This window comes from Streptomyces sp. NPDC033270 (genome assembly GCF_055576575.1).
Genome location: NZ_JBVIRA010000040.1, coordinates 1 through 52,129, shown reverse-complemented (window position 1 = coordinate 52,129; position 52,129 = coordinate 1). Strand labels below are relative to the sequence as shown.

Below are 52,129 nucleotides of genomic sequence, written 5' to 3'. Positions count from 1 at the left end.
GGGTGGGTTGGTTGGGGGGGGGGGGGGGGGGGGGGGGGGGGGGGGGGCGTGCCCCCCCCCCCCCCCCCCCCCCCCCCCCCCCCCCCCCCCCCCCCCCCCCCCCGCGCCACCGGCACCCACCACCAACCCGGGGCCCCACCCCACAACCCTTCCGCTCCCGCCGAAGGCGGGCAACAACGCACAGAAGAGACACGGCGGGAAACCCGGCAACGTGGGAAGCAGCTCACCCCGCGTGGAGCATCAGCCCGATCCCGATGACCATCAGCCCCGCCGCGGCGATCCGCGGTGCGCCGAAGCGCTCCTTGAAGAACAGGGCGCCGATGGCGGCGCCGACGATGATGGAGGACTCGCGCAGGGCGGCGATGGGGGCCAGGGCGGCGCGGGTCTGGGCCCACAGCACCAGGCCGTAGGCGAAGACCGACAGGACGCCGCCGGCCAGGCCCCGTACGGCGATGGGGCGCAGCTCGGCGAGGAGCCGCCGGCGGCGGGTGGCGAGCGCGTAGGCGGGGATGGCGAGGCCTTCGAGGATCATCAGCCAGGCGATGTAGCCGAGGGGGGTGCCGGAGGCGCGTACGCCGAGGCCGTCGACGGTGGTGTAGGCGGCGATGGACAGGCCGGTGGCGAGGGCGGCGACGAGGGCGGGCCAGTGGGGTCGGGCGCCCGAGCCGCGGATGCCCCACAGGGCCACGCCGACCAGCCCCACGGAGGCCAGCGCCACACCGGCCAGCGCCCAGCCGTCGGGGATCTCGTGGACGAAGACGGCCGCGAGGACGGTGACGACCAGGGGGGCGGTGCCGCGGGCGATGGGGTACATCTGCCCGAAGTCGCCCAGCTGGAACGACCGCATGAGCAGTGCCTGGTAGACGACGTGCAGTACGGCGGACGCCAGCAGGAAGGGCCAGGCGCCGGCGGCGGGCAGCGGGGTGAAGCCGGCCAGGGCGGCGCCGCAGACGGCACCGCCGCCGCCGACCAGTGTGAAGGCCAGCAGCTGGTCGCGTATGCCGTGCGCGATGGCGTTCCAACTGGCGTGGGTGACGGCGGCCAGCAGGACGGCCGCGACGACGAGCGGGGTCACTCGGCGTGCTCGCGCACGTCGGTGGTCTGCGGTGCGGGGGAAGCGGAAACGGTCATGGCCCGCACGCTAGCGAAAGGTGTACGGGCCATGCGAAGCGGTTTCCAGCCGAGGGGACGAGGCGGGGGCCCGGGGGTCCCCCGCCGTCGCTCAGTTCGCGGTGAGGATGGCGCGGACCACCGGGCCCGCGTTGGAGCCGCCGTGGCCGCTGGCCGGGACGACGGCCGCCGCGGCGAGGTCGTCGCGGTAGGCGGTGAACCAGGCGTTGGGCTTCTTCTGGCCGTCGACCTCGGCGGAGCCGGTCTTGGCGCCGATGTCACCGCCGACGCCGGACATCGCCTGGGCGGCCGTACCGGACGTCGCGGTCAGCTTCATCAGCGACTTCAGGGCGGCGGCGGTGCCCGGCTTCATCGTCCGGGCGGCCCTGGCGAGCGTCCGGTTGTCCAGCGACGGCGAGACGATGTACGGCTGGTGGAAGGAGCCGGCGCGGACCGTCGCGGCGAGCGTGGCGACGTTGAGCGGGTTCATCCGCACCCCGCCCTGACCGATCAGCGAGGCCGCCATCTGCGCGTCCTGCTGCACCGGCACCGCGCCGTCGAAGGTCGGGATGCCGGTCTGCCAGTTCAGGCCGATGCCGAAGACGTCCCGGGCCTCCTTCGTCAGGTCGTCGTTCTTCAGCTTCTCCGCCTGCGAGATGAAGGCGTTGTTGCAGGACGCCGCGAAGCTCTGCGCGAAGGTGCCGGACTTGATCTCGGACTTGTCGAGGTTCTGGAACTTCCAGCCGCCGACGGTGACGTACTTGGGGCACGGGTGCGACTTGCCCGGCGCGGTCATGCCCTTGTCGATCAGCATCGCCGACGTCACGATCTTCATCGTGGAGCCGGGGGCCAGCGACCCCTGGGTGGCGAGGTTGAAGCCCTTCTCCGGGGCGTTGGCGATCGCCAGGATCTCGCCGGTGCTGGGCTTGACGGCCGCGGCGGCCGCGGACTTCTTGCCCCTGACCGCCCGCTCGGCCGCCGACTGCAGCGTGGCGTCCAGGGTGGTCTTGAGGGTGCCGGGGGTGCCCTTGGAGAGCACCTTCAGCGTCTTGTCGGGCTGCTGCTCGGCCGGCTTGGCGCTCTTGGCGCGGTGGATGAACAGCTCCACGCCGGGCTTGCCGCCGGTCTTGTCGCCGTACTTGTCGCGCAGGCTGTCCAGCACCCCGGCCAGCGTCGGATGCGCCTTGGGGGTCAGCTCCTTGCCGTTGCGGTCCACGGCCTTGATGGGGGGCGCCTCGGCCTCGCCCGTGCGCAGCTCGTCGCCCTTGGCCAGGTCCGGGTGCAGCACCGTCGGCCGCCAGGCGATCCGCGGCTCACCGGTGGTCTTGTCGCGCTGCACGGTCGCCGACGTGCGGTACGAGTAGGCCGCCTTGGTGCCCTTGTAGTCGATCTGGGTGGTGACGGTGTACGGGACCTTGTCGCCGGCCGGGGTGCCCGGCGTCACCGTCACCTTCGAGAACTTCGCCTGCTTGCTGAAGGCCGCGAGCGCGCTCTGGGCCTCCTGGGGGCTGTCCGTCAGCCCGGCTGCCTTCGCCGCGTCGCCGGACTGCCAGGCGGTCAGGAACTCCTGCCCCGCCGTCTGCACCTCCTTGGCCGACAGCGGACCGGTCGGAACCTTGGGCCCGGAGTCGCCCGGCTTGGCGTCCGCCGACCTGACCTCCTGCGGGGACGCGTCGTCCGAACCGCCGAACAGCGTCAGACCGCCCACGACTCCCGCCACCAGGGCCACCGATCCGCCGATCAGCCCGTACCTCACCTCACGGCGCATGCCACCGATCCCCTCCCAGGAGTCTCGTCCTTGAATACGCACACAAGAACGTGCATCGCACTCTAAGGGACACGGGGAAATCGCCGAGTCTCGATCCGGGCACGGTCCGGTGACGCGCTGTTGTAGGGCTGTTACGGAATTGTCGAACTCTTCCCGTGACCCGCGCCCGGCCCCGCGCGGCCCTTCGCTCAGACCCAGCTGTCGAACCACATCCGGTGGTGCCAGGCCGACTTGGGGATCGGCATGCCCGTATAAAGCGGATAGAAGTAGATGAAGTTCCAGACGATCAGGAGCGCCAGGACGCCGGCGCCCACCGCACCGATGGTGCGGCGGCGCTCCGTCGAACCCGGCGGGCCGATGATCGCGCCGATCATCATCGCCAGCGCCAGACACAGGAACGGGACGAACACCACCGCGTAGAAGAGGAAGATCGTCCGTTCCTGGTAGAGGAACCAGGGCAGATAGCCGGCCGCGACGGCGCAGGCGATGGCGCCGGCCCGCCAGTCCCGCTTGAACAGCCAGCGGTAGAGCACGTACAGCAGTGCGAAGCAGGACGCCCACCACAGCAGCGGGGTGCCCAGCGCCAACACCTCGCGGGCGCAGCCCTCGGCCGCGGTGCAGCCGTCCTGGCCGGCCTTGGGGTCCTCGTAGAAGTACGACACCGGGCGGCCCAGGACCAGCCAGCTGAAGGGGTTGGACTGGTAGGTGTGCGGGGTGGTCAGTCCGGTGTGGAAGTTGTAGACCTCGGTCTGGTAGTGCCACAGGCTGCGCAGCCAGTCCGGCAACCAGGTCCAGCCGCCCAGCCGGCCCTCGGGGGAGGTCGCCCAGTCGCGGTAGTAGCCGCCCTTGGTGGCGATCCAGCCCGACCACGACGCGAGGTAGGCGGCGAGGGCGACCACGACCGTCGAGCCGAACGCGGGCAGGACGTCGCGGCGCAGGGCCGAACGGAAGGGGTGGCGGGCACCGGCCGTACGCCGGGCCGCGACATCCCACAGCACCGACATCAGGGCGAACGCCGCGAGGAAGTACAGACCGTTCCACTTCGTGGCGGCGGACAGGCCCAGGCACAGCCCGGCCGCGATCCGCCAGGGCCGCCACCCCAGCCGCAGCCGGTCGCCGACGGAGTCCTCCGGCCGCGCCACCCCGTCCGGCCCGGTCGGCAGCGCCGCCGCCAGCCGGCCCCGGCTGCGGTCCCGGTCCACCAGCAGGCAGCCGAACGCGGCCACCACCCAGAACATCACGATCAGATCGAGCAGGGCGGTGCGGCTCATGACGAAGTGCAGCCCGTCCACCGCGAGCAGGGCGCCCGCCAGGCAGCCCAGCGCCGTGGACCGCATCAGCCGCCGCCCGATACGGCAGATCAGCAGCACCGACAGAGTGCCCAGCAGCGCCACCGTGAACCGCCAGCCGAACGGGTTCATCCCGAACGCCCACTCGCCGAGCGCGATCAGCCACTTGCCCATCGGCGGGTGCACGACATAGGAGTGCTCCGGCGAGAGCATGATCTGCGGCGGATGGGCGACCAGCGCGTCATTGGCGGTCTTGGCCCAGGTGCCCTCGTAGCCGTACTGCAGCAGCGACCAGGCGTCCTTGGGGTAGTACGTCTCGTCGAATATCACCTTCCGCGGGCTGCCGAGGTTCCAGAACCGCAAGCCCCCCGCGACCAGCGCCACCAGCAGCGGACCGGCCCAGCCCGCCCAGCGGGTGAGCCTGGCCGCGGCGCTCGGGCCCGCGCCGAACACCGCCCACAGCCGGCCGCCCGGCTCCGGGAAGCCGGGCACCAGCCGGGTCCGGACGTCGGCCTGCGGGCGGGCCGGATACCCGAAGCGGCGCAGCCGCCGCTGCCACACGGGGGGCGCCTGGGCCGGCTCCGGGGCGCGGTGCGCGGCGGCGTCGGCCGCGGTGGTGTCACTCGTCACCCGGCCCATCGTAGGGAAGGGCCCTGTGGACCGGCGCGGAGCGCCACCCGGTGATGCCGACCGGACCGGCGCGTCCTGGGAGGATGGGCGGGTGACTGGAACGCTGGTACTTGCAGGGACGCCCATCGGCGAGATCGCGGACGCGCCGCCGCGGCTCGCCACCGAACTGGCGGCCGCCGACGTGATCGCCGCCGAGGACACCCGCCGGCTGCGCCGGCTGACCCAGGCGCTGGAGGTGACACCGGCCGGCCGCATCGTGTCGTACTTCGAGGGCAACGAGGCGGCCAGAACACCCGAGCTGGCCGATGCGCTGTCCGGCGGCGCACGGGTGCTGCTGGTCACCGACGCCGGGATGCCCTCGGTCTCCGACCCCGGCTACCGCCTGGTCGCCGCGGCCGTCGAACGCGGCATCAAGGTCACCGCCGTACCGGGCCCCAGCGCGGTGCTCACCGCCCTGGCCGTCTCCGGCCTGCCGGTGGACCGCTTCTGCTTCGAGGGCTTCCTGCCCCGCAAGGCCGGCGAGCGGCGCTCCCGGCTGCGCGAGGTCGAAGGCGAGCGGCGCACCCTGGTCTACTTCGAGGCGCCGCACCGGCTGGACGACACCCTCGCCGCGATGGCCGAGATCTTCGGCGCCGAGCGCCGCGCCGCGGTCTGCCGCGAACTGACCAAGACCTACGAGGAGGTCAAGCGCGGCCCGCTGGGCGAGCTGGCGTCCTGGGCGGCCGAGGGCGTACGCGGCGAGATCACCGTCGTCGTGGAGGGCGCCCCCGAGAGCGGACCCGAGGAGCTGGACGCCGGGGAGCTGGTGCGCCGGGTGCGGGTGCGCGAGGAGGCCGGGGAGCGGCGCAAGGAGGCCATCGCGGCGGTCGCCGCGGAGGCCGGGCTGCCCAAGCGGGAGGTCTTCGATGCGGTGGTCGCGGCGAAGAACGCTATGAAAACGCCCACATCAGAGGGGTGAACCGACCCTTCGGAAGGTAAATGACTGCCCTGAAAGGTAAAGCGAAGGGCGGCGCGCTCGGACCTTTTATATGCCTACTGCCAAATCTGGGCCAATAGGGTCCACGATCCGATGCGTTTCGGCCGGGAAAGGCGTCCACTGGGGGATGGGACGAACGGTTCCCGGACGCCTTGTCCAGCGGACAAGAGGAGCGCAATGAGCGAGCGTAGAGAGCGAATCATCCAGAGGTGCGCGCCGAGCGAGTGCGAGGCCGAGCGAAGCGAGGTTTCGGCATGAGCGAGATCGCCAAGGCCATTGGTGTCACCACCAGCCCCGTCACCCCCGGGCCCCGGCCCGAGCCGGCCGCGCACGAGGCCTACTCCTTCGCCTGCATGAAGTGCGGGTACGGCTGGGAGCAGGCGTACGAGATAGTCCACCAGGTCGACGGCAAGGGCGAACAGCACGTCGTCTACTACGCGGACGGCGAGCGGGTGCCCTCCCCGCTGACCCGCCCCACCTGCCTGAACTGCGGAACCAACGTCGTACGCATCATGCGCTCCGGCCAGGTATCGATGGTCTCCGACGCGATCGCGAACATGCACCAGCGCCAGCCCGCCGGCGAGAAGAACGGGAAGAAGAAGGCGGCCCCCAAGGAGCGCACCGGCAGCACCGCCGAGGACGCCCCGGAGGCCGGCAAGCACCACTGGCACCTCTCCGACCTGCTGCACCCCTTCCAGCACCACCGCAGGTGAGGTCCCGGCCGCGGCCCTCGTAGGATCGCGGCCATGGCCACGCAGGACAAGAACACCCCGCCGCCGCTGCCCGAACCGCTTCGGGTGGCGGTCGCGGACTCGCACACCCACCTGGACATGCAGGACACCACCGTCGAGGAAGCCCTCGCCAAGGCCGCCTCCGTCGGGGTGACCACCGTCGTCCAGGTGGGCTGCGACATCAAGGGCTCACAGTGGGCCGCCGAGACGGCCGCACAGTACGACGCGGTGCACGCCACCGTCGCCCTGCACCCCAACGAAGCGCCCCGCATCGTCCTCGGCGACCCCGACGGCTGGTCGCGACAGGGCGCCCGGGAAGCCGGCGGGGACGGCGCCCTGGACGCCGCGCTCGCCGAGATCGACAAGCTGGCCGGGCTCCCGCAGGTCCGCGGCGTCGGCGAGACCGGCCTGGACTACTTCCGCACCGGACCCGAAGGCATGGCCGCCCAGGAGCGGTCCTTCCGCGCCCACATCGAGATCGCCAAGCGGCACGGCAAGGCCCTGGTCATCCACGACCGCGAGGCCCACGACGACGTGCTGCGGATCCTGCGCGAGGAAGGCGCACCCGAGCGGACCGTCTTCCACTGCTACTCCGGCGACGCCGCGATGGCCGAGGTCTGCGCCGCGGCCGGCTACTTCATGTCCTTCGCCGGCAACGTCACCTTCAAAAACGCCCAGCCGCTGCGGGACGCGCTCGCCGTCGCCCCGCCCGAGCTGGTCCTCGTGGAGACCGACGCCCCCTTCCTCACCCCCGCGCCGTACCGCGGACGGGCCAACGCCCCGTACCTCATTCCGGTCACCCTGCGGGCGATGGCCGAGGTCAAGGGGCTGACGGAGGACGCACTGGCCACCGCGATCGCCGCGAACACGGCGCGCGCCTTCGGCTACTGAGCCCAAGGGGGGTGGGCCGGGCGGCTCCCGACGGCCCACCCACCTCGGCACACGGCCATCCGGGGTACCCCGAATTGACTACTTCGCGTAACTGATCGACTTTGGAGAGTCACCGCCTCTCCGCTACATTCCGGCCGTCAACCGCATCCGGGCATGTGGAGCGCGCCGTGAGTCAGTCACCAAGCAGCCACCGCGCCGCGCGCGGCCGTCGCAGGCGCCGCGCCGAACCCCCCGAAGCGCTGCGCCGGGTACTGCCCCGGGCCCTGGTCGTGGCCTTCCTCGCCGGCGGCACCACCGCCTTCATCGCGCACGACAAGGCGGTCCGGCTCAGCGTCGACGGCACCCCCCGCACCCTGCACACCTTCGCCGACGACGTCGACGACCTGCTGGCCGACGAACAGCTCGACATCGGCGCCCACGACATCGTCGCGCCCGCCCCCGGCACCGAGCTGACCAGCGGCGACGAGATCCACGTCCGGCACGGCCGGCCCGTCGTCCTCACCGTCGACGGACAGCGCCACCAGGTGTGGACCACCGAGGACACCGTCGACGGCGCGCTCCGCCAGCTCGGCGTACGCGCCGAGGGCGCCCATCTGTCGGCCTCCCGCTCCCGGCGCATCGAGCGGCACGGCATGGAGCTGGCGGTCCGCACCGAACGCTCCGTGGTCTTCGTCGCCGACGGCCGCGAACACCGGGTGCGCACCAACGCCGCCACCGTCCGCGAGGCCCTGGCGGAGGCCGGTCTCGCACTGCGCGACCAGGACACCACCTCGGTGCCGCCGGACAGCTTCCCGCGCGAGGGCCAGACCGTCTCCGTCCTGCGCATCACCGGCTCCAAGAAGGTCCGCGAGGAGCCCATCGCCTTCCGGACGGTCAAACGGGCCGACGCGTCGCTGACCCGCGGCACCGAAGCGGTCGTCCGGCAGGGGCGCCCCGGCGTGCGGCGGGTCACCTACCGGCTGCGCACCGTCAACGGCGTCAAACAGAAACCGAAGCGGACGCACACCGAGGTCGTACGCGCCCCCCGCCCGCAGATCGTGCACATCGGCACCAAGGAACTGCCCGCCTCGGTGAGCGGCACCGACCACCTCGCCTGGGACGCCCTGGCGCAGTGCGAGGCCGGCGGCCGCCCCGACGCCGTCGACGCCTCGGGCACCTACGGCGGGCTCTACCAGTTCGACGTCGGCACCTGGCACGCCCTCGGCGGCAGCGGCCGCCCCCAGGACGCCCCGGCCCAGGAGCAGACCTTCCGGGCCAAGAAGCTCTACATCAGCCGGGGGGCGAGCCCCTGGCCGCTGTGCGGCCGTAAGCTTCACGGGTGAACGAGCGCAGCGAGGCCCTGGCATGAGCAAGAGCACCACCGACGATTCCGGCCCCCTCCTGGGCCCCGCCGACATCCGTGAGCTGGCCGCCAGGCTGGGCGTACGTCCCACCAAGCAGCGCGGCCAGAACTTCGTCATCGACGCGAACACCGTCCGCCGCATCGTGCGGACCGCCGACGTCCGGCCCGACGACGTCGTCGTCGAGATCGGCCCGGGCCTGGGCTCGCTGACGCTGGCGCTGCTGGAGGTCGCCGACCGGGTCACCGCCGTCGAGATCGACGAGGTGCTGGCCGCCGCGCTGCCGGCCACCGTCGCGGCCCGGATGCCCGACCGCGCCGACCGCTTCGCGCTGGTGCACAGCGACGCCATGCACGTCACCGAGCTGCCCGGCCCCGCGCCCACCGCGCTGGTCGCCAACCTCCCCTACAACGTCGCGGTCCCCGTGCTGCTGCACATGCTCGCCACCTTCCCCTCCATCGACCGCACCCTGGTCATGGTCCAGTCCGAGGTCGCCGACCGCCTCGCCGCCCGCCCCGGCAACAAGGTCTACGGCGTGCCCTCGGTCAAGGCCAACTGGTACGCCGAGGTCAAGCGGGCCGGCGCCATCGGCCGCAACGTCTTCTGGCCCGCCCCCAACGTCGACTCCGGCCTGGTCTCCCTCGTACGCCGCGACAAGCCGGTCGAGACGACCGCCTCCCGCGACGAGGTCTTCGCCGTCGTCGACGCCGCCTTCGCCCAGCGCCGCAAGACGCTGCGCGCCGCGCTGGCGGGGTGGGCCGGCTCCGCCGCCGCGGCCGAGGCCGCACTGCTCGCCGCCGGGGTCTCCCCGCAGGCCCGCGGCGAGGCGCTGACCGTCGAGGAGTTCGCCCGGATCGCGGAGAACAAGGGGGCGGGCAAGTGACGGCCTCGGAGTCGGTGACGGTACGCGTACCCGCGAAGGTCAACGTCCAGCTGGCGGTCGGCGCCGCCCGCCCCGACGGCTTCCACGACCTGGCCAACGTCTTCCTCGCCGTCGGCCTGTACGACGAGGTCACCGCCACCCCGGCGGACACCCTGCGGATCACCGCCGAGGGCCACGACGTCGACCAGATCCCGCTGGACCGGACGAACCTGGCGGCCCGCGCCGCCGAACTGCTCGCCGCCCGCCACGGCATCGAGCCGAACGTCCACCTCCACATCACCAAGGACATCCCCGTCGCCGGCGGCATGGCCGGCGGCAGCGCGGACGCCGCCGGCGCCCTGCTGGCCTGCGACGCCCTCTGGTCCACCGGCGCCACCCGCGCCGAACTCCTCGAAATCTGCGCCGAGTTGGGCAGCGACGTCCCCTTCAGCCTGGTCGGCGCCGCCGCCCTGGGCCAGGGCCGCGGCGAGCTGCTGACGCCCCTCCCCGTCGGCGGCACCTTCCACTGGGTCTTCGCGGTCGCCGACGGCGGCCTGTCCACCCCGGCCGTCTACCGCGAGTTCGACCGCCTGACCGCGGACACGGACGTGCCCGAGCCGGAGGCCGCCCCCGAGCTGCTCGCCGCCCTGGAATCCGGCGACGCCACCGCCCTCGCCGCGGCCCTCACCAACGACCTGCAGCCCGCCGCGCTCTCCCTGCGCCCGGACCTCGCCGCCACCCTGGAAGCCGGCACCGCCGCCGGCGCCCTGGCCGCACTGGTCTCCGGCTCGGGCCCGACCACCGCGTTCCTGGTCAAGGACGCGCAGTCGGCAACGGAGGTGGCAGCGGCCCTGCTGAGGTCGGGCACCTGCCGCCAGACCCGGGTGGCACAGGCCCCGGCAGCGGGCGCGACGGTCCTGTAGGGCCTCTCCGCACCGCCCGGCTCTGACGCCGTCAGCGCCGGGAGGCCGTTGACGACGGTGACCTGAGGACCGGCTACAGCTCGTCGATGGCGGTCAGGTCGATGTCGATGGGGTAGGGCACATTGACCTTGACGCGGTCGTGGTGGATGCCGGTCAGCGCGTAGGTGCCGGTGGTCTGCCCCAACTCGTAGACCTGGATGACCGGATGGTCGTCGGGCTCCGCCATCTCGACCAGCCAGAAGTGGTGGATGCCTGCAGCGGCGTACTTGTGCGGCTTCGTATGACGGTCGCGCGACTCGGACTCAGGAGAGATGACCTCGACGGCCATCAGGACATCCTCGCCCTTGAAGTGCGTCTGCCGCGGTCCTTTCTTCGCGCTGGCCTTCACGACGGAGATATCCGGCTCGGGGCCGTTGCGCCGGTCTAGCAACACGGTCATCTCTCGGGCGACTTTGAGGTGAGGTGGCAGGGTGCGGCGCAGGCCACTCACCAGCAGGTCGATCGCGGTGAAGTGGAAGTAGCGCTGCGGACTCACCAGGACCAGGCTCCCGTCGATCAGCTCGGTGTGCGGCGGGAGATCCGGCAGTGTGAACAGGTCGTCCACCGTGTACCCGTCCAACGGGGGCATCCGCCAGTGATGCTGCTCGATGGACTCGGCGGTCATGGTTCCTCCCATGGGTGGGATTCTTCGGCCTGCTAGTCCACGGTAGCGGCCGGATCCCGATCACGTCATCACAAAGAGTGACCAGCGCGCGCCGCGCCCCCGGCGGCCTCGGCCAGCGCCCCCGCCGCCAGCCGCCCCGCCTCCACCGCGTGTCCCGCGGTCGTCGGGACGCACCGGTTCGCCGTCGGGTCGTACTCGGTCATGATCACGCCCGCGTGGTCGGTGTCCGGTTCCCGGAGGGTCGCCGGGCGGCCCGCGGTGCGCAGGGCCTCCGCCAGGTCGCGGGAGTGCCGGGCGTCGAGGACCACGTCCCGGGTGCCGTGGACGAGGTGGACGGGGACGGCTGGGGCCAGGCCCGCGGCGAGGTCGGCCAGTGGGGCGGTGCCCGTGGTGCGGGCCGGCAGGTCGTAGCGGCCCGCGAGGCCCACCACCGCACTCGGCCGCCAGCCGTCGGCGACCTCGGGCCGCAGGGCGACGCCCAGCGTGGCTCCGGCGCCCGCCGACCACCCGGCCAGCGCGAACGACTCCCCGTCGCCGCCCAGCCCGCCCGCCTCTTTGCGGACGAAGGAGAGCGACTCCAGCAGATGCCCCCGGCCGCCGTCCGCGGCGTCCGAGCGCCAGTCCGGTACGAGGACCAGCAGGCCGCGTGCCGCCGCGGTGTGCGCCAGAGGGGCGAGGACGTCCCGTTCGTCGGGGCCGGCGCCGTGCCAGAGCAGGACGGTCGGTGCCGGGCCCGGTGTCCCCGCCGGGCGGTAGAGGTCCAGTCGCTTGCCGCTGGGGCCGTAGACCAGCCCGCGTTCCGTCTCCACCGCCGTGCCCGTGTCGGATGTCATGGTGATCACGCTAGGGCCTGTCCGATGGGTCAGGGTCGGAAAGGCCCTAGCCAACGGGCGGGGAACCGCGCTCCGGACCGGCGGTTTCCGCACGCCGACTACGCTGGGAAGGTCGATCGACCCCAAGCGCAGGAGTGAGATGGCCGTCAACCTCGTCAATCTGGAAGCCGTCAGCAAGGCGTACGCGCTGCGCGCGCTGCTCGACGGTGTCTCCCTCGGCGTCAACGAAGGGGACCGGATCGGCGTCGTCGGACGCAATGGCGACGGCAAGACCACCCTGATCCGGATCCTCGCCAAGCTGGAGGGCCCGGACCAGGGCCGGGTGACCCACGCCGGGCACCTGCGCCTGGGCGTCCTGACCCAGCACGACTCCCTCGACCCGGCCGCCACCATCCGGCACGAGGTCATCGGCGACCTCGCCGACCACGAGTGGGCCGGCAACGCCAAGATCCGCGACGTGCTGACCGGCCTCTTCGGCGATCTGCACATGCCCGGCTTCACCCAGGGCCTGGACACCGTCATCGGCCCGCTCTCCGGTGGTGAGCGCCGCCGCATCGCGCTGGCCAAGCTGCTGATCGCCGAGCAGGACCTGATCGTCCTCGACGAGCCCACCAACCACCTCGACGTCGAGGGCATCTCCTGGCTGGCCCGCCATCTCCAGGAGCGCCGCTCGGCGCTCGTCGTCGTCACCCACGACCGCTGGTTCCTCGACCAGGTCTGCACGCGGATGTGGGACGTCCAGCGCGGCGATGTGCACGAGTACGAGGGCGGCTACAGCGACTATGTCTTCGCGCGGGCCGAGCGGGAGCGGATCGCCGCCAGCGAGGAGGCCAAGCGGCAGAACCTGATGCGCAAGGAGCTGGCGTGGCTCAGGCGCGGCGCTCCGGCCCGTACGAGCAAGCCGCGGTTCCGCATCGAGGCCGCCAACGAACTGATCGCGGACGTCCCGCCGCCCCGCGACAGCGCCGAGCTGATGAAGTTCGCCAACTCCCGCCTGGGCAAGACGGTCTTCGACCTGGAGGACGTGACCGTACAGGCCGGCCCCAAGGTCCTGCTCAAGCACCTCACCTGGCAGCTGGGCCCGGGCGACCGGATCGGCCTGGTCGGCGTCAACGGTGCCGGCAAGACCTCGCTGCTGCGGGCGCTGGCCGAGGCGGCCCGCACCCAGGGCGAGGCGCAGCCGGCCGGCGGCCGCATCTCCGTCGGCAAGACCGTCAAGCTCGCCTACCTCTCCCAGGAGGTGTCCGAACTCGACCCCGACTGGCGGGTGTTGGAGGCCGTCCAGCGGGTGCGCGAGCGCGTCGACCTGGGCAAGGGCCGGGAGATGACGGCCGGCCAGCTCTGCGAGAAGTTCGGGTTCACCAAGGAGAAGCAGTGGACGCCCGTCGGCGACCTCTCCGGCGGTGAGCGGCGCAGGCTGCAGATCCTGCGGCTGCTGATGGACGAGCCGAACGTGCTCTTCCTGGACGAGCCGACCAACGACCTGGACATCGAGACGCTGACGCAGCTGGAGGACCTGCTCGACGGCTGGCCCGGCTCCCTCGTCGTCATCAGCCACGACCGGTACTTCATCGAGCGCACCACCGACCGCGTCCAGGCCCTCCTGGGAGACGCCACCCTCCGCATGCTCCCGCGCGGCCTGGACGAGTACCTCGAACGCCGCCGGAAGGTCATCGAGGCCGCCACCCCGTCGCCCGCTCCGCAGGCCGCGGCCCCCAAGAAGGCCGCCGCCGTCAACCGCGCCGCCCAGAAGGAACTGCAGAAGATCGAGCGCCAGTTGGACAAGATCGGCGACAAGGAAGGGAAGCTCCACGCCCAGATCGCCGAGAACGCCACCGACTTCGAGAAGGTCGCCGAACTCGACGCCCGGCTGCGCGAACTGACCGCCGAACGGGACGAGTTGGAGATGCGCTGGCTGGAGCTGGCCGAGGACGCCTAGGCGGTTGCCGGGGGCGGGTGGAGGTCCCTAGGGGGCAGGGGAACACATCCCGTAGGGGTGGCGAGCGCCCCCTTCGGGGCCACAACGGGGTGGGGGCGGGAGGTATTCCCCGGGGTGGCGCGGGAGGTGCTCACAAGCTGTGCCCCGGTCGCGGGGGCGGGGGGCGTGTTCCCGGGTGTGGCCGGAGGTATTCCCTTGGCCCCGACGCGGCCCGCGGCGGCGGCAGTTGGCCGCCTGCGACGGCTGCAATTGCCGCCTGCGACGGCGGCAATCGGCCGCCCCACAACGGCGGCCATCGGCCGGCCCGCGACGGCGGCAATCGGCCCCGATTGGCCGGGATTCCAGCATTCCGGGGGTCTTCTCCCCGGTAGTGGGCGCGCTCGGCGATCTGAGCGTGTAGCTTCCCGGGGACGAGCGGCCCGGCCGGGGCCGCGCCGGGGCCGCCGAAGTGGAGGGGTTGCTCGATGGGCGTGCGGCTCATGGTGGTCGACGATCACCGTCTGCTCGCGGAGGCGCTCGCCTCGGCGCTGAAGCTGCGCGGACACCGTGTGCTGGCCGCCGCCGCGCCGAGCGCCGGCGCTGCGGACCTGGTGGTGAGCCGGGCGCCCGAGGTGTGCCTGCTGGGTACCTCCCAGCCGGCGGAGCCGGGTGCCTTCGACCCGGTGGTGCGGATCAAGAAGGAGCGGCCGCAGGTCGCGGTGGTGGTGCTGGGGCCGGTGCCCAGCCCGCGCGGTATCGCCGCCGCCTTCGCGGCCGGGGCCTCGGGGTATGTGCGCAACGACGAGCGGATCGAGGGCGTGGAACGCGCCATGATGAAGGCGCGGGCGGGGGAGTCGGCGGTCTCGCCGCAGCTGCTGCAGCAGGCCTTCGAAGAGCTGCTGCACCCCGCGGCGCAGCCGGACGACGAGGGTGCGCGGCTGCTGGAGCTGCTCACCCCGCGTGAGGTGGAAGTGCTGATGCGGGTCGCGGAGGGCGAGGACACCCGGTTGATCGCGGCCGGGATGGACATCGCGCCGAGCACCGCGCGTACGCACGTCCAGCGGGTGCTGATGAAGCTGGAGGTGGGCTCCCGGCTGGAGGCCGCCGCGCTGGCGGCGCGCACCGGGCTGCTGGACCGGGCGGGCGGCGGCCGGGGCGCCTCGGCGACGGCGGCGGGAGCCGGTGAGCGCACCCCGCCCCCGCCGCGTTGACAGGCCCTAGGGCCTGTCCGAGGGGTCATGGCCGGGTCCGCGGCGTCTGGCACGGCACCTCGCGGCGTTGCCGAAACGTCCCGATAGCTCCGCTATCGAGACGCTCCGGCGCCTTGCGATGCAGCTCGGCATCCAAGGAGCACATGAGGAGCCGAGACGGAGTTCGCGGTGGGGGTACCTCCCGCGCCCTTAAGGCGTGGGGGAGAACGCAGTGCACCAGACGCCGCGGCCCTTTCCGACCTTGACCCCTCGGACAGGCCCTAGGGGTCTTTCCGGCCCTGACCCCTCGGACAGGCCCTAGCCCCCGGAGGGGTCTTCCCCGGTGTCGTCCGTCAGCTCGGCCGCTGTCGGCGGGACGGCCGGGCGCAGCTTCAGCCAGACGAGGAAGAACAGGCCGAGGGCGAGCATGCCCAGGCCGGTCCAGAGGTTGATGTTGATGTCCTGGGCCTTCTTCAGGTCCGCGTCGTCGGCCATCAGGCCGGCGATGGTGACGATCACGCCGTAGACGACGAACAGGCCGCCGATGATGCGCCGTAGGTCGAAGAGCCGCGCGGCGGTCGCCGATTCGCGCTCCAGCTCCTCGACCTCGTGCTGGTAGTCACTCATGGTGGGTCAACTCCGCTGTTCGGGCAGGTGCGGGCGGCTTCAGAAGGAGAACGGGACGTAGCAGACGGCGGCGAGGACGATCGCTCCCCAGCCCAGCAGGGCGGGCTTGCGGTACCAGGCGTCGTCGCCCTCGGCCGGGAGCTCTTCCATGCCGGGGATGGGGGTCCCCCCGGTCGAGCGAAGCCTCGACTGGGGGAGGGTGCCGTAGACCAGGCCGGCCAGCGACTCGGCGGGCTTGGGCTTGGTGGCCAGGGTGACCACGAACATCACCAGTGCGCCGACGACGAAGGCGACGATCGAGGAGACGAAGTTGGCGCCCTGGTCGGAGGGGATCGAGATGACGCCCTGCTGGTAGAGCCAGAAGTAGTTGACCATCGCGGCCGCGGTGCCGGAGAGCAGTCCCCAGAAGCCGGCCGCGGCGCTGGTCCGCTTCCAGAACATGCCGATGATGAAGACGACGAACAGCGGCACGTTGAAGAAGGAGAACAGCGTCTGGAGGTAGTTCATGATGTTGCTGAAGGACGCGGCGATGAAGGCGGTGCCCATGCCGATCAGCACACCGACCGCGGTGACCACCCGTCCGGTCTTGAGGTAGTACGCGTCCTCGCGGCCCTTCTTGAGGTACGCGGCCCATATGTCGTTGGTGAAGACCGTGTTGAAGGACGACACGTTGGCGGCCATACCGGCCATGAAGGCGGCGAGCAGGCCGGTCACCGCGATGCCGAGGACGCCGTTGGGCAGCAGGTCGCGCATCAGCACGGGGATGGCGTCGTTGTACTGCAGGCCGTCCTTGGACTTGCCCAGCGTCGGCTCCATGACCAGCGCGATCAGGCCGGGTACGACCACCACCATCGGTATGAAGATCTTGGGGAAGGCGGCGATCAGCGGGGTGCGCTTGGCGGCGGAGAGGTTCTTCGCGGACAGTGCGCGCTGCACCTCGGCGAAGTTGGTGGTCCAGTAGCCGAAGCTCATCACGAAGCCGAGGCCGAGGACGATGGTGAGCCAGTTCGCGCCGAGCGGGTTGCCCTCGCCGATGCCGGTGCCCTTCCAGGCGGTCAGGAACGCGTCGCCGTGCGAGGAGGTCAGCGAGTCGGTCAGCCCGTCCCAGCCGCCGACGCGCTTGAGGCCGACGACGGTCAGCGGGATCAGCGCGGCGAGGATGACGAAGAACTGCAGCACCTCGTTGTAGATCGCCGAGGACAGCCCGCCGATGGTGATGTACGCCAGGACGAAGAAGCCGGCGACGACGATCGCGACCCACTCGGGCCAGCCCAGCAGTGCTTCCAGCACGATCGCCATGGCGTACAGGTTCACGCCCGCGATCAGCACCGAGGAGACGGCGAAGATGACCGACGACAGCAGGTGCGAGGAGGGGCCGAAGCGGTGCAGCAGGAACTCGGGCACCGAGCGGACCTTGGAGCCGTAGTAGAAGGGCATCATCACCAGGCCGAGGAAGACCATGGCGGGGATGGCGCCGATCCAGTACCAGTGGACGGTGTAGGCCCCGTACTGCGCGCCGTTGGCGGCCATACCGAGGATCTCGGTGGCGCCGAGGTTGGCGGCGACGAAGGCCAGACCGGTGACCCAGGCGGGCAGCGACCGTCCGGAGAGGAAGAAGTCCAGGCTCGTCTTCACGCTGCGCTTGGCGGCGAATCCGATGCCGAGGACGACGACGAAGTAGAGGGCCAGGATCGTGTAGTCGAGCCCGTTGGTGGGCAGTCGTAGCCCTTCGGCCAGGGTGATCATGGTGGGTACTCGCTTCTTTGCGCGACCGGAACGCACAGAAAGCTACGCCCGGGCGGTCAGAAACTGAATACTTTTGTTCGGTTGAGTTGTTGGATCGTGATGGGCTCGGGCGGTGTGGCCGCGGCGCAGCCCGGTGCGCTGCGGGCCGGAGGCCGCGTCGGCCCCGCGTTGACGCATCTGTTTAGTTGTGCTTCATTGTGTTTGTTTGTGTTTGGTCGGCGTGTGGTGTGTGAGGAGCTCCCGGTGAAGAAGACGACGACCCGGCTCGCGGACGGGCGGGAGCTCATCTACTACGACGCACGCGACGACGCGGTACGCGACGCCGTCGACCAGCGTCCCCTCGACCCCGTCGCCACCTCCTCCGAGATCCGCCACGACCGCCTCCTCGGCGACTTCGTCGCCATCGCCTCCCACCGCCAGGCCCGCACCTACCACCCCCCGGCCGACGAGTGCCCGCTGTGCCCCTCCCGCGACGGCCGGCACTCCGAGATCCCCGCCGCCGACTACGACGTCGCGGTCTTCGAGAACCGCTTCCCCTCCCTCGCCGGCGGCAGCGGCCGCTGCGAGGTCGTCTGCTTCACCTCCGACCACGACGCCTCCTTCGCCGACCTCACCGAGGAGCAGGCCGCCCTGGTCCTGGCGGCCTGGACCGACCGCACCGCCGAGCTCTCCCAACTCCCGGGCGTGGAACAGGTCTTCTGCTTCGAAAACCGCGGCGCGGAGATCGGCGTCACCCTCGGCCATCCGCACGGCCAGATCTACGCCTACCCCTTCACCACCCCGCGCACCGAGCGGATGCTGCGCGCGCTCGCCGACCACCGCGAGGTCACCGGGGGCAACCTCTTCGACGACGTCCTCGCCGAGGAGCTCGCCGACGGCCGCCGCATCGTCCTCGAAGGCGAGCACTGGGTGGCCTTCGTGCCCTACGCCGCCCACTGGCCCTACGAGGTGCACCTCTACCCCCGGCGCCGGGTCCCCGACCTGCTCGCCCTCGACGAGGCCGCGCGCACGGAGTTCCCACAGGTCTATCTGGAAGTCCTGCGGCGCTTCGACCGGATCTTCGACACCGCGGACGGCGGCGCACCGACGCCGTACATCGCCGCCTGGCACCAGGCGCCGCTGCACGCCGAGGCGCGCGAGGACTTCGCACTCCACCTCGAGCTTTTCACCATTCGCCGCACTTCCGGCAAGCTGAAGTTCCTCGCGGGTTCCGAATCCGGCATGAACGTGTTCATCAACGACGTGCCGCCGGAGGCCGCGGCCGAGCGACTGCGAGAGGTAGCGAGCGAGTGAGCAAGAAGTACCTGGTCACGGGTGGGGCGGGATATGTCGGCAGCGTCGTCGCCGCGCATCTTCTGGAGGCCGGCCACGAGGTGACCGTGCTGGACGACCTGTCCACCGGGCACCGCGTGGGCGTCCCCGAGGGCGCGCACTTCATCGAGGGCCGCATCCAGGACGCCGCCAAGTGGCTCGACGCCACCTTCGACGCGGTGCTGCACTTCGCCGCGTTCTCGCAGGTCGGCGAGTCGGTCACGGACCCCGAGAAGTACTGGCGCAACAACGTCGGCGGCACCATGGACCTGCTCGCCGCCATGCGCGACGCCGGCGTCCGCACGCTGGTGTTCTCCTCCACCGCGGCGACCTACGGCGAGCCGGTGAGCACCCCCATCACCGAGACCGACCCGACCGCCCCGACCTCGCCGTACGGCGCGAGCAAGCTCGCCGTCGACCACATGATCAGCGGCGAGGCCGCGGCACACGGCCTGGCCGCCGTCTCGCTGCGCTACTTCAACGTCGCCGGCGCCTACGGCAGCTGCGGCGAGCGCCACGACCCCGAGTCGCACCTGATCCCGCTCGTCCTCCAGGTCGCGCAGGGCAAGCGCGAGGCGATCTCCGTCTTCGGCGACGACTACCCCACCCCCGACGGCACCTGCGTCCGCGACTACATCCACGTCGCGGACCTGGCCGAGGCGCATCTGCTGGCGCTGGACGCGGCCACCCCCGGCGAGCACCTGATCTGCAACCTCGGCAACGGCAACGGCTTCTCGGTCCGCGAGGTCATCGAGACCGTCCGCAAGGTCACCGGCCACCCGATCCCCGAGATCACCGCCCCGCGCCGCGGCGGCGACCCGGCCGTCCTGGTGGCCTCCGCGCAGACCGCCGTCGACCGGCTCGGCTGGCGGCCCAGCCGCGCCGACCTCGCGGGGATCGTCGCGGACGCCTGGGCGTTCGCTCAGTCGCACTCCGGCCCGTCCGGCGACTGAGAAACCGGGTGCGGGGCGGAGCCCCGGCGGCAGCCAGAAAGGACGAAGGTTCCACGTGACACAGACGGCGCACGGCGCACCCCGGACGGCGGTGGCCTTCGGCGAGGTATACGGCACCGAGCCCCAGGGCGTCTGGGCCGCCCCCGGCCGCGTCAACCTGATCGGTGAACACACCGACTACAACGACGGCTTCGTGATGCCGCTGGCCCTCCCGCACACCACCCTCGCCGCCGCCGCACCCCGCACCGACGGGGTGCTGCGGCTGCACTCCGGCGGCGCCGACGGCGGGATCGTCGAACTGCGCATCGACGAACTGCGCCCGGCCCCCCAGGCGGGCTGGGCCGCCTACCCGGCGGGCGTCGTCTGGGCGATGCGCGAGGAGGGGCTGCCCGTCGGCGGCGCGGACCTGCACTACGACAGCACGGTGCCCACCGGCGCCGGGCTCTCCTCGTCCGCCGCCCTGGAGATCGCCACCGTCCGCGCGCTCAACGACCTCTACGGCCTTCAGCTGCCCCCGCAGGACCAGGCCCGGCTCGCCCAACGGGCCGAGAACGCCTTCGTCGGCGTCCCCTGCGGGATCATGGACCAGACCGCAGCGGCCTGCTGCACCGAGGGCCACGCGCTGTTCCTGGACACCCGTGACCTCACCCGGCGCCAGGTCCCCTTCGACCTGGCGGGGGAGGGGCTGCGCCTGATGGTGGTCGACACCCGGGTCAAGCACGAGCTGGGCGACGGCGCGTACGCCGAGCGGCGCGCTGGCTGTGAGCGGGGTGCGCGGGCGCTCGGGGTGCGCGCACTGCGTGATGTGCCCTACGCACAACTGCCCGAGGCGCTGGCGAAACTGGCCGACGAGCCCGCCGTCCAGGCCCTCGTACGGCATATCGTCACCGAGAACCAGCGCGTCGAAGCGGTCGTCGCCTGCCTGGACGCCGGCCGCACCCGCGCCATCGGCCCGGTGCTGACGGCCGGCCACGCCTCGCTCCGCGACGACTTCAAGATCTCCTGCCGGGAACTCGACCTCGCCGTCGACACCGCCCACGCGGCCGGCGCCCTCGGGGCCCGGATGACCGGCGGCGGGTTCGGCGGCTCGGCGATCGTGTTGGTCGAGGAGGCGGCCGCGGCCACCGTCGGCGCGGCGGTCACCGAGGCGTTCGCGGCCGCCGGGCACACCGCGCCGCGGATCTTCGAGGCCGTCCCGAGCGCGGGAGCGCGCCGCATCAAGTAGGGCGCGCCGGACGGCGTGCGGCCAACGGGCGACGGCCAAATGGCCCGGGCGCGGGAGCAGTTTCGCCAATCACCTTCCCTTGTCGCACCCCGTCCGTACTCTGAGATCCTGCGCCGGTGGGGGCCGGTGCCGATCAGGGGGGCGAGACCGTTTCGGGGTACGACGCCCCGGGTGGGGGTAGCCATGCCCGCACGGCGGCGGCCGTGCGGCTGAGGCGATCTTCAATCCGGGCGTCGTGCCCGCTATGGTCCGTTCACCGAGACAGGGGGTCTCTGTGCAACGCATCCGGGTTCTGGTGGTCGACGACCACCGCATCTTCGCCGAATCCCTGGCAGCCGCGCTCGCCGCGGAACAGGACGTGGACGTCGCGGCCGCCGGCAGCGCGCCCGCGGCCCTGCGCAATCTGGACCGGGCGGCCACCGAAGGCCGCCGGTTCGACGTGGTGCTGGCCGACGCCGACCTCGCCGCGCCGCTCCTGGCGGTGCCCGCGCAGGCGCCGGGACCGGCCCGCGAGGCCGTCCCGCGCAGCTGCCCGCGCGACGGCATCGCGCTCGTCTCCGGCCTGCGCACCAGCCACCCGTATCTGCGCACGGTCGTCCTCGCCGACCGCGACGACCCGCGCCGCGCGGCCGCCGCCCTACAGGCCGGCGCCTCGGGCTGGGTCGCCAAGGACTGCTCGCTCTCCCGGCTGCTCGCCGTGATCCGCGGCGTCCTGCGTGATGAAACGCATCTGCCGCCGGCCCTGCTGACGGGGGTGCTGCGCGAGCTGACGGCCGCCCGCAAGCACCGCTCGGAGAGCGAGCGGCTGGTGGAGTCGCTGACGCCGCGTGAGCGCGAGGTGCTGCGCTGCATGGTGGCGGGCCTGGGGCGCAAGGCGGTCGCCGAGCGGCTGTTTCTCTCCCCGCACACGGTCCGTACCCACATGCAGAACGTGCTCGGCAAGCTCGGCGTGCACTCGACCCTCGCGGCGGTGGCACTGGCCCGCCGGGCCGGAGTGGGCCCGGTCGAGCTGGAGGCAACGGCGGCGGCCTCGGTGCCGGTGCCCTGAGGCCCCGGCGCAGCGGGCGTGGCCCTCACCCGTCGGTCAGTACGGCCACGCCCCGGGCCGCCAGCGTGACCCGGTCGACGACGGCGCCGCACCGCGCGCCGTCCGCCGCCAGCGCCTCGCGCATCGGCTCCGGCAGCCCCACCTCCACGGTGTCCGTGCCGTGGTTGAGCAGGAACAGATACCGCCCGCCGGCGCCCTCACGGACGGTGGCCTGGACGCCGGCCGGCAGCCCCGGCACCACCGGTGCCACGCCCGCCGCCCGGCGTACGTCGTCCAGCAGCGCCCGCATCAGCGTCGGTTCGGGCCGGGTGCCGAGGTACCAGACGGTGCCCCGCCCGTAGGTGTGCCGGGTCAGCGCGGGCCGCCCGGCGAGGTCCCCGTCCGTGAAGCGGGCGAGCGCCTTGGCCCCTTCGAGGTCGATGGCCTCCGACCACAGGTCGGCCCGCCCCGCGTAGGCCCCCTCGACCGCCACCGTACGGCCCGCGTCCAGTGGCCAGAACTCCTCCACCCGCAGCCCCAGCAGCTCCCGCAGCGGCGCCGGAGCGCCGCCGGGGTGCACCCGGTCGTGCTCGTCGACGATCCCGGAGAAGAACGACACGACCAGCCGGCCGCCGTCGCGCACATAGGCCGTCAGCCGCTCGGCGTCGCGCGCGGTCAGCAGATACAGATTGGGCACGACGACCAGCCGGTAGCCGTCCAGCTCCCGCTGCGGCGGCACCACGTCGCAGGCCACGCCCGCCTCGAACAGCGGCCGGTAGTGCTCCAGCGCGATCCGGGAGTGCTCCAGCGCGGTCGACGGCTTGGAGTCCAGCTCCAGCGCCCACCAGCTGTGCCAGTCCGCCAGCAGCGCCACCTCGGCCCGCGAACGGGTCCCCTCGATGCCCGGGAGCGACGCCAACTCCCGTCCCAGTTCCGTCACTTCGCGGAAGATCCGGGTATCGGTCCCGCCGTGCGGCAGCATCGCCGAGTGGAACTTCTCCGCGCCGCCCAGGGACTGCCGCCACTGGAAGAACAGCACCGCGTCCGCGCCCTGGGCGACGGCCTGCCAGCTCCACAGCCGCATCGCCCCGGGCGGCTTGGGGCCGTTGCGGGGCCGCCAGTTGACCGCGCTCGGCGCCTGTTCGAGCAGCAGCCAGGGCTGCCCGGAGCGCGCCGAGCGCATCAGGTCGAAGACGTAGCCGGCCCGGATGTGGTCGTCACCGGCGTAGGGGTCCTGGTAGAAGTCCAGTGCCATCGCGTCCATGTGCGGCGACCAGGCGAACGCGTCGACCGGCTTGTGCTGCGGCATCAGGTTGGTGGTGACCGGGACCTCGGGCGTCAGCCGGTTCAGCACCTCCTTCTCGGCGAGGTAGCAGGCGCGCAGCGCCTCGTCGCCGAAGCGCAGATAGTCCAGTTGCTGCGCGGGATTGGGGAAGGTGGGCGCGGTGCGGGGCGGCAGCACCTCGTCGAAGTCGCCGTACCCCTGCGACCAGAAGGCCGTCGACCAGGCGGCGTTGAGCGCCGCCACGCTCCCGTAGCGCTCGCGCAGCCAGCGCCGGAAGTCCTCGGCGGACACCGCGCAGTAGCACTGGCGGGTGTGGCAGCCGTATTCGTTGCCGATGTGCCACATGGCGAGCGCGGGGTGGCCGGCGTAGCGGGTGGCGAGCTGCTCGACGAGCCGTACGGCGTGCGCGCGGTAGACGGGGCTGGAGGGGCAGTAGTGCTGCCGGCCGCCGGGCCAGCGGCGCTGCCCGTCGGGGCCCTCGGGCAGGATCTCGGGGTGCGCGTGGGAGAGCCAGGGCGGTGGTGAGGCGGTCATCGTCGCCAGGCAGACGGCGACACCGGCGCCGGCCAGGTTGTCCATGACCCGGTCGAACCAGCTGAAGTCCCACTGCCCGGGCCGGGGTTCGACCCTCGCCCAGGAGAAGATCCCGGCGGTGACCATGGTGACGTGGGCCGCCTTCATCAGCTTCAGGTCCTCGGCCCACACCTCCTCGGGCCACTGCTCGGGGTTGTAGTCGCCGCCGAATTGGATGCCCATGGATCCCCCTACGGATCGAAGCTCGGACGGGGCGTCGCGGGCCGCCGTCGGCGGGTCCCGCTCATGACGAGTTCTTGTACACGCTCCAGCCGCCGTCGACGACGAGGCTCGCGCCGGTGACGAAGGACGCCTCGTCGGAGAGCAGGAAGGCGATGGCGGCGGCGACCTCCTCGGGCCGCCCCAGCCGCCGCGCCGCCGTCTCCGCGGCGCTGGCCTGCCGCTGCGCCTCGTCGATACCGTCCCAGGCCGCGGTGAGCACCGGGCCCGGCAGCACGCTGTTGACCCGCACCTGCGGCCCGTACTCGACTGCCAGCTGCCGCCCCAGACCGGTCAGCCCGGCCTTGGCCGCCGCGTACGCGGGCCGTCCCGGCAGGCCCACCAGCGCGTGCACGGACGAGGTCAGCACCACCGCGCCGTGGCGTTCGCGCAGGTCCTCAAGGGTGGCGCGGACGCCGAGGAAGGAGCCGGTCAGGTTCACCGCGAGCTGCCGGTCCCACTCCGCGAGCGAGGTGGCGTCGGCGGCCGCCACATGGGGCAGGAAGGCGTTGCTGACCAGTCCGTCCACCGGCCCGTAGCGCTGCCGTGCGGCCTTCGCCGCCCGCTGCCAGTGGGCCTCGTCCGCCACATCGCAGTGCTCGTACGAGGCCCGGCCGCCGGCCGCCCTGATGCGCCGTGCGAGGTGCTCGCCGCGTGCGTCGTCGATGTCCAGCAGCAGGACGCCGGCGCCCTCGGCGGCCAGCCGGTCGGCGGTGGCCGCCCCGATCCCGGCGGCGGCCCCGGTCACCAGGACCGTACGGCCCTCGAACCGCTTGCCGTACGGGCCGCTCGGCGGGTGCGGTGGTCGCTGCTGGCTCATGGCGCGATCCAAGTGCACAAGGCGAGCGAGGGGCAAGGGGACGTGGTACGAGAGGGGCGTGCGTCAATTCAGGGGGCGCGCTTTACCTGCTTGTGCGCCGTCAGATATGGCGCGTAACAGTCTGTCGCGCGCCGTCGTAGATCTTTCCCGGAGGGGTGTGCATCCGGCTCTGCCACCTCGGACGCGAGCGCCCGCGCCGTATGCCCGGGAGCGCGCGCCCCTCACCCACCTCGGAAAGTTGGCGGACCTCCGGCCCGGAAGCCCCCGGGCGCCGCCGCCCGCCGGTCCTTGTCCGCCCTGCGCCGTCGCCGCGCGCTATGCGGGGGTGTTGTCGAACGGACCCGTCAACCGCCTTAGCAGTCCGGCCAGTTCGCCGCGCTGCTGGCGGGAGAGTTCGGCGAGAATGGCACGCTCCTGGACCAGTAGTCCGGCCAGCGACTGGTCGGCCTTGTCGCGGCCCTCGGCGGTCAGCCTGACCAGGACTCCCCGCCGGTCGCTGGGGTCCGGCAGCCGCTCGACGAGGTCCTTCTTGGCCAGCCGGTCGATGCGGTTGGTCATCGTCCCGGACGTGACCAGCGTCTGCGTCAGCAGCGCGCCGGGGGAGAGCTGATACGGCGCCCCGGCCCGGCGCAGCGCGGTCAGCACGTCGAACTCCCAGGGCTCCAGCCCCACCTCGGCGAACGCGATGCGGCGGGCCCGGTCGAGGTGTCTGGCCAGCCGGGAGACGCGGCTGAGGACCTCGAGCGGTTCCACGTCGAGGTCCGGGCGCTCACGGCGCCATGCAGCGACCAGTCGGTCGACCTCGTCCTCCATGACGATCAGTGTAGAGGGTCTGTCGACATGAAGTCTCTTGACGTCAAGATATATTCCGCTGGACTATGGGGCATCGTCGGCGGGGGCTCGGTTTCCAGCCGAGACGGCCCGAACCAGACCGTGCCAGCTTTGAGTCAGCCCTGCACCAGCAAAGGGGTCCAGAACATGCACGACGCGCCCACCTGGGATCCGCAGCAGTACCTCCGCCACTCCGGGCACCGTACCCGCCCCTTCCACGACCTGCTCGCGCGGATCCCGGAACTCCCCAGGCGGCAACGCCCCGCCCGGATCGCCGACCTGGGCTGCGGCCCGGGCAACGTCACCGTCCAACTCGCCACCCGCTGGACCGACGCGCACATCACCGGATACGACAACTCCCCGGAGATGCTCAAAGAAGCCGAGAACCACACCGGCCCCACCCCGGGCGGCGGCCACCTCGACTTCGCGCCCGCCGACGCCGCCGACTGGACTCCCGACGAGCCCTACGACCTGATCGTCTCCAACGCGGCACTGCAGTGGGTCCCCAACCACCCGGACTCCTTCGCCCGCTGGATCGACGCCCTCACCCCCGGCGGCACCTTCGCCTTCCAGGTCCCCGGCAACTTCACCTCGCCCAGCCACGCCCTGCTCGGCGAACTGTGCGACAGCCCCCAGTGGCGCCAGCGCCTCACCACCCACGGCCGGCGCTTCGTCCACATCCTGGAGCCCGCCGAATACCTCGAACGCCTCACCGACCTCGGCTGCACCACCGACGTGTGGGAGACGACCTACGTCCAGCTCCTGGAAGGCGACGACCCGGTCCTCGACTGGGTCAAGGGCACCGCCCTGCGCCCCGTCCTGACGGAACTGGAGAACGACCCGCTCGCCCGCGAGGCCTTCCTCGCCGAATACCGCGACGCCCTCCGCAAGGCCTACCCCACGGGCCGGCACGGCACGGTCTTCCCCTTCCGCCGCATCTTCGCCGTCGCCCGGAAACCGACCGACTGACCCCCACCCCTCCCAGGCCCCGACCTCAGTTCTTGCGATGCCCTATCAACCGCGGCTTCGCCTCCAGGTTGCCCAGGCCGTGCCAGGCCAGGTTCACCAGGTGGGCCGCCACCTCGGCCTTCTTCGGCTTGCGGGTGTCCACCCACCACTGGCCGGTCAGGGCGACCATGCCGACCAGCGCCTGGGCGTAGAGCGGGGCCAGTTTCGGATCGAAGCCGCGGGCCTTGAACTCCAGGCCCAGGATGTCCTCGACCTGGGTGGCGATATCGCTGATCAGGGAGGCGAACGTACCCGTGGACTGGGCGACGGGGGAGTCGCGGACCAGGATGCGGAAGCCGTCGGTGAAGGTCTCGATGTAGTCCAGGAGCGCGAAAGCCGCCTGTTCGAGCAGCTCACGGGGGTGGCCGGCGGTCAGCGCGCTGGTCACCATGTCCAGCAGCTGGCGCATCTCGCGGTCCACGACCACCGCGTACAGCCCCTCCTTGCCGCCGAAGTGCTCATAGACCACCGGTTTGGAGACGCCGGCCTTGGCCGCGATCTCCTCGACCGACGTGCCCTCGAAGCCGCGCTCGGCGAAGAGCGTGCGACCGATGTCCAGCAGCTGCTGCCGGCGCTCCGCACCAGTCATCCGTACCCTGCGGGCACGCCGGGTGCCCGCAGACGCGGAAGGCTTGCCCTTGCTGCTGCTCGTACTGCTGCTGTCGATCGCCACCCGTCAATCATGCCTTCCTCGACTACCGCGGGGAGGTACCCCCGGCGGCCATCTCCTTGCGCCGGGCCTCGATGCGCGAGGCGCTCGGCCACCGCACGTCGTACGCCCAGCCCGCCTTCTCGAACCAGCGGATCAGCCGGGCGCTGGAGTCCACCTGCCCCCGCAGCACACCGTGCCGGGCGCTCGTCGGGTCCGCGTGGTGCAGGTTGTGCCAGGACTCGCCGCAGGACAGCACCGCCAGCCACCAGACGTTGCCGGACCTGTCGCGGGACTTGAACGGGCGCTTGCCCACGGCGTGACAGATGGAGTTGATCGACCACGTCACGTGGTGCAGCAGCGCCACCCGCACCAGCGAGCCCCAGAAGAACGCGGTCAGCGCGCCCTGCCAGGACCACGTCACCAGACCGCCCACCAGCGGCGGGATCAGCAGCGACACCGTCGTCCACACCACGAACTGGCGGGAGATCGCACGCACCGCATCGTCCTTGATCAGGTCCGGTGCGTACTTGTGCTGCGGGGTCTGCTCCTCGTCGAACATCCAGCCGATGTGGGCCCACCACAGGCCCTTCATCAGCGCGGGCACCGTCTCGCCGAAGCGCCACGGCGAGTGCGGGTCGCCCTCGGCGTCGGAGAACTTGTGGTGCTTGCGGTGATCGGCCACCCAGCGCACCAGCGGACCCTCCACCGCCAGCGACCCCATGATCGCCAGCGCGATCCGCAGCGGGCGCTTCGCCTTGAACGCGCCATGCGTGAAGTAGCGGTGGAAGCCGATCGTGATGCCGTGGCAGCCGATGTAGTACATCGCGGTCATCAGGCCCAGATCCAGCCAGCTCACCCCCCAGCCCCAGGCCAGCGGCACCGCGGCCACCAGCGCCACGAACGGGACGGTGATGAAGAGCAGGAGCGTGATCTGTTCGACGGACCTGCGCTGTTCGCCGCCCAGCGTCGCGGACGGCAGCGGGCGACCGGTAGCCGGATCAACGGGCGAATCGGCAGGAATCGGTGATTCTTCTACGGCTTCAGGGCCAGCGGTCATGGTGTCCCTCGTCGGGGGCTCGGGGGCACGGCTACGGCTACGGGACCGTAACCTACGGTCTCGTAAGTATGGCAGCGACACCGACACGGGCAAGGCCGTGACAGGCCTCACACCCGCACCACCCGCCACAGATGCCCACCCATCGGACGGTGTGATCCGCTGACAGCGGGCAGATCTATCCTGGGCACGTCGGACAGCGCGGTCCGCAACCCGCCCGCATCAGACCTGCCCACCCGTCGCCCGCCACCACCCCTCCGCGAGTCGCGGCGCGACGTCCCTGAATGCCGCAAGGAGCCGCACCAGTGAGCAGTGCCGACAACAACCCCGCCGCGATCACGCCCGCCGACAGCCCCGAAGCCGGCCCGAGCGACAACGTCGCCCTGCGCGCCGACATCCGCCGCCTCGGCGACCTCCTCGGCGAAACCCTCGTCCGGCAGGAAGGCCCCGACCTCCTCGACCTCGTCGAGCGGGTCCGCGCCCTGACCCGCTCCGACGGCGAGGCGGCGGCCCGGCTCCTCGGCGACACGGACCTGGCCACCGCCGCGAAGCTGGTACGCGCCTTCTCGACCTACTTCCACCTCGCCAACGTCACCGAGCAGGTCCACCGCGGCCGCGAGCTGCGCGCCCGCCGCGCCGCCGAGGGCGGCATCCTCGCCCGCACCGCCGACATGCTCAAGGACGCCGACCCCCAGCACCTCCGCGAGACCGCGGCCCACCTCGGCGTACGCCCCGTCTTCACCGCACACCCCACCGAGGCCGCCCGCCGCTCCGTCCTCACCAAGCTCCGCAAGGTCGCCGAACTCCTCGACCGCACCGACGCCACCGAGCGCCACCGCACCGACCTGCGCCTGGCCGAGAACATCGACCTCATCTGGCAGACCGACGAGCTGCGCGTCGCCCGCCCCGAGCCGACCGACGAAGCCCGCAACGCCATCTACTACCTCGACGAGCTGGGCCGCGGCGCCGTCGGCGACGTCCTCGAAGACCTCGCCGCCGAGCTGGAGCGCGCCGGCACCGAGCTGCCCCCCGGCACCCGCCCGCTCACCTTCGGCACCTGGATCGGCGGCGACCGCGACGGCAACCCCAACGTCACCCCCCAGGTCACCTGGGACGTCCTGATCCTCCAGCACGAGCACGGCATCACCGACGCCCTCGAACACGTCGACGAGCTCCGCGGCGCCCTGTCGAACTCCATCCGCAACTGCGGCGCCACCGACGAGCTGCTGGCCTCCCTCCAGCACGACCTCGAACTCCTCCCCGAGATCAGCCCCCGCTACAAGCGCCTGAACTCCGAGGAGCCCTACCGCCTCAAGGCCACCTGCATCCGGCAGAAGCTCGTCAACACCCGCGACCGCCTCGCCGCCGACACCCCCCACGTCCCCGGCCGCGACTACCTCGGCACCGCCGAACTCCTCGACGACCTCACCCTCATCCAGACCTCGCTGCGCGCACACCGCGGCGGCCTGGTCGCCGACGGCCGCCTCGAACGCACCCTCCGCACCATCGGCGCCTTCGGCCTGCAGCTCGCCACCATGGACGTCCGCGAACACGCCGACGCCCACCACCACGCCCTCGGCCAGCTCTTCGACCGCCTCGGCGAGGAGTCCTGGCGCTACGTGGACATGCCGCGCGACTACCGCCGCAAGCTCCTCGCCAAGGAGCTGCGCTCCCGCCGCCCCCTGGCCCCCACCCCGGCCCCCCTCGACGAAGCCGGCGCCAAGACCCTCGGCGTCTTCCGCACCATCGGCAAGGCCAAGAAGACCTTCGGCCCCGAGGTCGTCGAGTCCTACATCATCTCCATGTGCCAGGGCTCCGACGACGTCTTCGCCGCCGCCGTCCTCGCCCGCGAAGCCGGCCTGATCGACCTGCACGCCGGCTGGGCCAAGATCGGCATCGTCCCGCTGCTGGAGACCACCGACGAGCTCAAGATCGCCGACCAGCTGCTCGACGAAATGCTCGCCGACCCCTCCTACCGCCGCCTGGTCGCCCTCAACGGCGACGTCCAGGAAGTCATGCTCGGCTACTCGGACTCCTCCAAGTTCGGCGGCATCACCACCTCCCAGTGGGAGATCCACCGCGCCCAGCGCCTGCTGCGCGACGTCGCCCACCGCCACGGCGTACGACTGCGCCTCTTCCACGGCCGCGGCGGCACCGTCGGCCGCGGCGGCGGCCCCTCCCACGACGCGATCCTCGCCCAGCCCTACGGCACCCTCGAAGGCGAGATCAAGGTCACCGAACAGGGCGAGGTCATCTCCGACAAGTACCTCGTGCCCTCCCTGGCCCGGGAGAACCTGGAGCTGACCGTCGCCGCCACCCTCCAGGCCTCCGCCCTGCACACCGCACCCCGCCAGTCCGACGAGGCCCTCGCCCGCTGGGACGCCGCCATGGAGACCGTCTCCGAGGCCGCCCACGGCGCCTACCGCCGCCTCGTGGAGGACCCCGACCTCCCCGCCTACTTCTTCGCCTCCACCCCCGTCGACCAGCTCGCCGAGCTGCACCTGGGCTCCCGCCCCTCACGCCGACCCGACTCCGGCGCCGGACTCGACGGCCTGCGCGCCATCCCCTGGGTCTTCGGCTGGACCCAGTCCCGCCAGATCGTCCCCGGCTGGTTCGGCGTCGGCACCGGCCTCAAGGCCGCCCGCGAAGCCGGCCTCGACCCCGTCCTCGACGAGATGCACGAGCACTGGCACTTCTTCCGCAACTTCCTGTCCAACGTCGAGATGACCCTGGCCAAGACCGACCTGCGGATCGCCCAGCACTACGTCGACACCCTCGTCCCCGACGAGCTCAAGCACGTCTTCGACGTCATCAAGGCCGAGCACGAACTCACCGTCGCCGAGGTCCTGCGCATCACCGGAGAGAACGAACTCCTCGACGCAAGCCCGGTCCTCAAGCAGACCTTCCACATCCGCGACGCCTACCTCGACCCGATCTCCTACCTCCAGGTCTCCCTCCTGCACCGCCAGCGCACCGCCGCCGAACGCGGCGACGAAGCCGACCCCGTGCTGGCCCGCGCACTGCTGCTCACCGTCAACGGCGTCGCCGCCGGCCTGCGCAACACCGGCTGACCCCACCGCGCACACACGACGGCGGCCGGCCCCTCACCCGAGGAGCCGGCCGCCGTCGTCGCTACGTCTGTCCGTTGGGTCAGGGCCGGACAAGCCCCTATGCCACCCGCCCTACATCGCGGCGAACGCCGCCCCCAACAACACCGCCCCCAACAAACCCATCACCCACGCCGTACGCCGCATCCGCATCCCCCCGGCCACCACCAGCGCCGCCAACAACAACGACCCCGCGAACGGCACCCACGCATGCAACACCCCCGCCGGCCCCGACCGCACCGCCTGCGACGAACCCGGCTTGAGCACCACCTCGACCCGCTCACCCCTGTCCGGCGCCGCCGCCCGCGCGACCGACACCTTCCGGGCCCCCCGGCCCTCCCCCTCCGGCACAAACGGACCCGTGCACCGCTCACCCGCACACGCCGACACCGTCATCGCACCGCGCTCCCGCCCCTTGACGAGCATCGCGTACTGCGCCGTACCCCACGACGTCCACACACCCGCCACCAGCAGGAGCAACGCCAGCAACCCCATCAACCCCGTCCGGGCGACGAGCAGCACCCCATAGGCACTCTCACCCACCCGCCGGGAACGGCTGCGTCTGACCGAACTCGTGCGCGTACTGCTTCTGGGCATGGCGGCGATCCTTGGCCATCCACCAGCACCCGGTCAACCTCGGACCACAGTTCGTCAGACCCTGACCCGCACTGTCCCATTCACGTGTTGTACGTGCTCTGCGCCCGTTCCAACCCCTCCACGATCAACGTCTCCACCGCATCCGCCGCACGATCCACGAAGTAATCCAGCTCCCGACGCTCCGCCGAACCGAAATCCTTCAACACGAAATCCGCCACCTGCATACGACCCGGCGGACGCCCGATCCCGAAACGCACCCGGTGGTACTCCGCACCCAACGACTTCGTGATCGACTTCAGACCGTTGTGACCGTTGTCACCGCCGCCCAACTTCAGCCGCAGCGCACCGTAATCAATATCCAACTCATCATGAACCGCCACGATGTTGGCCACCGGGACCTTGTAGAAATCCCGCAACGCCGTCGTCGGCCCACCCGACAGATTCATGAACGACAACGGCTTCGCCACCACCACCCGGCGACTGCCCGGCCCCGGCGGACCGATCCGACCCTCCACCACCTGCGCCCGCGCCTTGTGCGCCTTGAAACGCCCACCCATGCGCTCGGCCAACAGATCGGCCACCATGAAACCGACGTTGTGCCGATTGCCGGCGTACTCCGGACCGGGATTACCCAGCCCCACCACCAGCCAGGGGCTGCCTGCATCCGTCATCTGCACGCTCCTTCAACAACGCAACCGTCGCCCCACGCCAACAGCGCGGGACGACGGTCACAAAGACGAACCCGAGGCACACCGGCAACAGCCGCCCACCCCGGAAGAGGATCAGGCCTCGGCGCCCTCGGCACCCTCACCCTCGGCGGCCTCCTCGGCCGGCGCCTCCGCCTGCGCCGAGACGACCTGCAGCACCACGGCGTCGTCCTCAACGGCCAGCGTGGTGCCCGACGGCAGGGCGATGTCCTTGGCCTGCACCGACGAACCGGCGTCCAGACCCGCGATGGAGACCGTGACCGACTCCGGGATGTGGGTGGCCTCGGCCTCGACCGGCAGGGTGTTCAGCACGTGCTCGAGCAGGTTGCCACCCGGGGCCAGCTCGCCCTCGGTCTGGATCGGCAGCTCGACGGTGACCTTCTCGCCCTTCTTCACGGCCAGGAAGTCCACGTGCACCAGGAACCGGCGGATCGCCTCACGCTGCACGGCCTTGGGGATGACCAGCTCGCTCTTGCCGTCGAACTCCAGACGCAGCAGCGCGTTCGGGGTCTTCAGGGCCATCATCAGCGCGTGGCTGTCCACGGCGACGTGCTGCGGCTCCGCGCCGTGACCGTAAATGACACCGGGAACCTTCGCCTCACGACGCAGACGGCGGGCAGCACCCTTACCGAAGTCGTTCCGCAGCTCACCGGCAAGCTTGATCTCAGCCATAACAGCACTCCTCGTATCGCAGAAACATCTGGTGGGCGTCACCCGGCCCACGACAGACCTGCTACGAAGAGCGCGTCGATAACGGACAGCCACCACAAAAGGGCGGCCTCCCTCGCCGAGCAACTCCACGAGTCTACCCGGCCGGGAGGCCGCCCCAAAGTCGATCAATCAGTACGAGAGATCGCTCACTGCTCGTCGAACAGACTCGTCACCGAGCCGTCCTCGAAGACCTCACGCAGCGCCCGCGCGATCGTCGGCGCCATCGACAGCACCGTGATCTTGTCCAGCTCCAGCTCGGACGGCGTGGGCAGCGTGTTGGTGAACACGAACTCGCTCACCTTCGAGTTCTTCAACCGGTCCGCCGCCGGACCCGACAGCACACCGTGCGTCGCCGTCACGATGACATCCGCCGCACCATTGGCGAACAGCGCGTCGGCCGCGGCACAGATCGTGCCACCCGTGTCGATCATGTCGTCGACCAGGACACACACCCGGCCCTCCACATCACCGACGACCTCATGGACCGTGACCTGATTCGCCACGTCCTTGTCCCGGCGCTTGTGGACGATCGCCAGCGGCGCACCCAGCCGGTCGCACCAACGGTCGGCGACCCGCACCCGGCCCGCGTCCGGGGAGACCACCGTGAGCTTGTCGCGATCCACCTTCGCGCCCACGTAGTCCGCGAGAACCGGCAGCGCGAAAAGGTGATCCACCGGACCGTCGAAGAAGCCCATGATCTGGTCCGTGTGCAGATCCACCGTCACCACACGGTCCGCACCCGCGGTCTTCATCAAATCCGCGATCAGCCGCGCCGAAATCGGCTCACGGCCACGGTGCTTCTTGTCCTGACGCGCATAGCCATAGAACGGCACGACCACCGTGATGCTCCGAGCGGAAGCCCGCTTCAACGCATCAATCATGATCAGCTGCTCCATGATCCACTTGTTGATCGGAGCCGTGTGGCTCTGAATCAAGAAGCAATCCGCGCCACGCGCGGACTCCTGATAGCGGACATAGATCTCACCGTTGGCGAAGTCGAAAGCCTTCGTCGGGACCAGGCCGACACCCAGCTGATGCGCGACCTCCTCCGCCAGTTCGGGGTGGGCGCGGCCGGAGAAGAGCATCAGCTTCTTCTCGCCGGTCGTCTTGATCCCGGTCACAGCAAATCTCCTCGAATCACAGTTTGCGTGCGCTCATCACGGTACGCCCCGCACGGCGCACCCTTTGCACGATCACTACTCGCCCTCAGGCTCCCGGCGAGCAGCCGAAGCGGCCTGCGCGGCGGCGCTTCCGGGCCGCTTCCGCGCGACCCAACCCTCGATATTCCGCTGCTGGCCACGCGCGACCGCCAGCGAACCCGGGGGCACATCCTTGGTGATGACCGAGCCGGCCGCCGTATAAGCGCCGTCCCCGATCGTGACAGGAGCCACAAACATGTTGTCCGACCCCGTCCGGCAATGCGAACCGACGGTCGTGTGGTGCTTGGCCTCACCGTCATAATTCACGAACACACTCGCCGCGCCAATATTGGTGAACTCACCAATCGTCGCGTCCCCCACATACGACAGGTGCGGAACCTTCGTCCCCTCGCCGATCGACGCGTTCTTCATCTCCACATACGCGCCGGCCTTCGACTTCGGACCAAGATCCGTCCCCGGACGCAGATACGTATAGGGACCGACATTCGCCCCCGCGCCGATACGCGCACCCTCCGCGACCGTGAACGACACCACGGCACCCGCACCGACCGCCGTATCCGTCAGCCGCGTATGCGGACCCACCTCGGCGCCGGTGGCGACACTCGTGGCCCCCAGCAGCTGCGTCCCCGGATGGATCGTCGCGTCCTGCTCGAAGACGACCGACACGTCGACGAACGTCGAGGCCGGGTCGACGACCGTCACACCGGCCAGCATCGCCCGCTCCAGCAACCGCTCGTTCAGCAGCCGACGGGCCTCGGCCAGCTGCACCCGGTTGTTGATCCCGAGGATCTCGCGGTGATCGCCGGCCACGGCCGCACCCACCCGGTGCCCCGCCTCCCGCACGATCCCCAGCACATCGGTCAGGTACTCCTCGCCCTGACTGTTGTCCGTACGCACCTTGCCCAGCGCATCGACCAGCAGCCTGGCGTCGAAGGCGAACACCCCGGAGTTGATCTCCCGGATCGCCCGCTGGGCGTCGCTCGCGTCCTTGTGCTCGACGATCGCCGTCACCGCGCCGGTGTCCGCGTCACGCACGATCCGGCCGTAGCCGGTCGCATCCGGCACCTCGGCGGAGAGCACGGTCACCGCGTTCTTGTCCGCGGCATGGGTGTCACCGAGCCGCCGGAGGGTCTCGCCGGTCAGCAGCGGGGTGTCGCCGCAGACCACGATCACGGTGCCGTCGAGGACCACACCGCTGCCGCTCAGCTCCTCCAGAGCCGTACGGACGGCGTGGCCGGTGCCCTTCTGCTCGTGCTGCACGGCGGTGCGCACGTCCGGGTCGATCCCGGCGAGATGCGCCTGCACCTGCTCACGGGCGTGGCCGACGACCACGACGAGGTTCTGGGGGTCCAGCTCACGGGAGGCGGCGACGACATGCCCGACGAGGGAGCGGCCGCAGAGGGCGTGCAGGACCTTTGGGGTCGCCGACTTCATGCGGGTGCCCTCACCCGCTGCGAGAACGACGACGGCTGCCGGGCGGTTGGCGCTCACGGGGATGCCCTTCGGCTTCTTGGCTACTTCGGGTGGTGGTCATCCGAAGGATACCGGGGCGTATTGCGGCCGAAACGACAGCGGGTCCTGATCGCAAGATCAGGACCCGAACTTTTGCGGCTCCCCTGCCAGGACTCGAACCCGGACATAAGGCACCAAAAGCCTCAGTGCTGCCAATTACACCACAGGGGATGGTAGAGCGGCCCAAACCGGACATTCCGTCAGTCTGGCCGCGTGGCACCCAACACTATGCCGTACCACCAGCCTTCGATGCGACGGTATAGCTCTGCACTTTGTAGCACCCTGATCACCAGACAGCCGTGGTACCCCTCGCCGACGTTCTTCCGCACGGTCTTGGGGTTGTGTTTCTTGATCGTCGTCTTCTGTAGCGTGGCGACATCGACCCCGACGGAATCGGCCCAGAAGCGCTCGGCGGCTTCGACGTCGCCGGTGCCGTGGATCATCACGCGGTAGCCCACTCGCTCCGGTTCCACACCGAGCAGGCGCAGCCAGGCCAGGAAGACCCGGATGACATCGGGGTCGCTGTTCACGAACTGGATGTGCTCCCGCCGGGCGTACGGCTTGCTCTTGGCGCCCTCGGCCCAGTACAGGGCAGCTCCCACGAGGAGGAGCTCGCGATCCGAGCACTCGCCCACCTGCTCGGCTGCCTTCGCTTTGGTCTGCTCGATCTGCCGATCCCGCGCCGCGCGGTAGGGCGCCCACCGCGCCTCGCGCATCTGGTGCATGGCTTCCGGCGACTTCCTGGGCTTGGGCAGGTCGCGGACCCAGAGCGAGACCGAGCTCTTGGACACCCCGAGCTCCGCCACGATCGCGTCGTACGTCTTCCCTGCGCGCCGCAGCTCGCGGGCCTTCTCGCGCAGGCCGTCCTTGGCGTTCGGACGTTTGGTCCACTCAGGAGGCGGTTCGCCCTCCAGGAGGTGGGTCAGCGTGGCGTCGGTGAGCGACACGCCGAGCCGGTCGCGGATCTGGCGGCGGCTGAGGCCGGCGCGGCGGAGGGCTACGGCTCGGGGGCGTAACGATGCGTGGTCGAGGCGTCCCCGATGTGTGTGCGTCATGGGAACAGGGTGGCGGGCACGGGTGCGCGAAAGCGTCGAAAATGTGGGCGATTCAACACTTCGAGGGATAACCGGCGGTAACGGCTGGTAATGGGCCAGAGCTGTGGTCGGGAAGGGGCCGGGGCAACCGGCGCGGGCGCCCGTACGCTGGTCGGTATGACCGCGACGGGGGCAAGTGAAGGTGTGGGCGCGCGGGGTGCGCCGGTGACGGGGCCGTGGTGGTGGGTCCGGCGGCGCAGTGCCGTACTGGATGTGTTGCTGGCGGTGGCCTCGGGCCTGGAGTGCATGTTCGAGGGCGTGCGGTTTGCGCAGGAGGCGCAGCTGCCGGAGTTGCTCGGGATGTTCTTCGGCCTGGTGGCGGGGCCGGTGTTGCTGGTGCGTCGGCGGTGGCCGGTGGCGGTGGTGCTGGTTTCGATAGCGGTGATGCCTGCGGAGATGGGCGGGCTGCTGAGCGTGGTGGGGCTCTACACGCTTGCCGCGTCGGATGTGCCGCGTCGGATCACGGCGCTGCTGGCGGGGATGACCGTGGCGGGGACGTTGGTGACGACGTTCCTCAGCATGCGGCAGGACATCGCGGCGCAGGAGGACTTCAATCCGCCGGTGTGGTTCGTGCCGGCGATGTCGCTGGCGGTGGGGCTGGTGCTGACGGCGCCGCCGGTGTTGTGGGGGTTGTACGTCGGGGCGCGGCGGCGGTTGGTGGAGAGCCTGCGGGAGCGGGCGGACGGTCTGGAGCGGGAGCTGTCGCTGTTGGCGGACCGGGCCGAGGAGCGGGCGGAGTGGGCCCGTAACGAGGAGCGGACGCGGATCGCGCGGGAGATGCACGACGTGGTGGCGCATCGGGTGAGTCTGATGGTGGTGCATGCGGCCGCGTTGCAGGCGGTGGCGTTGAAGGATCCGGAGAAGGCGTCGAAGAACGCGGGTCTGGTGGGCGACATGGGGCGGCAGGCGCTGACGGAGCTGCGGGAGATGCTGGGGGTGCTGCGGACGGCCGAGGGTCCGGCGGTGCGTGGTTCTGCGGGGGCGGATGCGCCGGAGCGGTTGGCGGCGGTGGCTTCGCGGGCGCGGCCGAAGGCTGATGTGGAGGGGGAGGCGGAGTCGGGGGCCGGTTCGCGGGTGGCGGTGCCGGTGCGGTCTGCGGGGTCGGCGGGGGCGCCGGTGTCCGGGGCGGAGGTGGACCCTGAGGGGCCGTGTCTGGCCGATCTGGGGGTTTTGGTGGGGGAGTCCCGGGCGGCCGGGATGGTGGTGGAGCTGTCGGTGGAGGGGGCCGGCGAGGGGGAGTCGGCTGCTGGGCGCCGGTATGGGGCGCGGGTGGAGCAGACGGTGTACCGGGTGGTGCAGGAAGCGCTGACGAATGTGCACAAGCATGCGCCGGGTGCGCGGGCGCGGGTGCGGCTGGCGCATCGGGAGGGTGAGCTGGCGGTGCAGGTGGAGAACGGGCCGTGTGAGGGCGGTGCGGCGGATGCGGGTCTGCCGAGCGGCGGCAACGGGCTGGTGGGGATGCGGGAGCGGGTGACGGCGCTGGGGGGCGTGTTCGTCTCGGGTCCGACGGAGGCGGGTGGCTTCCGGGTGTCGGCGGTGGTGCCTGCTGCGGTTGCGGCCGGGTGAGTCCTCGTACCTGGTGTGCGGGGTCGCGTCCGCCGGGGGGTGTGTCCGGCGGGCGGTGGGTCAGCCGCTGCTTGGTGGGGTGATTCCCAGCCGGCTGGGTCGGGTGCCGAGTACGAGGGTGCCCAGTGCGGTGTCGATGTCGGCTCCGAGGTACCAGTCGCCGGTGTGGTCGAGGCTGTAGACGCGGCCTTCGGTGTCGATGGCGAGGGTGGCCTGGCTGTAGATGGTGCCGTCGGGGCCGGGGAGTTCCTCGCGGCCCAGGGGGGCGACGTCGGTCTCCAGGGCGCGTCCGAGGTCGCCGAGGGTGCGGGCGAGGTGGAGTCCGTGCAGGGGGTCGAGGGTGAAGGGGGTGGGGGCGATGTGTCGGCCGGGTCCGGGTCCGGCGATGCGCAGGCCGCCGAATTCGGCCCAGGCTTCGACGGCGGCGGGGAAGACGGTGTGGCGGTGGCCGGCGGGGGAGGTGTGGGCGCGGAGGGTGTCGGCCCAGTGTTCGGCCTGCTTTATGTCCCAGCGGCCGGGTTGCCAGCCGGCTTCTTGGAGGGCGACGTCGACGGCGGCGGGGAAGCGGGTGGAGCCGGTGCGGTCGTGGGTGGGGGTGCGGGGGCCGGGGGTGGTGGGCGGCATGGTGGCGGTCAGCTTCCTGTGGGCGTCGCGCCGATGGGCATGACGCCGAAGTGGGCGAGGAGTGCGTCGCAGGAGCGGCAGGGCGGGGCGTAGCTGCCGTGCTGGGGGTCGCCGTCCTCGCGGATGTGGCGTGCGGTGATCTTGGAGTGTTTCAGGGAGCGGCGGGCTTCGCCGTTGGTGAGGGGTTTGCGGGCGGCTCGTTTGGAGCGGTTGGCCTCGACGGCGGTGAGGTGGCGGGAGAGCAGCACGGCTTCGGGACATCGTCCGGTGAAGCGTTCGCGCTGGGCGGTGGGGAGGGCGTCGAGGAAGTCCTGGACGAGGGGGTGCAGTGCGGGGGGCTGTTCGGCCTTGCTCGCGGTGCAGGTGAGGGTGTGTCCGCGTACGGACAATGCGGCGCCGATGGTGGGGAGGATGCCGTCGCGTCGGTGGTGGAGGGCGGGCGCGCGATGGGTGTCGGCGGTGCCGCTCCAGCCGATGCGGGGGTCTCCGGCGCCGGTGCCGTGGCGTGCAGTGGTGCTCATGGTGGTGTGCGTTTCCCTCCCTGCAATCCCCCGGTTTGCGGGGGTCAGCCTGCCAAATGTGCTGGGTGTTCCGGTAGTCGGACGCACTGTCGGTGATCTCACGGGGGGCTGACGGGGTGTCGGTTGGCGGATAACGGGGCTGGTGGGCGGGGTGGTGCGCGGGGGGTGTGGGGGTGGTGGGCCGGCGGGTGACGTCGGTGTGTCGCCGTGCTGACGTGCCAGGGCGGGGGCGCGGGAGGGTGTTGCGGTACGGCATAGGCTGTGCCCCAAAGCCAGCTTCAGCCAGGGGGCAACCGCGATGACGACAGGTCGGCCAGGGCTGGGGGTACCACCCGGCCCCCAGGCGGCGGGACGTGCCGCGCCACCGAATTCGGCCTATGCCGGGCAGGTCGTGCATTTTCCGGACCCGGTCCGTGCCGCGCGGTATCCCGCCGGGGTGCGGGTGGACGGGCAGGGCTTTGCGGAGTTCACGCCGTATGCGCGGGCCGCGGCGGAGATCGCCGAGCCGCCGGAGGGGTTCGGCGTCGACGAGCTGCGGTTGACGGACTATGTGTCGGCGAACGCCGCGCTGCACGCGCAGGGGCACGAGCTGTGGATAGATGTGCCGGCGGTGGCGACGCCGCATGGCTGGACCTGGCATCACGTGGCCGGTACGCGGCGGATGGAGCTGGTTCCGGTCGAGGTCAAGGCGCTGTTGCGGCATCACGGTGGGCTGGCGACGGCCCCGGTGGCGCACGACAAGCGGGGCACCCGGCCGTTGCAGGAGACCCGGCCGGCGCACTTCGGGTTGCCGCACCGTGATCTGTCGGTGGGTGAGGAGCAGGTGGTGCAGGCCGAGGAGGCGCTGGGCTATCGCCTGCCGGGTGCCTACCGCTCGTTTTTGAAGGCGGCGGGCGGGTGTGCGCCGGTGGGTGCGGCGCTGGACGCGGAGCTGGGGCTGCTGGTCGACCAGCCGTTCTTCACGGTGCGCGATGACGCGGCCGTCAACGATCTGGTCTATGTGAACAAGTGCCTGCGGGACCACTTCACCAAGGACTATCTGGGTGTGGCGTTCGTGCAGGGCGGTGTGGTCGCGGTGAAGGTGCGTGGCGAGGCGCTGGGCTCGGTGTGGTTCTGCCCGTATGACGATGCGCGGGATCAGGACGGCTGGTCGGTGCAGGAGCGGGTGGAGCGGCTGCTGTTGCCGTGCGGCGCGGATTTCGATGAGTTTCTGCAGCGGTTGGCGGGCAATCCGCCGGAGCTGGAGACCGTGGCGAACCTGATGGTGGACGGCGGTTTCGCGTACGCGGTGCCGGTGGGGGGTTGAGCGCGATGGTGACGTTTGCACAGGCGCAGGAGCGCGCCGAGCGGTGGGTGAACGGCGATGTGCCGGCGCCGCAGCACCGTGAGGTGCGGGTGCGGGAGTTCGATCTGGGCTTTGTGGCCTGGGCCGAGGACCGGGAGGGGGGTCCGGCGGCGGAGGGCGGCCGGGCCCGGCTGGTGATCGCGCGGGACAGTGGTGAGACGACGCTGTGGCCGGGGTTGCCGGTGGGTGAGGTGATCCGGCGGTACGAGGAGGAGTACGGCGCTTCGGTGGACGGTGGGCAGGGTGCGGCCGAGCCGGCGCCGCAGCGGATCGATCTGGAGGCCACGTCGTTTCTGCTGACGCCGCCGGAGTGGTTGCAGGAGGCGGCGGATGCGATCGGTGTCCCGGACCGGCGGGGCGGGGGCACGGAGTCGGCCGTGGCGGTTCCCTCGCCGGCCGCGTCCCCTGAGCAGGCGCCGCCGGCGCCGGAGGTTCCTTCGGCGTCGGACGCCTGGGCCGAGGTGAGCGTCAACGGTGCCGACGGTGGGGTCGCGCAGACCGGTGCGGATGCGGTGGAGGCGGGCCCGGCGCCGGCCGCTGCCGGTTTTGTTGGTTCCGGTGTGGACGCGACGCCGTGGGCGGCGGCGGACACGACGGGGTCGGACGCGGGGTCGCGGGACCGTTCGGTGGGGCTGCCCGAGACGGTGTTCGCGCCGCCGCTGGCCGGTTACGACGCGGAGGACGAGGCTCCGGCCGCGCCGCGTGCGCGGCCGGAGGCGAAGACGGAGCTGCTGCACGGGGGCAGCCAGTTGCCCCGTACGCAGGTGGCGCCCGCGCTGGAGCTGCCGGACGGGGCCGGGCCGGGCGGTGGTCCGGACGGTCAGGGGCGGCCGGCGGGTGGGCCTGGTGGTGCGCCGTTGCCGCCGCCGATGCCGTCGGCGCCGCCCGCGGCCGCGGGGCTGCCGAATCTGCCGCCGCCGTCCGGGCCGCCGGTCGCCGATGTGCCGCCTCCGCCGGGTGCCGGGGCGCCGGGTGCGTCCGGTCCCGGTACGCCGCCTCCGCCTCCACCCGCGCCTGCGCCGCCCGCGGGCGGTGGGGTGCATGCCGCGGCGACGATGCTGGCCGACGGCTCGTCGCTGCCCGGTAACGCCGCGGCGGGTCCGCCGCCGCCTCCGGGTGCGCCGGGTCGGCCCGGCGCGGGCCGTGGTGGTGCGTCGCAGGACCCGGCGCGGCTCGCGGAGGCCGAGACCGGCAAGGCCGATGCGCGCCCGGGCGGTGGACCCGCGGTGTCCGGTCCGGGTGCGTCCGGTGGGCCGGCCGGTGGCTATGTGCCCACGCAGCTGGTCTCGCAGCTGGATGCGGCGGATGTCGATCTCAGTGCGGTGGACGGGACGGATGGGCCCGGCGCCGAGGGTGCGGGTGCCGGCGGGGCAGGCTCCGGTGGTACGGGTGCCGGTGGTCCCGGTGGCGGGGTGCACGCCGCCGCCACGATGCTCGCCGACGGTGCGTCGTTGCAGGCGAGCCTGGGTGGTGCGGGCGGTCCCGGTGTGCCGCCGCCGCCCGGTCCGCCCGGCGCGCCCAAGCCGCCCGGTCCGCCCGGCAGGTCCGGCGCGTCCGCGGCCGGGCCGGGCCCGGCGGGTCAGGGCGGCCAGGGCGGTCCGCCGCCTCCGCCTCCGGCGCCGCCCGCCGCGGGTGGCACCGGCGGAGGTGGGGTGCACGCCGCGGCGACGATGCTCGCCGGCGGTGCCGCGCTGGGCGGTCCCGGTGGGGCGGGCGCTCCCGCCGCGCCGCCGGCCGGCCACGGTGCCCCGCCCGCGGGTGTGCCCGCCGCGCCGCAGGCCGCGCCGCCCGGCCCCCCGGGCGCGTACGGCTATCCGCCGGCCCCCAGCGGTCAGCCGACCGTCGGCCCCGGCTACATGGCGGTGCTCAGCTATCGCGCGCCGGACGGCTCCGAGCAGAAGATCGTGCGCCGTTCGGCGCCCGGTACGCCGCATCCGGAGTGGCAGCTGCTGCACGAGCTGCGGGCGATGAACGTGCCGCCGCAGCAGGTGCTGGAGCTGCACACGGAGCTGGAGTGCTGCGATCTGCCGGGTGGCTACTGCGCCCGGATGATCCGGGACAACTGGCCGCAGGTGCGCATCAGCCACACCGCCGCGTACGGCCGGGACCATGCCTCGCGTCAGCAGGGCGTACGGCATCTGGTGGAGCATCAGGGCGAGTTGCACCAGGTCGCGGACGGTCCGGCGCGGCCGGCGCCGGTGCGGGTGCCGCTGCCGCACCCCTCCCAGGTGCAGCCGGCGCCGCCGATTCCGCCGCAGGCGATCGGCCAGGAGCTGGAGCAGGCCTTCGGTCCGCAGGGGATCTTCCGCTTCGATCAGCGGGCGGTCTCCCGGCACGGCGTGCCCGAGGTGGTGGCGCAGATGCTGGTGTGGGCCGGGCTGCCGGTCGACTTCGGGCCGTTCTTCTGGGCGCAGGCGCAGCCGGGCCGCCCGGTGCCGACGCTGGCGGAGCTGGCGGCGGAGCGGGGCGTGCAGCCGGCCGCCGACGCGGGCTCGTATCTGGTGATGGGCAACGACTTCGGCCGTCAGCTGTGTGTCCAGTACGGGACCGCGCACATCGTGGCGGTGCCGATGGAGGGTGGGCCGGGTGGCCAGCCGGCGGCGCCGCAGTTCGTCAACAGCGGGCTGCCGGAGTTCGTGCGCTGTCTGGCGATGCTGGGGCGGATGTGGCGGCTGCGTTACGGGCTGACGCCGGAGCAGGCGGGCCGCTGGACCGTCGACTTCCAGGCGCAGCTGGTCGCGCTGGACCCGCCGGCGCTCGGTTCGCCGGAGACCTGGTGGTCGGTGCTCCTCGAGCAGATGTGGGACGGGCTGCTGTAGGCCGCGTCCGCGCCGCGCGCCGCATGGAGGGTGCGCGGCGCGGGGCGGGGCCGCCGTGGCGACGGGTCCGGGTCTCGACCTGCGGGACGGGCCGGGCGCCGGGACCATGCCGGTATGGGCCGTCCGATACCCCCGCGCTACCGGGCGGGGCGGTTGCGGTCGCCGCGCGGGGCGGGCCTGCCGCGGCGCCGTTGGTCGTGGCTCGGCTGGTTGCTGGTGTCGTTGCTGTTGCTGGTCGTGCTGGTGGTGGCGGCCGGGGCCGGGCTGTACGTCCGGGCGGGGCGGGAGCTGCGGCACACCGACGCGCTGGCGGACTACGCCGGGCGGCCGGCTGCCGGCCGGGGGACGAACTGGCTGCTGGTGGGCTCCGACAGCCGCGCCGGGCTGACCCCGCGGCAGCGCGCGGAGCTGCACGTCGGCAACGGCCGGGTGCGGAACACCGACACGATCATGGTGCTGCACTACGGCCAGCACGGCCCCGCTCTGGTCAGTCTGCCGCGCGACAGCTACGTCCCCGTTCCCGGCCACGGCGGCCGGAAGATCAATGAGGCGTATGCGGACGGCGGTCCGCGGTTGCTCACCCGGACGGTGGAGCAGGCGACCGGTCTGCGCGTCGACCGCTATGCCGAGGTGAACTTCCTGGGTCTGGTGCGGGTCGTGGACGCGCTGGGCGGCGTACGGCTGTGCCTGGAGGCGCCGCTGAGGGACGAGCCGTCGGGGGCGGACTTCCGGGCCGGCTGCCAACGGATGGACGGCGGGCGGGCGCTGGCGTACGTGCGGGCGCGTTATGCGGACCCGGAGGGTGACCTCGGACGGGTGAAGCGGCAGCGGCGGCTGATCGGCGCGGTGGCGGAGGCGATGGCCGGCCCTGATGTGTACCTCGACCCGGCCCGGCTCAAGCGGGTGCTGGACACCTCGCTGGCGGCGCTGACCGTCGACGAGGGCGCGGGGGCGGCGCAGGTGCTGGACATGGGCTGGGCGCTGCGGCGGGTCGCCGGGGGCGAGGGGGCGGCGACGACGGTTCCGGTGCGGCGGCCCGGAGTGTGGGTGGACGGCGCGGGGGCGGTGCTGCTCTGGGACGAAAACAGGGCGAAGCGGTTGTTCCAATCCTTGTACAAGGATGATCCAATTCCGACTTCTGGCGATAAATGACGCATCCTGGGGGGACGGTCCGGGCGAAGTGCCGCAAGGGTGGGTCTCTGCACCGGTCTGCAAGGACAAGCGCGCGTAACTGCACAGAGGGGCTTGAGGGATGAGTGCACCGGTTTCGCCTCATGGGTTCGAGACCGTACGAGGGCGTGGCTATCGGCCGGAGGACGTCGACCGCCGGTTCGAGGGGCTCGCGATCGACCGTGACTCCTGCTGGGAGCGCGCCGCGCGGCTCACCGTCCTGTGCAACGAGATGGAGGACGAACTCGCCGGGCTGCGGCTCTATCTGGCGAAGCTGCCGCCGCAGACGTACGAGTCCCTCAGCAGCGAGGCCCGGCTGATCCTGAGCACGGCGGAGTCCGAGGCGGAGCGGCTGCGGGCCGAGGCCGAGCAGGCCGCCGAGCGGGCCCGTGACGAGTCCGACGCCTTCACGCACCAGGTCCGGGCCGCGGCGGACCAGACCGCCTCCGCCCTGCGCACCGAGGCCGACGAGCTGGCCCGGCGCACCGAGGAGCGGGCGCAGGAGGACGGCGCGAAGCGGGTGGCCGCGGCGGCCAAGGACGCCGAGCGCCTGCGCGCGGAGGCGGCCGAGGAGTGGGGGCAGGCGGTGCGCGACACCGCCCGGATGCTGCGCGAGCAGGAGAAGCAGCAGGCCGAGGCGTGGGAGGCGGCCGGGCGGGAACTGGCGAAGCTGGACGCGGAGATGGACGAGCTCGTCGCGGAGCGGGACGCCCGCGGGCAGGCCGTCCTCGCCGACCGGCGCCGGCTCTACGCGGAGGCCGAGGAGGCCGCCCGGCACCGGCAGGAGGACGCCGAGGACCGCGCGGCCGGGCTGCTGGCCCGGGCGAGGGTCGAGGTGGAGCGCATCGAGCGGGCCACGGAGCGGGCCCTGCGCGAGCACGCCGAGCAGCGCGAGGAGGTCCGCACCCATATGACGCACGTCCGCAACAGCCTGGCGGCGCTGACGGGCAAGGCGCCGGCGGCGGACGGGGCGGACGGCGGGCCCGCCACGGGGTCCGGCGGCGACCCCGACAACGAGGACACCCTGACCACCGAGCTGCCCCGGCCGCGCGGCTGACGCCTACCGCCCCGGAGGCGCCGCCTCGCCCGCGCTCTCGCCTCCGGCCGCACGGGCCCGGCCGTCCTGGTCGGCGCGGGCGTCGGCGTGCACCGGGAAGTGCCGCGGCGCCAGCAGCACCAGGGCGAGCAGGGCGAGCGCGGCGGCCGCGGCGGCGCCGAGGTAGACGTGGTCGACGGTGGTGTCGACGGCCCGGCGCAGGTAGTCGGTGGCGCGGGCGGTGAGCGCGCCGGACTGCTCCAGGGCGCGGGAGACCGAGTCGAGGTCGCCGGGGAGGCCGGGGCGGATGTCCGCGGGGGCGTGCGCGAGGCGGTCGTCGAGGGTGGCGTTGGCCAGGGCGCCGAAGAGCGCGGCGCCCACCGACTGGCCGACCTGGCGGCAGAACAGTATCGAGGCGGTGGCGGTGCCGCGCTCGGCGTAGCCGACCGAGGACTGCACGCCGATGATCAGCGGCAGCTGGAAGAGCCCGAGGGCCGCGCCCAGCGCCAGCATGATCAGGGCGGGCTGCCAGGCGGCGCCGGGGTAGGGCAGCAGGGGGAAGGCGAGCAGGATCGCGCCGGCCGCGCCGATGCCGAGCATCGCGCAGGTGCGGATGCCGGTGCGGCGGTAGACGTGGCTGCTCAGGGCGGCCGACAGCGGCCAGCTCAGCGTCATCACCGAGAGCACGAAACCGGCGGCCGTCGGGCCCAGGCCCAGCACCGACTGGGCGTAGGTGGGCAGGAAGACGGTCGGTGCGACCATCAGCAGGCCCTGCGCGCCCAGGGCGAGGTTGACGGCGGCGATGGTGCGGCGGCGCCAGACCCAGCCGGGGATGATCGGCTCCGCGGCGCGGCGCTCGATCAGGACGGTGGCCGCCGCGCCCGCCGCGCTGCCGGCGAACAGCAGCAGCGACGGCGCGGAGAGCCAGGGCCAGGCGACGCCGCCCTGGACCAGCGCGGTCACCAGCAGCCCGCCACTGGCGAAGATCGCCAGCGCGCCGGGCCAGTCGACGCGCGGACGGCGGCCTTGGGAGCCGCGCCGCGCCCGGGCGTCCTCGTGGAAGTGCCGCACGATCAGCCACAGCGCCACCGCGCCCACCGGCACATTGACCAGGAAGATCCACCGCCAGTCGGCGTAGGTGGCGAGCAGCCCGCCCAGGGCGGGGCCGGCGACCGCCGAGGTGGCCCAGACACTGGAGAGCCTGGCCTGTATCCGGGGGCGTTCCGCCATGGGGTAGAGGTCGGCGGCGATGGTCTGCACGGTGCCCTGGAGGGCGCCGCCGCCCAGTCCCTGCAGTACCCGGAAGGCGATCAGGGACGCCATGCTCCAGGCGCCCGCGCAGGCCAGCGAGCCGACGAGGAAGAGCACGATGCCGGCGATCAGGATGGGCTTGCGGCCGAAGGTGTCGGAGAGCTTGCCGTAGACCGGCAGGGTGACGGTCACGGCCAGCAGGTAGCCGGAGAAGAGCCAGGAGAAGACCGCGAAGCCGCCCAGGTCGCCGACGATCTGCGGAATGGCGGTGGCGATGATCGTGGAGTCCAGCGCGACCAGCGCCATGCCCAGCATCAGGGCCGCGACGACCGGGCCGCGCCGCGCGGTGCGTGCGGGTGGGTTCCCCGGTGCCGGGGAGTCGGGGCCGCCCGTTCCGCGGTCCGCCGGGCTGTCGCTGTCCTTGGTCGTGCGGCTCACGGGTCCCCCTCCTCGGTCGGGCTGCGGCTGTCCGGGTGCGTGTATCGGACACCGTTCCAGTCGACACCCAACCACGCGGGGCCGCGATGCGGAACGGCGCTTCTCGGCAGGCGGACGCCCCCGGCGCGCGAGGGCGCCGGGCCGGGCCCGGTCCGCTTGGTCGGCGGGCTGTCGGTGGTCGGGCGTATCGTGGGCAACCCGCCCGTGCGACGCCGCGGGCTGTTCGCGTTGTTCGCCTCGCTTGCTGGGACGGAACCTTTTCATGAGCCTGACTGGTCTGCTCGACGCCGTCGTACGGGACCCGGCGCTCGCCCAAGCGGTCCAGGCCGCGGCCGACGGCCACCGCCCGCACGTGGACCTGGTGGGTCCGCCGGCCGCCCGCCCGTTCGCGGTGGCCGCGCTCGCCCGTGGCACCCAGAGCCCCGTGCTGGCCGTGACCGCCACCGGCCGGGAGGCCGAGGACCTCGCCGCCGCGCTGCGCAGCCTGATGCCGGCCGGCGAGGCGCACCGCGTCGTGGAGTTCCCGTCCTGGGAGACGCTGCCGCACGAGCGGCTCTCCCCGCGCTCCGACACCGTCGGCCGGCGCCTGGCGGTGCTGCGCCGGCTCGCCCACCCGAGCCCGGACGACCCCACCGCCGGCCCCGTCTCCGTCGTCGTCGCCCCGATCCGCTCGGTGCTCCAGCCGCAGGTCAAGGGCCTGGGCGACCTGGAGCCGGTCAGCTTGCGCACGGGGCAGAGCGCCGATCTCGAAGAGGTCGTCGACGGGCTGGCCGCGGCCGCCTACGCCCGCGTCGAACTGGTGGAGAAGCGCGGCGAGTTCGCCGTCCGCGGCGGCATCCTGGACGTCTTCCCGCCCACCGAGGAACACCCGCTGCGGGTCGAGTTCTGGGGCGACGACGTCGAGGAGATCCGCTACTTCAAGGTCGCCGACCAGCGCTCCCTGGAGGTCGCCGAGCACGGCCTGTGGGCGCCGCCGTGCCGTGAGCTGCTGCTGACCGACCAGGTGCGCCGGCGGGCCGCGGCGCTCGCCGAAGCGCACCCGGAGCTGGGCGAACTCCTCGGCAAGATCGCCGAGGGCATCGCCGTCGAGGGCATGGAGTCCCTGGCCCCCGTCCTCGTCGACGACATGGAACTGCTGCTGGACGTGCTGCCCAAGGGCTCCATGGCCGTGGTCTGCGACCCGGAGCGGGTACGGACCCGGGCCGCCGACCTGGTGGCGACCAGCCAGGAGTTCCTCCAGGCGTCCTGGGCCGCCAGCGCCGGGGGCGGCGAGGCACCGATCGATGTGGGCGCGGCGTCCCTGTGGGGCATCGCCGACGTCCGCGACCGGGCCCGCGAGCTGGGCATGATGTGGTGGTCGGTTTCCCCGTTCGCCGCCGACGAGGACCTGACCGCCGGGGACGGCGACACCCTCAAGCTGGGCATGCACGCCCCCGAGACCTACCGCGGCGACACCCAGCGGGCGCTCGCCGACACCAAGCAGTGGCTGGCCGACGGCTGGCGGACGGTCTACCTCACCGAGGCGCACGGCCCCGCGGCCCGTACGGTCGAGGTGCTCGGCGGCGAGGGCATCGCCGCCCGCCTGGACGCCGACCTCGCGGAGATCACCCCCGCCGTCGTCCATGTCGCCTGCGGCTCCCTCGACAACGGCTTCATCGACCCGTCGCTCAAGCTCGCCGTCCTCACCGAGACCGACCTGTCAGGCCAGAAAGCGGCCGGCAAGGACGCGGCCCGCATGCCGGCCCGTCGCCGCAAGACCATCGACCCACTCACCCTCCAGGCCGGCGACTTCATCGTCCACGAGCAGCACGGCGTGGGCCGCTACATCGAGATGGTCCAGCGCACGGTCCAGGGCGCCACCCGCGAGTACCTCCTCGTCGAGTACGCCCCCGCCAAGCGCGGCCAGCCCGGCGACCGCCTGTACATCCCCACCGACCAGCTGGAGCAGGTCACCAAGTACGTGGGCGGCGAGGCCCCGACCCTGCACCGCCTGGGCGGCGCCGACTGGACCAAGACCAAGGCGCGCGCCAAGAAGGCCGTCAAGGAGATCGCCGCCGACCTCATCAAGCTCTACTCCGCCCGGATGGCGGCGCCCGGCCACACCTTCGGCCCGGACACCCCCTGGCAGCGGGAGCTGGAGGACGCCTTCCCGTACGCCGAGACCCCCGATCAGCTCACCACGATCGCCGAGGTCAAGGAGGACATGGAGAAGTCGGTCCCGATGGACCGGCTGATCTGCGGCGACGTCGGCTACGGCAAGACCGAGATCGCGGTCCGCGCCGCCTTCAAGGCCGTCCAGGACGGCAAGCAGGTGGCGGTCCTGGTGCCGACCACCCTCCTCGTCCAGCAGCACTACGGCACGTTCACCGAGCGCTACGGCCAGTTCCCGGTCAACGTCCGGGCGCTGTCCCGCTTCCAGACCGACACCGAGGCCAAGGCCGTCCTCGAAGGGCTGCGCGAAGGCTCGGTCGACCTCGTCATCGGCACCCACCGCCTGTTCTCCTCCGAGACCAAGTTCAAGGACCTGGGCCTGGTCATCGTCGACGAGGAGCAGCGCTTCGGCGTCGAGCACAAGGAGCAGCTGAAGAAGCTGCGCGCCAACGTGGACGTCCTGACGATGTCCGCCACGCCCATCCCGCGCACGTTGGAGATGGCGGTCACGGGCATCCGCGAGATGTCCACGATCACGACACCCCCCGAGGAGCGGCACCCGGTCCTCACCTTCGTCGGCCCCTACGAGCAGAAGCAGATCGGCGCCGCCATCCGCCGTGAACTCCTGCGCGAGGGCCAGGTCTTCTACATCCACAACCGCGTCGAGTCGATCGACCGGGCCGCCGCCCGCCTGCGCGAGATCGTCCCCGAGGCCCGCATCCAGACCGCCCACGGCCAGATGGGCGAGTCCCAACTGGAACAGGTAGTCGTCGACTTCTGGGAGAAGAAGTTCGACGTCCTGGTCTCCACGACCATCGTCGAGTCCGGCATCGACATCTCCAACGCCAACACCCTGATCGTCGAGCGCGGCGACAACTTCGGCCTGTCCCAGCTGCACCAGCTGCGCGGCCGGGTGGGCCGCGGCCGCGAGCGCGGCTACGCCTACTTCCTCTACCCGCCGGAGAAGCCGCTGACCGAGACCGCCCACGAGCGGCTGGCGACGATCGCCCAGCACACCGAGATGGGCGCCGGCATGTACGTCGCCATGAAGGACCTGGAGATCCGCGGCGCGGGCAACCTCCTCGGCGGCGAGCAGTCCGGCCATATCGCGGGCGTCGGCTTCGACCTCTACGTCCGCATGGTCGGCGAGGCGGTCGCCGACTACCGGGCCTCGCTGGAGGGCGGCGTGGAGGAGGAGCCGCCCCTCGAAGTCAAGATCGAACTCCCGGTGGACGCGCACGTCCCGCACGACTACGCGCCCGGCGAGCGGCTGCGCCTGCAGGCCTACCGTGCCATCGCCTCCGCCAGCTCGGAGGAGGACATCGCGGCCGTCCGGGAGGAGCTGACCGACCGCTACGGCAAGCTCCCCGAGCCGGTCGAGAACCTCCTGCTGGTCGCCGGCCTGCGCATGCTCGCCCGGGCCTGCGGCGTCAGCGACATCACCCTCCAGGGCGCCAACATCCGCTTCGGTCCCGTGGAGCTGCGCGAGTCCCAGGAGCTGCGCCTCAAGCGCCTGTACCCGCGCACGGTCCTCAAGCCGGCCACCCGCCAGATCCTGGTGCCGCGCCCGACCACCGGCAAGATCGGCGGCAAGCCGTTGGTCGGCCGTGAGCTGCTGGGCTGGGTGGGCGAGTTCCTCACGACGATTTTGGGCTCGTAGCCCCGCTTCCCGCGTTGCCGGGTGGCCCGCCGTGCCTCGTCTGTGCGTTGTTTCCCGCCTTCGGCGGGAGCGGGGTGGGTTGTGGGGTGGGGGCGCTGTGTCGGTGGTGGTGCCGGGGTCGGTCCTCCGGGGCCTGGGGGGGGGGGGGGGGGGGGGGGTGTGCCCCCCCCCCACACACCCCGCCACCACCCACCCCCCCCGCCT

Annotated in this window: 41 protein-coding genes and 1 tRNA gene; 20 read left to right on the top strand and 22 right to left on the bottom strand. The window is 72.1% G+C overall.

Translation table 11 applies throughout. The features are described from left to right. Window positions 1-223: 223 nt before the first annotated feature. The 3 genes from ACZ5XZ_RS36320 to ACZ5XZ_RS36310 form a co-directional block, all read right to left on the bottom strand. Window positions 224-1,075, bottom strand: coding sequence for an EamA family transporter (locus ACZ5XZ_RS36320; protein WP_468986240.1), 852 nt, complete (start codon window positions 1,073-1,075; stop codon window positions 224-226). Between the two features lie 147 nt (window positions 1,076-1,222). Next, window positions 1,223-2,878 carry a penicillin-binding transpeptidase domain-containing protein gene (locus ACZ5XZ_RS36315; protein ID WP_468986239.1) on the bottom strand — a complete coding sequence of 552 codons (1,656 nt, stop codon included), beginning with the start codon at window positions 2,876-2,878 and terminating at the stop codon, window positions 1,223-1,225. Window positions 2,879-3,066: 188 nt separating this feature from the next. Beyond that, window positions 3,067-4,806, bottom strand: coding sequence for a dolichyl-phosphate-mannose--protein mannosyltransferase (locus ACZ5XZ_RS36310; RefSeq protein WP_468986236.1), 1,740 nt, complete (start codon window positions 4,804-4,806; stop codon window positions 3,067-3,069). Window positions 4,807-4,888: 82 nt separating this feature from the next. Here ACZ5XZ_RS36310 and rsmI point away from each other — a divergent pair, with 82 nt between their 5' ends. The 6 genes from rsmI (at window position 4,889) to ACZ5XZ_RS36280 (ending at window position 10,520) form a co-directional block, all read left to right on the top strand. Next, entirely contained in the window at window positions 4,889-5,755 is an 867-nt protein-coding gene (rsmI, locus tag ACZ5XZ_RS36305; protein WP_468986234.1) for a 16S rRNA (cytidine(1402)-2'-O)-methyltransferase, read from the top strand. Between the two features lie 272 nt (window positions 5,756-6,027). Next, window positions 6,028-6,486, top strand: coding sequence for a hypothetical protein (locus ACZ5XZ_RS36300; protein WP_468986231.1), 459 nt, complete (start codon window positions 6,028-6,030; stop codon window positions 6,484-6,486). Window positions 6,487-6,519: 33 nt separating this feature from the next. Further along, the gene (locus ACZ5XZ_RS36295; RefSeq protein ID WP_468986229.1) at window positions 6,520-7,395 is read left to right on the top strand and encodes a TatD family hydrolase; all 876 of its coding nucleotides are present in this window, start codon (window positions 6,520-6,522) and stop codon (window positions 7,393-7,395) included. Between the two features lie 167 nt (window positions 7,396-7,562). Then, a complete protein-coding gene (locus ACZ5XZ_RS36290; protein WP_468986227.1) occupies window positions 7,563-8,717 on the top strand; it encodes a ubiquitin-like domain-containing protein in 1,155 nt (384 codons plus the stop codon). A 22-nt stretch (window positions 8,718-8,739) separates the two neighbouring features. Then, window positions 8,740-9,618, top strand: a complete 879-nt coding sequence (gene rsmA / locus ACZ5XZ_RS36285) for a 16S rRNA (adenine(1518)-N(6)/adenine(1519)-N(6))-dimethyltransferase RsmA (RefSeq protein ID WP_468986225.1) — start codon at window positions 8,740-8,742, stop codon at window positions 9,616-9,618. Then, window positions 9,615-10,520: a 4-(cytidine 5'-diphospho)-2-C-methyl-D-erythritol kinase gene (locus ACZ5XZ_RS36280; RefSeq protein WP_468986223.1), complete on the top strand. Its 906-nt coding sequence runs from the start codon at window positions 9,615-9,617 to the stop codon at window positions 10,518-10,520. Before rsmA ends, ACZ5XZ_RS36280 begins: the two co-directional genes overlap by 4 nt. A gap of 73 nt (window positions 10,521-10,593) precedes the next feature. Here ACZ5XZ_RS36280 and ACZ5XZ_RS36275 read toward each other — a convergent pair whose 3' ends face one another. Both ACZ5XZ_RS36275 and ACZ5XZ_RS36270 read right to left on the bottom strand, forming a co-directional pair. Continuing rightward, the gene (locus tag ACZ5XZ_RS36275) at window positions 10,594-11,184 is read right to left on the bottom strand and encodes a Uma2 family endonuclease (protein ID WP_468986242.1); all 591 of its coding nucleotides are present in this window, start codon (window positions 11,182-11,184) and stop codon (window positions 10,594-10,596) included. Between the two features lie 68 nt (window positions 11,185-11,252). Further along, window positions 11,253-12,017: an alpha/beta hydrolase gene (locus ACZ5XZ_RS36270; protein ID WP_468986221.1), complete on the bottom strand. Its 765-nt coding sequence runs from the start codon at window positions 12,015-12,017 to the stop codon at window positions 11,253-11,255. A 139-nt stretch (window positions 12,018-12,156) separates the two neighbouring features. Here ACZ5XZ_RS36270 and ACZ5XZ_RS36265 point away from each other — a divergent pair, with 139 nt between their 5' ends. Together ACZ5XZ_RS36265 and ACZ5XZ_RS36260 are read left to right on the top strand one after the other, a co-directional pair. Beyond that, window positions 12,157-13,956 carry an ABC-F family ATP-binding cassette domain-containing protein gene (locus tag ACZ5XZ_RS36265; RefSeq protein ID WP_468986218.1) on the top strand — a complete coding sequence of 600 codons (1,800 nt, stop codon included), beginning with the start codon at window positions 12,157-12,159 and terminating at the stop codon, window positions 13,954-13,956. Between the two features lie 464 nt (window positions 13,957-14,420). Beyond that, a complete protein-coding gene (locus tag ACZ5XZ_RS36260) occupies window positions 14,421-15,146 on the top strand; it encodes a response regulator transcription factor (RefSeq protein WP_468986215.1) in 726 nt (241 codons plus the stop codon). 297 nt (window positions 15,147-15,443) lie between these two features. Here the strand turns inward: ACZ5XZ_RS36260 and ACZ5XZ_RS36255 are convergent, their stop codons facing one another. Together ACZ5XZ_RS36255 and ACZ5XZ_RS36250 are read right to left on the bottom strand one after the other, a co-directional pair. Further along, entirely contained in the window at window positions 15,444-15,752 is a 309-nt protein-coding gene (locus ACZ5XZ_RS36255; RefSeq protein ID WP_468986214.1) for a hypothetical protein, read from the bottom strand. A gap of 39 nt (window positions 15,753-15,791) precedes the next feature. Next, window positions 15,792-17,498: a sodium:solute symporter family protein gene (locus ACZ5XZ_RS36250; RefSeq protein WP_468986213.1), complete on the bottom strand. Its 1,707-nt coding sequence runs from the start codon at window positions 17,496-17,498 to the stop codon at window positions 15,792-15,794. A 243-nt stretch (window positions 17,499-17,741) separates the two neighbouring features. Here ACZ5XZ_RS36250 and galT point away from each other — a divergent pair, with 243 nt between their 5' ends. The 4 genes from galT (at window position 17,742) to ACZ5XZ_RS36230 (ending at window position 22,035) form a co-directional block, all read left to right on the top strand. Further along, window positions 17,742-18,791 (top strand): galactose-1-phosphate uridylyltransferase, encoded by a 1,050-nt coding sequence (gene galT, locus ACZ5XZ_RS36245; protein WP_468986211.1) that lies wholly within the window; start codon window positions 17,742-17,744, stop codon window positions 18,789-18,791. Beyond that, window positions 18,788-19,762, top strand: coding sequence for a UDP-glucose 4-epimerase GalE (gene galE, locus ACZ5XZ_RS36240; RefSeq protein WP_468986210.1), 975 nt, complete (start codon window positions 18,788-18,790; stop codon window positions 19,760-19,762). The genes galT and galE overlap by 4 nt, the downstream gene beginning before the upstream one ends. A 55-nt stretch (window positions 19,763-19,817) precedes the next feature. Further along, window positions 19,818-20,987, top strand: a complete 1,170-nt coding sequence (gene galK / locus ACZ5XZ_RS36235) for a galactokinase (RefSeq protein ID WP_468986208.1) — start codon at window positions 19,818-19,820, stop codon at window positions 20,985-20,987. A 274-nt stretch (window positions 20,988-21,261) separates the two neighbouring features. Continuing rightward, the gene (locus ACZ5XZ_RS36230) at window positions 21,262-22,035 is read left to right on the top strand and encodes a LuxR C-terminal-related transcriptional regulator (protein ID WP_468986206.1); all 774 of its coding nucleotides are present in this window, start codon (window positions 21,262-21,264) and stop codon (window positions 22,033-22,035) included. Window positions 22,036-22,060: 25 nt separating this feature from the next. Here ACZ5XZ_RS36230 and ACZ5XZ_RS36225 read toward each other — a convergent pair whose 3' ends face one another. From ACZ5XZ_RS36225 to ACZ5XZ_RS36215, 3 genes are all read right to left on the bottom strand, one after another. Beyond that, window positions 22,061-24,055 carry a beta-galactosidase gene (locus ACZ5XZ_RS36225; RefSeq protein WP_468986204.1) on the bottom strand — a complete coding sequence of 665 codons (1,995 nt, stop codon included), beginning with the start codon at window positions 24,053-24,055 and terminating at the stop codon, window positions 22,061-22,063. Between the two features lie 61 nt (window positions 24,056-24,116). Continuing rightward, window positions 24,117-24,911, bottom strand: coding sequence for an SDR family NAD(P)-dependent oxidoreductase (locus ACZ5XZ_RS36220; protein WP_468986202.1), 795 nt, complete (start codon window positions 24,909-24,911; stop codon window positions 24,117-24,119). 315 nt (window positions 24,912-25,226) lie between these two features. Next, a complete protein-coding gene (locus tag ACZ5XZ_RS36215) occupies window positions 25,227-25,724 on the bottom strand; it encodes a MarR family winged helix-turn-helix transcriptional regulator (RefSeq protein ID WP_384440326.1) in 498 nt (165 codons plus the stop codon). A 165-nt stretch (window positions 25,725-25,889) separates the two neighbouring features. Here ACZ5XZ_RS36215 and ACZ5XZ_RS36210 point away from each other — a divergent pair, with 165 nt between their 5' ends. After that, complete coding sequence (locus ACZ5XZ_RS36210) at window positions 25,890-26,711, top strand: trans-aconitate 2-methyltransferase (protein WP_468986200.1); 822 nt, start codon at window positions 25,890-25,892, stop codon at window positions 26,709-26,711. Between the two features lie 25 nt (window positions 26,712-26,736). On the opposite strand, the gene ACZ5XZ_RS36205 is transcribed toward ACZ5XZ_RS36210, so the two are convergent. Together ACZ5XZ_RS36205 and ACZ5XZ_RS36200 are read right to left on the bottom strand one after the other, a co-directional pair. Then, complete coding sequence (locus ACZ5XZ_RS36205) at window positions 26,737-27,423, bottom strand: TetR family transcriptional regulator (RefSeq protein WP_468986197.1); 687 nt, start codon at window positions 27,421-27,423, stop codon at window positions 26,737-26,739. Window positions 27,424-27,445: 22 nt separating this feature from the next. Further along, on the bottom strand, window positions 27,446-28,459 hold the full coding sequence (locus tag ACZ5XZ_RS36200; RefSeq protein WP_468986194.1) for an acyl-CoA desaturase: 1,014 nt from the start codon (window positions 28,457-28,459) through the stop codon (window positions 27,446-27,448). A gap of 302 nt (window positions 28,460-28,761) precedes the next feature. On the opposite strand from ACZ5XZ_RS36200, the gene ppc reads away from it, so the two are divergent. Continuing rightward, window positions 28,762-31,527 carry a phosphoenolpyruvate carboxylase gene (gene ppc / locus ACZ5XZ_RS36195; protein ID WP_468986191.1) on the top strand — a complete coding sequence of 922 codons (2,766 nt, stop codon included), beginning with the start codon at window positions 28,762-28,764 and terminating at the stop codon, window positions 31,525-31,527. Between the two features lie 111 nt (window positions 31,528-31,638). Here ppc and ACZ5XZ_RS36190 read toward each other — a convergent pair whose 3' ends face one another. The 7 genes from ACZ5XZ_RS36190 to ACZ5XZ_RS36160 all read right to left on the bottom strand — a co-directional run bounded on the left by ACZ5XZ_RS36190 (window position 31,639) and on the right by ACZ5XZ_RS36160 (window position 37,305). Beyond that, window positions 31,639-32,160 carry a hypothetical protein gene (locus ACZ5XZ_RS36190; RefSeq protein ID WP_468986188.1) on the bottom strand — a complete coding sequence of 174 codons (522 nt, stop codon included), beginning with the start codon at window positions 32,158-32,160 and terminating at the stop codon, window positions 31,639-31,641. Between the two features lie 80 nt (window positions 32,161-32,240). Next, window positions 32,241-32,831, bottom strand: coding sequence for an aminoacyl-tRNA hydrolase (gene pth, locus ACZ5XZ_RS36185; protein ID WP_468986186.1), 591 nt, complete (start codon window positions 32,829-32,831; stop codon window positions 32,241-32,243). 111 nt (window positions 32,832-32,942) lie between these two features. Continuing rightward, a complete protein-coding gene (locus ACZ5XZ_RS36180; RefSeq protein WP_468986184.1) occupies window positions 32,943-33,539 on the bottom strand; it encodes a 50S ribosomal protein L25/general stress protein Ctc in 597 nt (198 codons plus the stop codon). A 185-nt stretch (window positions 33,540-33,724) separates the two neighbouring features. Then, on the bottom strand, window positions 33,725-34,699 hold the full coding sequence (locus ACZ5XZ_RS36175) for a ribose-phosphate diphosphokinase (RefSeq protein WP_384440305.1): 975 nt from the start codon (window positions 34,697-34,699) through the stop codon (window positions 33,725-33,727). Window positions 34,700-34,774: 75 nt separating this feature from the next. Next, window positions 34,775-36,229 (bottom strand): bifunctional UDP-N-acetylglucosamine diphosphorylase/glucosamine-1-phosphate N-acetyltransferase GlmU, encoded by a 1,455-nt coding sequence (gene glmU, locus ACZ5XZ_RS36170; RefSeq protein ID WP_468986181.1) that lies wholly within the window; start codon window positions 36,227-36,229, stop codon window positions 34,775-34,777. A 120-nt stretch (window positions 36,230-36,349) separates the two neighbouring features. After that, window positions 36,350-36,421, bottom strand: a tRNA-Gln gene (locus tag ACZ5XZ_RS36165). Between the two features lie 29 nt (window positions 36,422-36,450). Beyond that, complete coding sequence (locus ACZ5XZ_RS36160) at window positions 36,451-37,305, bottom strand: hypothetical protein (RefSeq protein WP_468986180.1); 855 nt, start codon at window positions 37,303-37,305, stop codon at window positions 36,451-36,453. 156 nt (window positions 37,306-37,461) lie between these two features. On the opposite strand from ACZ5XZ_RS36160, the gene ACZ5XZ_RS36155 reads away from it, so the two are divergent. Further along, entirely contained in the window at window positions 37,462-38,910 is a 1,449-nt protein-coding gene (locus ACZ5XZ_RS36155) for a sensor histidine kinase (RefSeq protein ID WP_468986178.1), read from the top strand. A gap of 60 nt (window positions 38,911-38,970) precedes the next feature. Here the strand turns inward: ACZ5XZ_RS36155 and ACZ5XZ_RS36150 are convergent, their stop codons facing one another. After that, window positions 38,971-39,534: an SUKH-3 domain-containing protein gene (locus ACZ5XZ_RS36150; RefSeq protein ID WP_468986177.1), complete on the bottom strand. Its 564-nt coding sequence runs from the start codon at window positions 39,532-39,534 to the stop codon at window positions 38,971-38,973. An 8-nt stretch (window positions 39,535-39,542) separates the two neighbouring features. Next, window positions 39,543-40,055, bottom strand: a complete 513-nt coding sequence (locus tag ACZ5XZ_RS36145) for a YwqJ-related putative deaminase (RefSeq protein ID WP_468986176.1) — start codon at window positions 40,053-40,055, stop codon at window positions 39,543-39,545. Window positions 40,056-40,353: 298 nt separating this feature from the next. On the opposite strand from ACZ5XZ_RS36145, the gene ACZ5XZ_RS36140 reads away from it, so the two are divergent. The 4 genes from ACZ5XZ_RS36140 to ACZ5XZ_RS36125 all read left to right on the top strand — a co-directional run bounded on the left by ACZ5XZ_RS36140 (window position 40,354) and on the right by ACZ5XZ_RS36125 (window position 46,446). After that, a complete protein-coding gene (locus tag ACZ5XZ_RS36140) occupies window positions 40,354-41,361 on the top strand; it encodes an SMI1/KNR4 family protein (protein WP_468986174.1) in 1,008 nt (335 codons plus the stop codon). Window positions 41,362-41,366: 5 nt separating this feature from the next. After that, entirely contained in the window at window positions 41,367-44,219 is a 2,853-nt protein-coding gene (locus tag ACZ5XZ_RS36135; protein WP_468986173.1) for an SUKH-4 family immunity protein, read from the top strand. A 114-nt stretch (window positions 44,220-44,333) separates the two neighbouring features. Then, on the top strand, window positions 44,334-45,371 hold the full coding sequence (locus ACZ5XZ_RS36130) for an LCP family protein (RefSeq protein WP_468986171.1): 1,038 nt from the start codon (window positions 44,334-44,336) through the stop codon (window positions 45,369-45,371). 100 nt (window positions 45,372-45,471) lie between these two features. Next, complete coding sequence (locus ACZ5XZ_RS36125) at window positions 45,472-46,446, top strand: cellulose-binding protein (RefSeq protein ID WP_468986169.1); 975 nt, start codon at window positions 45,472-45,474, stop codon at window positions 46,444-46,446. Window positions 46,447-46,449: 3 nt separating this feature from the next. On the opposite strand, the gene ACZ5XZ_RS36120 is transcribed toward ACZ5XZ_RS36125, so the two are convergent. Next, entirely contained in the window at window positions 46,450-48,114 is a 1,665-nt protein-coding gene (locus tag ACZ5XZ_RS36120) for an MFS transporter (protein ID WP_468986168.1), read from the bottom strand. 262 nt (window positions 48,115-48,376) lie between these two features. Here ACZ5XZ_RS36120 and mfd point away from each other — a divergent pair, with 262 nt between their 5' ends. Further along, on the top strand, window positions 48,377-51,925 hold the full coding sequence (gene mfd / locus ACZ5XZ_RS36115; RefSeq protein ID WP_468986166.1) for a transcription-repair coupling factor: 3,549 nt from the start codon (window positions 48,377-48,379) through the stop codon (window positions 51,923-51,925). Window positions 51,926-52,129: the final 204 nt, after the last annotated feature.

Bases quoted from the DNA above. Each gene is read 5' to 3' on its own strand.
- ACZ5XZ_RS36315 (WP_468986239.1), bottom strand. From the start codon at position 2,878: ATGCGCCGTGAGGTGAGGTACGGGCTGATCGGCGGATCGGTGGCCCTG.
- ACZ5XZ_RS36310 (WP_468986236.1), bottom strand. From the start codon at position 4,806: ATGGGCCGGGTGACGAGTGACACCACCGCGGCCGACGCCGCCGCGCAC.
- ACZ5XZ_RS36300 (WP_468986231.1), top strand. From the start codon at position 6,028: ATGAGCGAGATCGCCAAGGCCATTGGTGTCACCACCAGCCCCGTCACC.
- ACZ5XZ_RS36295 (WP_468986229.1), top strand. From the start codon at position 6,520: ATGGCCACGCAGGACAAGAACACCCCGCCGCCGCTGCCCGAACCGCTT.
- rsmA (WP_468986225.1), top strand. From the start codon at position 8,740: ATGAGCAAGAGCACCACCGACGATTCCGGCCCCCTCCTGGGCCCCGCC.
- ACZ5XZ_RS36275 (WP_468986242.1), bottom strand. From the start codon at position 11,184: ATGACCGCCGAGTCCATCGAGCAGCATCACTGGCGGATGCCCCCGTTG.
- ACZ5XZ_RS36270 (WP_468986221.1), bottom strand. From the start codon at position 12,017: ATGACATCCGACACGGGCACGGCGGTGGAGACGGAACGCGGGCTGGTC.
- ACZ5XZ_RS36265 (WP_468986218.1), top strand. From the start codon at position 12,157: ATGGCCGTCAACCTCGTCAATCTGGAAGCCGTCAGCAAGGCGTACGCG.
- ACZ5XZ_RS36260 (WP_468986215.1), top strand. From the start codon at position 14,421: ATGGGCGTGCGGCTCATGGTGGTCGACGATCACCGTCTGCTCGCGGAG.
- ACZ5XZ_RS36255 (WP_468986214.1), bottom strand. From the start codon at position 15,752: ATGAGTGACTACCAGCACGAGGTCGAGGAGCTGGAGCGCGAATCGGCG.
- ACZ5XZ_RS36250 (WP_468986213.1), bottom strand. From the start codon at position 17,498: ATGATCACCCTGGCCGAAGGGCTACGACTGCCCACCAACGGGCTCGAC.
- ACZ5XZ_RS36225 (WP_468986204.1), bottom strand. From the start codon at position 24,055: ATGGGCATCCAATTCGGCGGCGACTACAACCCCGAGCAGTGGCCCGAG.
- ACZ5XZ_RS36220 (WP_468986202.1), bottom strand. From the start codon at position 24,911: ATGAGCCAGCAGCGACCACCGCACCCGCCGAGCGGCCCGTACGGCAAG.
- ACZ5XZ_RS36215 (WP_384440326.1), bottom strand. From the start codon at position 25,724: ATGGAGGACGAGGTCGACCGACTGGTCGCTGCATGGCGCCGTGAGCGC.
- ACZ5XZ_RS36210 (WP_468986200.1), top strand. From the start codon at position 25,890: ATGCACGACGCGCCCACCTGGGATCCGCAGCAGTACCTCCGCCACTCC.
- ACZ5XZ_RS36200 (WP_468986194.1), bottom strand. From the start codon at position 28,459: ATGACCGCTGGCCCTGAAGCCGTAGAAGAATCACCGATTCCTGCCGAT.
- ACZ5XZ_RS36190 (WP_468986188.1), bottom strand. From the start codon at position 32,160: ATGCCCAGAAGCAGTACGCGCACGAGTTCGGTCAGACGCAGCCGTTCC.
- pth (WP_468986186.1), bottom strand. From the start codon at position 32,831: ATGACGGATGCAGGCAGCCCCTGGCTGGTGGTGGGGCTGGGTAATCCC.
- ACZ5XZ_RS36180 (WP_468986184.1), bottom strand. From the start codon at position 33,539: ATGGCTGAGATCAAGCTTGCCGGTGAGCTGCGGAACGACTTCGGTAAG.
- ACZ5XZ_RS36160 (WP_468986180.1), bottom strand. From the start codon at position 37,305: ATGACGCACACACATCGGGGACGCCTCGACCACGCATCGTTACGCCCC.
- ACZ5XZ_RS36155 (WP_468986178.1), top strand. From the start codon at position 37,462: ATGACCGCGACGGGGGCAAGTGAAGGTGTGGGCGCGCGGGGTGCGCCG.
- ACZ5XZ_RS36150 (WP_468986177.1), bottom strand. From the start codon at position 39,534: ATGCCGCCCACCACCCCCGGCCCCCGCACCCCCACCCACGACCGCACC.
- ACZ5XZ_RS36145 (WP_468986176.1), bottom strand. From the start codon at position 40,055: ATGAGCACCACTGCACGCCACGGCACCGGCGCCGGAGACCCCCGCATC.
- ACZ5XZ_RS36140 (WP_468986174.1), top strand. From the start codon at position 40,354: ATGACGACAGGTCGGCCAGGGCTGGGGGTACCACCCGGCCCCCAGGCG.
- ACZ5XZ_RS36135 (WP_468986173.1), top strand. From the start codon at position 41,367: ATGGTGACGTTTGCACAGGCGCAGGAGCGCGCCGAGCGGTGGGTGAAC.
- ACZ5XZ_RS36130 (WP_468986171.1), top strand. From the start codon at position 44,334: ATGGGCCGTCCGATACCCCCGCGCTACCGGGCGGGGCGGTTGCGGTCG.
- ACZ5XZ_RS36125 (WP_468986169.1), top strand. From the start codon at position 45,472: ATGAGTGCACCGGTTTCGCCTCATGGGTTCGAGACCGTACGAGGGCGT.
- mfd (WP_468986166.1), top strand. From the start codon at position 48,377: ATGAGCCTGACTGGTCTGCTCGACGCCGTCGTACGGGACCCGGCGCTC.